Source organism: Pseudomonas sp. 8AS (assembly GCF_902506505.1).
GTDB lineage: Bacteria > Pseudomonadota > Gammaproteobacteria > Pseudomonadales > Pseudomonadaceae > Aquipseudomonas.
This window is the reverse complement of record NZ_LR733406.1, coordinates 3,839,481-3,894,901: the sequence shown is the minus strand read 5'-3', so window position 1 is coordinate 3,894,901 and position 55,421 is coordinate 3,839,481. Positions and strand designations below refer to the sequence as shown.

Sequence of the window (55,421 nt, the reverse complement as noted above, 5' to 3'; positions counted from 1 at the left end):
ATGCCGCCGTGGCCCTCCAGCTGCTTGCGCGAGCAGGTGCAGGCATAGGCCAGGCCCTGGTTGAGCAGTTGCTCGACAACCGCGGCATAGGCCGGCAGGCGTTCGCTCTGGCGTACCAGCGGGCCGTCCCATTGGAAGCCGTAGGTTTCCAGGGTGCGCAGGATGGCATCCTGGGCGCCGGGTACTTCGCGCGGCGGATCGAGGTCTTCCATGCGCAGCAGCCACTGGCCGCCGACATGACGGGCGTCGAGGAAGGAGGCGAGGGCGGCGACCAGTGAGCCGAAGTGCAGGTAGCCACTGGGCGTGGGGGCGAAGCGCCCGATATAGGAGGTGTTCATGGGCTGCATGATGTCTGTGCGGGCATCGTCAGACCAGCCCGCTGATCAGGGGGCAGAAATGCAACGGGGCGCCTGAGCGCCCCGTCCGGAATCAGGAACCGATCTGTTTTTCCTTGATTTCCGCCAGCGTCTTGCAGTCGATGCACAGGGTCGCGGTCGGGCGGGCTTCGAGGCGGCGGATGCCGATTTCGACGCCGCAGGAATCGCACCAGCCGTAGTCGTTGTCTTCGATCAGCTGCAGGGTTTCGTCGATCTTCTTGATCAGCTTGCGCTCGCGGTCACGGGCTCGCAGTTCCAGGCTGAACTCTTCTTCCTGGCTGGCGCGGTCGGCTGGGTCCGGGAAGTTGGCGGCTTCGTCCTGCATGTGATGCACGGTACGATCCACTTCCTGCATTAGCTCCAGCTTCCACTTGTTGAGGATGTTGGTGAAGTGAGCTCGCATTGGCTCGCCCATGTATTCCTCGCCCTTTTTCTCTTTATAGGGCTCGAAACCGCGGGCCAGATGGCTACTGCTTGGTTTTGCTTTGGTGGGCATGGATGGCCGCCTCTCACTCTCTCTGATCCACTAGCGCAGGATCTGTTCCTTTACCGGCAGGGCCGGGCCTGCGGCTGCAAGCGGGCGAACTTACCAGATCAATTCGGGCGATGCTACTCCCGGTTGTCCATGTTGCTGCAGCCTGCTCGAGCAGTTAGTTAGAATCCACCCTTTACCCAGATAAAGGAAGGCCAATGGCCCAGCCCTTCAGTGCGCGCAGTCGCGCCATCGAACCGTTCCACGTCATGGCCCTGCTGGCCCGCGCCAACGAGTTGCAGGCCGCCGGCCATGATGTGATCCACCTGGAAATCGGCGAGCCGGACTTCACCACCGCCGAACCGATCATCCGTGCCGGCCAGGCGGCCCTGGCCGCCGGGCATACCCGCTACACGGCGGCGCGCGGCATTCCGCAGCTGCGCGAGGCGATCGCCGGCTTCTATGCCAGTCGCTATGGCCTGAGCATCGACCCCGGGCGCATCCTGATTACGCCAGGCGGTTCCGGCGCCCTGCTACTGGCCGCCAGCCTGTTGGTCGATCCGGGCAAGCACTGGCTGCTGGCCGACCCCGGCTATCCGTGCAACCGCCACTTCCTGCGCCTGGTCGAAGGCGCCGCACAGCTGGTGCCGGTCGGCCCGGACAGCCGCTACCAGCTGACCCCGCAGCTGGTCGAGCGCTACTGGGACCACGACAGCGTCGGCGCCCTGGTCGCCTCGCCGGCCAACCCGACCGGCACCCTGCTGTACCGGGACGAGCTGGCTGCGCTGTCTACTGCGCTCAAGCAGCGCGGTGGCCACCTGGTGGTCGACGAGATCTACCACGGCCTGACCTACGGCTGCGAGGCGGCCAGCGTGCTGCAGGTGGACGACGACGCCTTCGTCCTCAACAGTTTCTCCAAGTACTTCGGCATGACCGGCTGGCGCCTGGGCTGGCTGGTGGCGCCGGCCAATGCGGTGGGCGAGCTGGAAAAACTGGCGCAGAACCTCTACATCAGCGCCCCGAGCATGGCCCAGTATGCCGCGCTGGCCTGCTTCGAACCGGCCACCCTGGCCATCCTCGAAGAGCGCCGCCACGAATTCCAGCGCCGCCGCGACTACCTGCTGCCGGCCCTGCGCGAGCTGGGTTTCAGGATCGCCGTGGAGCCGGAAGGCGCCTTCTATCTATATGCCGACATCTCCGCGTTCGGCGGCGATGCCTTTGCCTTCTGCCGGCACTTTCTCGAGACCGAGCACCTGGCCTTCACTCCAGGGCTGGACTTCGGCCGGCACCTGGCCGGGCACCATGTGCGCTTCGCCTACACGCAGAGCGTCGAGCGCCTGCAGCAGGCGGTCGAGCGCATTGCCCGCGGCCTGCAGAACTGGCGCCCCGATGCGCTTTGATCCGCCCCTGGAAGAAGGCCGTCTGCTGCGCCGCTACAAGCGCTTTCTCGCCGATATCGAGACGGCCGGCGGCGAGCAGCTGACCATTCACTGCCCCAACACCGGCTCCATGCTCAACTGCATGAGCGAGGGCTGCCGGGTCTGGTTCAGCCGTTCCAGCGACCCCAGGCGCAAGCTGCCGGGCACCTGGGAGCTGGGCGAGACGCCGCACGGAAGGCTGGCCTGCATCAATACCGTGCGGGCCAATGCCCTGGTCGAGGAGGCGCTGCGGGCCGGGGTGATCGGCGAGCTGGCCGGCTTCACCGGACTCCGGCGCGAGGTGCCCTTCGGCGCGGAGAACAGCCGGGCGGACTTTCGCCTGGATTACCCCGCCGGGCCGGCCTGGGTCGAGGTGAAGAGCGTCACCCTGGGCTTCCCCGGTACGGCCGTGGCGGCCTTTCCCGATGCCGTTACCGCCCGCGGCGCCAAGCACCTGCGCGAGCTGGCGGGCCTGGCGCGCCAGGGTGTGCGCGCGGTGCAGCTGTATTGCGTCAACCTGTCGGGGATCGAGGCGGTGCGCGCCGCCGAGGAGATCGACCCGGCCTATGCGGCGGGCTTGCGCGAGGCCAGGGCGGCGGGAGTCGAGGTGCTGGCCTATGGCGCCGAGATCACCCCGCAGGCCATGCGCCTGGTGCGCCGCCTGGAGGTGCTGCTGTAGGGGCGCCGTGCGCACCGCCAGCGACCCGCAAGTGGCGCAGCCTAGGGCTCGATCCAGATGCCGTCGGTATCTTCGCGACATTCCAGCGCCTGCAACGACTGGCCGGCGCAGGGCCCGGTCAGGCATTCGCCACTTTCTATAAGGAATAGCGCGCCGTGGTGGGCGCACTGCAGCAGGCTGCCGCTGGCATCGAGAAAGTCGTCCGCGCGCCATTCCAGGGTCAGGCCGCGGTGCGGGCAGCGATTGCGGTAGACATAGGCACGGCCGTCGCGGCGTACCGCCACCAGTTGTTGGTCCTGCACGACAAAGCCCCGGCTCTGGCCTTCGGCCAGCTCATGCGGGGCGCATAGAAGCTTCATGGGGATCTCCACGCCAAGGCGGGGGATTATCCCGCATGGGCGCGGCGCTGGGCTAGGGCGCGCGCCGCCCCTGGCGGATGCGCTGGCGGTGGCGGCGGCAGCCTTTTATCCTTGCGCGCACCCCGACTGCCGAAAGCCGCCCATGACCGCCATCGTTCGACCACGCCCGCTGCTGATTGCCCTGGGCCTGTTGCTGCTGCTGGCGCTGTGGCTGTCCCTGGCCCTGGGCCCGATCAGCCTGCCGCTGGCCGATACCCTGCAGGCCGCCCTGCGCCTGCTCGGCCTGCCGCTGGAGGGCGAGGGGTTGCAGCAGGCCGAACTGATCCTCGGCCAGATCCGCCTGCCGCGCAGCCTGCTCGGCCTGGCCGTGGGCGCCGTGCTGGCGCTGTCCGGGGTGGCCATGCAGGGCCTGTTCCGCAACCCGCTGGCTGACCCCGGCCTGGTCGGGGTGTCCGGCGGTGCGGCGCTGGGCGCGGCCATCGCCATAGTCGGCGGCAGCTACCTGGGCGGCCTGCCGCCGGCGCTGGAGCCTTATCTGCTGTCGCTCTGCGCCTTCGCCGGCGGCCTGGCGGTGACTGCGCTGGTCTACCGCTTCGGCCGCCGCGACGGGCAGACCCACGTCGCCACCATGCTCCTGGCCGGGGTGGCGCTGACCGCCATGGCCGGCGCCGGCGTGGGCCTGTTCACCTACCTGGCCGACGACGCCAGCCTGCGCAGCCTGACCTTCTGGAACCTCGGCAGCCTCAACGGTGCCAGCTACGCACGGCTGTGGCCGCTGCTGCTGGTGACCCTCGGCGTGGCCGCCTGGCTGCCGCGGCGGGCAGCGGCGCTGAATGCGCTGCTGCTGGGCGAGTCGGAGGCGCGCCACCTGGGCTTCGATGTCGAGCGGATCAAGCTGGAGCTGGTGCTGTGCACGGCCCTGGGCGTCGGCGCGGCGGTAGCGGCGGCCGGGCTGATCGGCTTCATCGGCCTGGTGGTGCCGCACCTGATGCGCCTGCTGGTCGGCCCCGATCATCGCGTGCTGCTGCCGGCCTCCCTGCTGGCCGGCGCCAGCCTGCTGCTGCTCGCCGACCTGGTCGCGCGCCTGCTGCTGGCGCCGGCGGAGCTGCCGATCGGCATCGTCACCGCGCTGCTCGGCGCGCCGTTCTTTCTCTATCTATTGCTGCGGGGGCGTACCTGATGTTGCGAGCCAGGAACCTGGCGGTGCAGCGCGGCTCCTGCACCGTGCTGGCGGATGTCGACCTGCAGCTGCACCCCGGCGAAGTGCTTGGCGTGCTCGGGCCCAACGGCGCGGGCAAGAGCAGCCTGCTCGGCGCCCTGTGCGGCGAGCTGAAGGCGGCCCGTGGCGAGGTCAGCCTGGCCGGCCGGCCCCTGGCCGAGTGGCCCGGGCCGGAGCGGGCGCGGCGCCTGGCCGTGCTGCCGCAGAGTTCGACGCTGAGCTTCTCTTTCACGGTGGAGCAGGTGGTCGGTCTGGGCCGTCTGCCCCACGCCAGCGGGCGGCAGCGCGACGACGAGATCGTCGGCGAAGCCCTGCGCGCCGCCGATGCCGCGCACCTGGCCGGGCGCAGCTACCTGGCGCTGTCCGGCGGCGAGCGCCAGCGCGTGCACCTGGCGCGGGTGCTGGCGCAGCTGTGGCCGGGTGCGGCGGGGCAGACCCTGCTGCTCGACGAGCCGACCTCGATGCTCGACCCGCTGCACCAGCACACCACCCTGCAGGCCGTGCGCGAGTTTGCCGGGCGCGGCGCGGCGGTGCTGGTGATCCTGCATGACCTCAACCTGGCGGCGCGCTATTGCGACCGCATCCTCCTGCTGCAGCACGGTCGGCCCCACGCCCTGGGGACGCCGGAAACGGTGCTCGACGCGGCGGGGCTGGAAGCGGTATTTGGCTTGCGGGTGCTGATCCAGCGCCATCCCGAGCGCGGTCATCCACTGATCGTGGCGCGCTGATGCGTGGGTTGCTGATGCGGATAGCCAAGGAAACGTCCATGCGTCTGCTGTTGCTCTGTGCGCTTGTCCTGCTGGCGGCCTGCCAGTTTCGCGGCGTGCTGCCGCCGCCGGCCCCCATTGCCCCCGAGGGGCGTGATCATCCCCGGCTGGGCCGGATCCTCGACTCGGCCAGCGGCGAGTGGCTGACAGCGGAGCAACTGGTCGAACGCCTGGCCAAGGCGCCGCGGGTGCTGGTCGGCGAGCAGCACGACAACCCCGATCACCATGCCCTGCAACTCTGGCTGCTGCGCGAGCTGGCGGCGCGGCGGGCCCAGGGCAGTGTGCTGCTGGAGATGATCAACCCGGATCAGCAGGCCAGGGTCGAGCAGGCCCAGGGGCTCGCCCGCGCCGGCGAGCGTCTTGGCGACCCCTTTGCCGCGCTGGCCTGGCAGGCGGGCTGGGCCTGGTCGCTGTACGGGCCGCTGGTCGGTCATGCGCTGCGCCAGCCCTATCCGCTGCTGGCGGCCAACCTCGATCGCGGCGAGCTCATGCAGATCTATCGCCAGCGCCCGGCGCTGAGCGGGGCGGCTTCCAGCGCGCCGGCGGTGCAGGCGGCGCTGCTGGCCGATATCCGCGAGTCGCACTGCGGCCTGCTGCCGGACAGCCAGTTGCCGGCCATGCTCGCCGTGCAGCAGCAGCGCGACCGGCGCATGGCCGAACGCCTGCTGGCTGCGCCGCAGCCGGCCCTGCTACTGGCCGGCGCCTTCCACGTGCGCAGGGACCTCGGCGTGCCGCTGCACCTGGCCGACCTGGGCGCGGCGCAGGGCAATGCCGTGCTGATCCTGGCCGAGGCGGGCGCCGCGGTCGAGCCGGGCAGCGCCGACTATGTCTGGTACACCGCGGCCATGCCGGCGCAGGATCACTGCGCCAAGCTGCGCCGTTAGGCGTGGGGCTCCGGTGCGCACGGCCCACCCCACGCAGGCGCGCAAGGTTGACGCGGCTAGTGCTTCAGGAAAAAGCCCGGCGGGTGCCGGGCTTGGTTGTTACTGGGTGCTCTGCGGCGGGCGCATGCCCACCTCGGCGCTCAGTGCGAGGGTTTCGCCGCCGCGCAGCACCTCGATGGCGATGTTCTCGCCGGGTTTGGTGCGCGCCACCTGGTTCATCGAGCGGCGGCCGTCGATGGCGGCTTCGCCGGCGATGCTGAGGATCAGGTCGCCCGGCTGCAGGCCGGCCTTCTGCGCCGGGCCGTCGCGGTAGATGCCGGCGACCAGGATGCCGGCGCGGCTCTGCAGGCCGAAGGATTCGGCCAGCTCCGGGGTCAGCGGTTGCACCTCGATGCCCAGCCAGCCGCGGATTACCTGGCCGTGCTCGACTATGGCCTTCATCACTTCGGTGGCCAGCTTGACCGGGATGGCGAAGCCGATGCCCTGGGAGCCGCCGGACTTGGAGAAAATCGCCGTGTTGATGCCGATCAGGTTGCCGTGGGCGTCGACCAGCGCGCCGCCGGAGTTGCCGGGGTTGATCGCCGCGTCGGTCTGGATGAAGTCCTCGTAGGTGTTGAGCCCCAGCTGGTTGCGCCCGGTGGCGCTGATGATGCCCATGGTCACGGTCTGGCCGACGCCGAAGGGGTTGCCGATGGCCAGGGTGACGTCGCCGATGTTGATCTGGTCGGAGCGGCCGAGGGTGATCGCCGGCAGGTCCTTGAGGTCGATCTTGAGCACCGCCAGGTCGGTTTCCGGATCACTGCCGATCACCCGGGCCAGGGTCTCGCGGCCGTCTTTCAGCGCCACCACTATCTGGTCGGCGCCGGCTACGACGTGGTTGTTGGTCAGCAGGTAGCCTTCCGCGCTCATGATCACCGCCGAACCCAGGCTCGACTCCATGCGCCGCTGCTTGGGCAGGTTGTCGCCGAAGAAGCGGCGGAATACCGGATCGTCGAACATCGGTGCCGCCGAGCGGCTGACCACCTTGGTGGTGTACAGGTTGACCACCGCCGGCGCCGCCAGGCCGACCGCCTCGGCGTAGGACACCGGGCCTTCCTGGACCATGCCGTAGCGCGGCGCCTGCTGCAGGTTGACGTCCTGGCTGGGCAGGCCGACCCACTGCGGGTAACGCTGGATGATCAGCATCGCCAGCAGCAGGCCGGCCAGCAGGGGCCAGCCATAGAAACGCAGGGCCTTGAGCATCGGGAGAGAGTCCTGAGGGTTGCGAGGGCACGGAGCGGCCCTTAAGGTGGCGGCATTATAGAGGCGCACCGTCGCAGAAGGCAGTGCCCGCAACAGCTTGTGAGGAATCCCCATGGCCATCGCGCTGCGTACCCTGGTCGAGGAAGCCGACCGCTTCCTGAATGCCGCACGGATCGGCGATTACTGCCCCAACGGCCTGCAGGTCGAGGGGCGCCCGCAGGTGCGGCGCATCGTCAGCGGCGTCACCGCCAGCCAGGCGCTGCTGGACGCCGCGGTGGAGGCCGAGGCCGACGTGGTGCTGGTGCATCACGGCTACTTCTGGAAGGGCGAGGATGCCTGCATCACCGGCATCAAGCGCCGCCGCCTGCAGACCCTGCTGAGCCACGACATCAGCCTGCTGGCCTACCACCTGCCGCTGGACCTGCACCCGGAAGTCGGCAACAACGTGCAGCTGGCGCGCCAGCTCGACATCACCGTCGAGGGCCCGCTCGATGCCGACAATCCCAAGGTGGTCGGCCTGCTCGGTTCGCTGGCCGAGCCGGTGAGCGCCCGCGACTTCGCCCGGCGGGTGCAGGAGGTGCTGGGCCGCGAGCCGCTGTTGGTGGAAGGTGCGGGGATGATCCGACGGATCGGCTGGTGCACCGGTGGTGGCCAGGGCTATATCGATGACGCCATCGCCGCCGGCGTCGACCTGTTCCTCACCGGCGAGGCCTCCGAGCAGACCTTCCACAGCGCCCGCGAGAACGGCATCAGTTTCATCGCCGCCGGCCACCACGCCACCGAGCGCTACGGTGTGCAGGCGCTGGGCGAGTACCTGGCGCGGCGCTTCGCCGTGGAGCATCTGTTCATCGATTGTCCCAACCCGATCTAGGCGGTTCTGCCGCCGAATCGACGGGTATAAAGCTAGATCTTTTCGATCTAACCAGTGCCCTGAATAGAAGATGGCGCTGTGCTAGAGTGCGCCCTCGTCCACGGCCCGCCGGCCGTTATCCTGCATTTCGAGAGTAGCCATGCTCGACAAACTGACGCACCTCAAACAGCTCGAGGCGGAAAGCATCCACATCATTCGTGAAGTGGCCGCCGAATTCGACAACCCGGTGATGCTGTATTCCATCGGCAAAGATTCCGCCGTGATGCTGCACCTGGCGCGCAAGGCCTTCTTCCCGGGCAAGCTGCCGTTCCCGGTGATGCACGTGGACACTCGCTGGAAATTCCAGGAGATGTACAGCTTCCGCGACAAGATGGTCGCCGAGATGGGCCTGGACCTGATCACCCACGTCAACCCGGACGGCGTGGCGCAGGGCATCAACCCCTTCACCCACGGTAGCGCCAAGCACACCGACATCATGAAGACCGAGGGCCTCAAGCAGGCGCTGGACAAGTACGGCTTCGACGCTGCCTTCGGTGGCGCGCGCCGCGACGAAGAGAAGTCGCGGGCCAAGGAGCGCGTGTACTCCTTCCGCGACAGCAAGCACCGCTGGGATCCGAAGAACCAGCGTCCCGAGCTGTGGAACGTGTACAACGGCAAGGTCAAGAAGGGCGAGTCGATCCGCGTTTTCCCGCTGTCCAACTGGACCGAGCTGGACATTTGGCAGTACATCTACCTGGAACAGATCCCGATCGTGCCGCTGTACTTCGCCGCCGAGCGCGAAGTGATCGAGAAGAACGGCACGCTGATCATGATCGACGACGAGCGCATCCTCGAGCACCTGTCGGACGAAGAGAAGGCCCGCATCCAGAAGAAGATGGTGCGTTTCCGCACCCTCGGCTGCTACCCGCTGACCGGCGCGGTGGAGTCCACGGCGACCACGCTGACCGACATCATCCAGGAAATGCTCCTGACCCGTACTTCCGAACGCCAGGGCCGCGTGATCGATCACGACGGCGCCGGGTCGATGGAAGAGAAAAAACGTCAGGGCTATTTCTAAGGACTGCGCACCATGAGCCATCAATCCGATCTGATCAGCCAGGACATCGTTGCGTACCTGGCCCAGCACGAACGCAAAGAATTGCTGCGTTTCCTCACCTGCGGCAACGTCGACGACGGCAAGAGCACCCTGATCGGGCGCCTGCTGCACGACACCAAGATGATCTACGAAGACCATCTGGAAGCCATCACCAAGGATTCCAAGAAGGTCGGCACCACCGGCGATGAAGTGGACCTGGCCCTGCTGGTCGACGGCCTGCAGGCCGAGCGCGAGCAGGGCATCACCATCGACGTGGCGTACCGCTACTTCAGCACCGCCAAGCGCAAGTTCATCATCGCCGACACCCCCGGCCATGAGCAGTACACCCGCAACATGGCCACCGGCGCCTCCACCTGCGACCTGGCGATCATCCTGATCGACGCGCGCTACGGGGTGCAGACCCAGACCAAGCGCCACAGCTTCATCGCCAGCCTGCTCGGCATCAAGCACATAGTCGTGGCCATCAACAAGATGGACCTCAAGGGCTTCGATCAGGGCGTGTTCGAGCAGATCAAGGCCGATTACCTGGCCTTCGCCGACAAGATCAGCCTGAAGCCGAGCTCGCTGCACTTCGTGCCGATGTCGGCGCTCAAGGGCGACAACGTGGTGAACAAGAGCGAGCAATCGCCCTGGTACACCGGCCAGTCGCTGATGGAAATCCTCGAAACCGTGGAAGTCGCCGGCGATCGCAACTTCGACGACCTGCGCTTCCCGGTGCAGTACGTCAACCGCCCCAACCTGAACTTCCGTGGCTTCGCCGGCACCCTGGCCAGCGGCATCGTGCGCAAGGGCGACGAAGTGGTCGCCCTGCCGTCGGGCAAGGGCAGCAAGGTCAAGTCCATCGTCACCTACGAGGGCGAGCTGGAGCAGGCCGGCCCGGGCCAGGCGATCACCCTGACCCTGGAAGACGAGATCGACGTGTCCCGTGGCGACATGCTGGTGCATGCCGACAACCGCCCGCAGATCAGCGACAGCTTCGACGCCATGCTGGTGTGGATGGCCGAGGAGCCGATGCTGCCGGGCAAGAAATACGACATCAAGCGTGCCACCAGCTACGTGCCGGGCTCGATCGCCAGCATCGCCCACCGCGTCGATGTGAACACCCTGGAAGAAGGCCCGGCGAGCAGCCTGCAGCTCAATGAGATCGGCAAGGTCAAGGTTGCCCTGGATGCGCCGATCGCCCTCGACGGCTACGCGCAGAACCGCACCACCGGCGCCTTCATCGTCATCGACCGGCTGACCAACGGCACCGTCGGTGCCGGCATGATCATCGCCAAGCCCACCGCTGGCAGCCATGAGCACCACGGCAAGCTGGCCCATGTATCGACCGAGGAGCGTGCCACCCGCTTCGGCCAGCAGCCGGCCACCGTGCTGTTCTCGGGCCTGTCCGGCGCCGGCAAGAGCACCCTGGCCTATGCCGTGGAGCGCAAGCTGTTCGACCTGGGCCGTGCCGTGTACGTGCTGGACGGCCAGAACCTGCGCCACGACCTGAACAAGGGCCTGCCGCAGGACCGCGCCGGGCGCACCGAGAACTGGCGGCGTGCCGCCCACGTGGCCAAGCAGTTCAACGAGGCCGGCCTGCTGACCCTGGCCGCCTTCGTCGCCCCGGATGCCGAAGGCCGCGAGCAGGCCAAGGCGACGATTGGCAGCGAACGCCTGCTCACCGTCTACGTCCAGGCTTCGCCGGCCGTGTGCCGCGAGCGTGATCCGCAGGGGTTGTACGCGGCGGGGGGCGACAATATCCCCGGCGAATCCTTCCCCTACGACGTGCCGCTGGATGCCGATCTGGTGATCGACACCCAGAGCCTGTCGGTGGAAGAGGGCGTCAAGCAGGTGCTCGACCTGCTGCGCAGCCGCGGCGCGATCTGATCAGGCCGCAAATGAAGAGCCCCGCCTAGTGCGGGGCTTTTTTGTGTGTGGCTGGTGGGGCTACTTACCTCTGTGCTGCCTGGGCGCACGGCTCGTGTGGGAGCGGCTTTAGCCGCGAAGCTGCGCCTCGTTCAATTAAAAAGCCCCGCATCGGCGGGGCTTCTTCTCGGCGGTCAGGTGCAGGTCAGCGCTTGAGACCGAAGGCCTCGTCCAGCGTGCCCGGAGCATCCGGTGCTTTCGGCGCGTAGTCCTTGGGCGCTTCGTTGCTTTTCGGCGGGGTCAGGCGTTCGCGTTTCTCGCCGCCGTCTTCGGCCTGCAGGGCGGCCAGCAGGCGTTGGCGGGTCAGTTCGTCGAGGGCCAGGCGGTTGGCGCCCTCGGCCAGGTGTTCCTGCACTTCCTGGTAGCTCTGGGTGAGCTTCTTCACCAGGCTGGCGGTGGTGTTGAAGTGGGTTACCACCTCGCTCTGGTAGGAGTCGAAACGCTGCTGCATTTCATCCAGCTGGCGCTGGGTGCGGCTGGGCGCGGCATTGGGCAGCAGGCGCGCCAGGGCAAAGCCGATGGCGGCGCCACCCAGCAGGGCAATGGCGGTGAGCAACCAGGGCGATATCGTCTGTTCCACGAGTCCTTCCTCTCTATACGGCTTTGCTTTACGGTAGCGGCTCCAAACCGCGCTGTATACCGCTTGCGAGCCGTGTTGTGCGTTGTGCCTAACCAAGACGTGTCGACCCGACCCGGGGTCACGGAGTTGCCGCAGTTGATCCGCGAAACCCCTCTCTCCCTCGATGGCCCCTGCGGCCCGCTGGAAGCCCTCTACCTCGAAGTGCCGGACGCCAAGGGCGTGGCGCTGCTCTGCCACCCCAATCCGGTGCAGGGCGGCACCATGCTCAACAAGGTGGTCTCCACCCTGCAGCGCGCGGTGCGCGACATGGGCTACAGCACCCTGCGCTTCAACTACCGCGGCGTCGGCGCCAGTGCCGGCAGCCATGACATGGGCAGCGGTGAAGTGGACGATGCCGAAGCGGCCGCCCGCTGGCTGCGCACCGCGCATCCCCAGCTGCCGCTGAGCCTGTTCGGCTTCTCCTTCGGCGGCTTTGTCGCCGCGGCTCTGGGCGGCCGCCTGGAGGCGCAAGGCGCCGCTGCGCAGCGTCTGTTCATGATCGCCCCTGCGGTGCAGCGCCTGCAGGCGCCGGAGCAGCTGCCGGTCGCCGGCGAGCTGGTGGTGATCCAGCCCGAGCAGGACGAAGTGATCGACCCCGCCCTGGTATTCGCCTGGTCGGCGGCGCTGCAACGTCCTCATGAGCTGCTGAAAGTGGCAGAATGCGGCCACTTTTTTCACGGCAAGCTGCCCGAGCTGAAAGCGCTCGTCCAGCCGCGTCTCTAAGCGAAGCGATAGCGAACATGACCACCCGAATTCTGACAGGCATCACCACCACCGGCACTCCACACCTGGGCAACTACGCGGGCGCCATCCGCCCGGCCATCGTCGCCAGCCGCGCCGCCGATGCGGACTCGTTCTACTTCCTCGCCGACTACCACGCGCTGATCAAGTGCGATGACCCGGCGCGCATCCAGCGCTCGCGCCTGGAGATCGCCGCCACCTGGCTGGCCTGCGGCCTGGACGTGAACAAGGCAACCTTCTACCGCCAGTCCGATATCCCCGAGATCCCCGAGCTGTGCTGGTTGCTCACCTGCGTCGCCGGCAAGGGTCTGCTCAACCGCGCTCACGCCTACAAGGCCTCGGTGGACAAGAACATCGAGCAGGGCGAGGACCCGGATGCCGGCATCACCATGGGCCTGTTCAGCTACCCGGTGCTGATGGCCGCGGACATCCTGATGTTCAACGCGCACAAGGTGCCGGTCGGTCGCGACCAGATCCAGCACGTGGAGATGGCCCGTGACATCGGCCAGCGCTTCAACCACCTGTTCGGCCAGGGCCGCGAGCTGTTCACCCTGCCCGAGGCGGTGATCGAGGAGGAAGTGGCGACCCTGCCCGGCCTCGACGGGCGCAAGATGAGCAAGAGTTACGACAACACCATTCCGCTGTTCGGCAGTGCCAAGCAGCTCAAGGACGCCATCGCCCGCATCGTCACCGACTCCCGGCTGCCGGGCGAGGCCAAGGACCCGGACAGCTCGCACCTGTTCACCCTGTTCCAGGCCTTTGCCAGCGGCGCCCAGCAGGCCGAATTCCGCAGCGATCTGCTCGCCGGGCTGGCCTGGGGCGAGGCCAAGCAGCGCCTGTTCCAGCTGCTCGACAACGAGCTGGGCGAGGCCCGCGAGCGCTACCACGCGCTGATCGAGCGTCCGGCGGATCTGGAGGACATCCTCCTCGCTGGCGCGGCCAAGGCGCGCAAGACCGCCACCCCGTTCCTCGGCGAGCTGCGCGAGGCGGTGGGCCTGCGCTCCTTCCGCAGCCAGGCGCAGGGCGGCGAGACTGGCAAGAAGAAGGTGGCCAAGAGCGCGCGCTTCGTCAGCTTCCGCGACGAGGACGGCAGCTTCCGCTTCCGCCTGCTGGATGCCGCCGGCGAGCAGCTGCTGTTGTCCAGGTCCTTTGCCGATGGCAAGGCGGCGGGCCAGGCCAGCAAGCGTCTGCAGTCCGGCGAGGCGCTGGATGTGCGCGAGCAGGGCGCAGGTTTCGGCCTGTGGCTGGATGGCGAGCTGGTCGGCGAGAGCCCGGCCTTCGCCGATGCAGCTGCCCGTGACGCGGGTATTGCCCGTCTGCGTGAGGCGCTGGCGCCGCAGGAGTAAGCACCTGCATCGGTTGGGTTGAGGCGCGTAGCGACGAAGCCCAACATGGGTTGCCGCGGCCGCTCGTTGGGCTTTGCTGCGCTCAACCCAACCTACGATTGCCAAGCACGGGGTGCGTCGTTAAAGTGACCGCCCCGTTTTTGTTACCGAATTTCCCATCATGACTCCTCTTGCGCGCTACCAGGCCGACCTGCAACGGCCGGACTTCTTCCACGACGCCGCCCAGGAAACTGCCGTGCGTCATCTGCAGCGCCTGTATGACGACCTGGTGGCCGACTCCAAGAGCAAGCCGGGCCTGCTCGGCGGCCTGTTCGGCAAGAAGCGCCAGGGGCCGGTCAAGGGCCTGTACTTCTGGGGTGGGGTCGGCCGCGGCAAGACCTACCTGGTCGATACCTTCTTCGATGCACTGCCGTTCCCGCAGAAGATGCGCACCCACTTCCACCGCTTCATGAAGCGCGTGCACGAGGAAATGAAGACCCTCAAGGGCGAGAAGAACCCGCTGACCATCATCGGCAAGCGCTTCGCCGACGAGGCGCGGGTGATCTGCTTCGACGAGTTCTTCGTTTCCGACATCACCGACGCGATGATCCTCGCTACCCTGCTGGAGGAACTGTTCAAGAACGGCGTGACCCTGGTGGCGACTTCCAACATCGTTCCGGACGGCCTGTACAAGGACGGCCTGCAGCGCGCGCGCTTCCTGCCGGCGATCGCCCTGGTCAAGCAGCACACCGAGGTGGTCAACGTCGACAGCGGCGTCGACTATCGCCTGCGCGCCTTGGAGCAGGCCGAGCTGTTCCACTGGCCGCTGGATGCCGAGGCCGAAATCAGCCTGGACAAGAGTTTCCGCAGCCTGCTGCCCGAGCACTGCGTGGTGGAAGAGAACAAGGCGCTGATGATCGAGAATCGCGCGATCATGGCGCGCAAGGAAGGCGACGACGTGGCCTGGTTCGAGTTCCGCGAGCTGTGCGACGGCCCGCGCAGCCAGAACGACTACATCGAGCTGGGCAAGATCTACCACGCGGTGATCCTGGCCAACGTCGAGCAGATGGGCGTGGCCAAGGACGATATGGCGCGGCGCTTCATCAACCTGGTGGACGAGTTCTACGACCGCAACGTCAAGCTGATCATCTCTGCCGAGGTGGAGCTGAAGGACCTGTACACCGGCGGGCGCCTGAGCTTCGAGTTCCAGCGCACCCTCAGTCGTTTGCTGGAAATGCAGTCGCACGAGTTCCTGTCGCGGGCGCACAAGCCCTAAGCCGGCCCGTGCCGAACAAGAAAGGGGTTGCCAGTCGGCAACCCCTTTTGCGTTTCAGGCGCCGTCCTTGTGCAGGAATTGGCGACGGTACTGATTGGGCGACAGCTCGGCATGCTGGCGGAACAGGCGGGCGAAGAAGCTGGCATCGTCGTAGCCGACTTCGTAGCTGATGGTCTTGATGCTCTTGCGCGTGGAGCTGAGCAGGCTCTTGGCCGTCTCGATGCGCAGGCGCTGCAGGTAGTGCAGCGGCTTGTCGCCAGTTGCACTTTGAAATCTACGCATGAAGTTGCGGATGCTCATGCCGTGCTCGCGGGCCACGTCCTCGATGCGGAATTTCTCGGCGAAGTGTTCCTCCAGCCACTGCTGCACCTGCAGGATGGCCACGTCCTGGTGCAGTTTCTGCCCGCCGAAGCCGATGCGTCCGGGGCTGTAGCTGCGCTGGGTCTCGTAGAGGATGTCGCGGGCCACGCCCTGGGCGATGGAGGCGCCGCAGTAGCGTTCGATCAGGTAGATGTACATGTCGCAGGCCGAGGTGACGCCGCCGGCGCAGTACAGGTTGTCGGCATCCGACAGGTGCTTGTCCTGATTCAGCAGTACCCTGGGGAAACGCTCGGCGAACTCGCGGAAGAAGCGCCAGTAGGTGGTCGCCTCCTTGCCGTCGAGCAGGCCGGCCTCGGCCATCCAGAACACTCCGGTGGCTTCGCCGCACAGCGCGGCGCCGGCGGCATGTTGCTCGCGCAGCCAGGCAATGATCTGCGGGTAGCGCTGGCGCAGTGCGTCGAAGTCGCCCCAGAAGGCCGGCAGGATGATCACGTCGGCCGCTTCCAGGGCGCCATCCACCTGGATGTTGGCCTGGCTGAAGCTGGTCACGTCCTGGCCGTCCGGGCTGACCACGCGGATCTGGAAGTTGGTGGCCTGGTCCAGGCCTTGCTGCTTGCTGTAGCGCAGGCCGGCCATGTGGAAGAAGTCGCGCGCCTGCATCAGGGTGGCGGCGAATACGCCCTCGGTGGCGAGGATGCAGATGCGGGTCTGGGCGGTTGTCGCAGGCATGGCAATTATTCTTGTTGGTGGTGAAACGGTCATTCAGTGGCTGGATCGTCTTATTTTTTGTCGTATGTGTCCAGTGTCTAGACCTTCTGGCCTGGCCTAGAGTGATGCTCACTCAATGACCACTCAGATGCAGGTGTAACAATGATTCCAAGAACCCTGTTCAGTCACGAGCACGAGCAGTTTCGCGAGTCCGTGCGCAAATTCTTCGAGCAGGAGGCCGTGCCGTTCCACGCCCAGTGGGAGAAGGACGGCCATATCGACCGCGCCCTGTGGAACAAGGCCGGCGAGGCCGGCATGCTCTGCTCGCACATCCCTGAAGAATATGGCGGCATGAGCGCCGACTTCCTCTACAGCGCCGTGGTGATCGAGGAGCAGTCGCGCCTGGGGCTGTCCGGCGTGGGCTTCTCCCTGCATTCGGACATCGTCGCGCCGTACATCCTGCATTACGGCTCCGAGGAGCAGAAGCACAAGTACCTGCCCAAGCTGGTCAGCGGTGAGCTGGTCACGGCCATCGCCATGACCGAGCCGGGCACCGGCTCCGACCTGCAGGGGGTGAAGACCACCGCCGTGCTGGACGGCGACGAGTACGTGATCAACGGCTCGAAGACCTTTATCACCAACGGCTTCCTCGCCGATCTGGTGATAGTGGTGGCCAAGACCGATGCCAAGGCCGGCGCCAAGGGCATCAGCCTGTTCCTGGTCGAGGCCAATACCCCGGGTTTCGCCAAGGGCAAGCGCCTGGAAAAGGTCGGCATGAAGGCCCAGGACACCTCCGAGCTGTTCTTTCAGGACGTACGCGTGCCCAAGGAGAGCCTGCTGGGCAAGGAGGGCATGGGCTTCGTCTACCTGATGCAGGAACTGCCGCAGGAGCGCCTGACCGTGGGCCTGCTGGCGATCAGTTCGGCCGAGGCCGCGCTCGAGTGGACCAAGGATTACACCCGCGAGCGCAAGGCGTTTGGCAAGGCGGTGGCGGACTTCCAGAACACCCGCTTCAAGCTGGCCGAGATGGCCACCGAGATCCAGATCGGTCGGGTGTTCGTCGATCGCTGCCTGGAGCTGCATTTGCAGGGCAAGCTGGATGTGCCGACCGCGGCGATGCTCAAGTACTGGAGCACCGACCTGCAGTGCAAGGTAATCGACGAGTGCGTGCAGCTGCACGGCGGCTACGGCTACATGCTGGAGTACCCGATCGCCCGCGCCTGGGCCGACTCGCGGGTGCAGCGCATCTATGCCGGCACCAACGAGATCATGAAGGAAATCATCAGCCGCGCCCTGTAAGCGCGACTGCTTGCGAAGAGCCCGGCGCATGCCGGGCTCTTTCGTTTCAGGGGGCCGGGTTGGGCTGATCGCGGTGGATCGCCTCGATGGTCTCCAGCAGTTCCTCGCTCAGTTCCAGGCTCATGCTGCCCAGGTTGCTTTCCAGCTGCTCCAGGCTGGTGGCGCCGATGATGTTGCTGGTGACGAAGGGTTGGCGGGTGACGAAGGCCAGGGCCATCTGTGCCGGATCCAGGCCGTGTTCCTCGGCCAGCTTGACGTAGCGGCTGCAGGCGGCCATCGCCTGCGGATTGGTATAGCGGCTGAAGCGGCTGAACAGGGTGATCCGTGCATTGGCCGGGCGCGCACCGTTCTCGTACTTGCCGGAGAGCATGCCGAACGCCAGTGGCGAGTAGGCCAGCAGGCCGCATTGCTCGCGCATCGCCACCTCGGCCAGGCCCACCTCGAAGCTGCGGTTGAGCAGGTTGTAGGGGTTCTGCACCGAGACCGCACGCGGCAGGCCCAGGCTGTCGGCCAGTTGCAGGTACTTCATGGTGCCCCAGGGGGTTTCGTTGGACAGGCCGATATGGCGGATCTTGCCGGCCTTGACCTGCTCGCCGAGCACTTCCAGGGTTTCCTGCAGCGGGGTGAAGTCCTGTTCCTGGTGGTGGTAGCCGAGTTGGCCGAAGAAATTGGTGCTGCGTTCCGGCCAGTGCAGCTGGTACAGGTCGATCCAGTCGGTCTGCAGGCGCTGCAGGCTGGCGTCGAGCGCGGCGACTATGTGTGCGCGGTTGTGCTTGAGCTGGCCGTCGCGGATATGGCCGATGCCATTGCCGGGGCCGGCCACCTTGCTGGCGAGAATCCACTCGTTGCGGTTGCCGCGGGCCTTGAAGTAGTTGCCGATGATCCGCTCGGTGGCGCCATAGGTCGTGGCGCGGGGCGGCACCGGGTACATCTCGGCGGTGTCGAGGAAATTGATCCCGGCAGCGCGGGCACGGTCGATCTGGGTGAAGCCCTCGCTCTCGTCGTTCTGCTCGCCCCAGGTCATGCTGCCCAGGCACAGGGCGCTGACCTTGAGGTCGCTGCGGCCCAGTTGACGGTATTCCATGCGCTGCTCCTTGGCTGTGGCGGAAACGGCAAGCATAAAGCAGGTTGCTATTTTTGCAGTAATCGGCATAATTTCGCGGCTTTCTCGGCGGGGATGCCTAGCCTGTTCGAGAAAGAAGGTGGGGATGCCTAGCCCGCCGAAACCCCCGCCGTAGCGGACGCGCTGACCCGAGCCCCCGATAGCGTCTGTTTTCCGGCCGTCTTTGACTTGTCAAAGCAAGCACTATTCAGTAAGATCCGCCGTCTTATTTTCAGGGCGGCCCCTGAGGCTATAGCGAATGAAGACTTTTACTGCAAAACCGGAAACTGTTAAGCGCGACTGGTACGTCGTCGACGCTGCTGGCCAGACCCTGGGTCGTCTGGCCACTGAAATTGCAAGCCGTCTGCGTGGCAAGCACAAGCCGGAATACACCCCGCACGTTGATACCGGCGACTACATCGTCGTGATCAATGCCGAGCAGGTGCGTGTGACCGGTGCCAAGACCACCGACAAAATGTACTACTCGCACTCCGGCTTCCCGGGTGGCATCAAGGAGATCAACTTCGAGAAGCTGATCGCCAAGGCCCCCGAGCGCGTGATCGAGACCGCGGTCAAGGGCATGCTGCCGAAAAACCCGCTGGGTCGCGACATGTACCGCAAGCTGAAGGTGTACAAGGGTGCTGTTCACCCGCACACCGCTCAGCAGCCCCAAGAACTGAAGATTTAACGGAATAGTTCATTATGTCGGCGACTCAAAATTACGGCACTGGCCGTCGCAAGACCGCTACCGCACGCGTCTTCCTGCGTCCGGGTACTGGCAAGATCTCCATCAACAACCGCACCCTGGATACCTTCTTCGGTCGCGAAACCGCTCGCATGGTCGTGCGTCAGCCGCTGGAGCTGACCGAGACCACCGAGAAGTTCGACATCTACGTCACCGTTCTCGGTGGTGGTGTCAGCGGTCAGGCCGGTGCGATCCGTCACGGTATCACCCGTGCTCTGATGGACTACGACGAAGGTCTGCGTCCGGCTCTGCGCAAGGCTGGCTACGTCACTCGCGATGCTCGTGAAGTGGAACGTAAGAAAGTGGGTCTGCGTAAAGCGCGTAAGCGTCCGCAGTACTCCAAGCGTTAATCGCTGCTGCGTTCAAAAGCGCCCAGTTTCCTTTCGGAACTGGGCGTTTTTTATGGGCGCCTATATACCCTGCGACAACGTGCCGCATTGGTGAATGCCGCGGCTGGCAAGGCTTCCGGGCAATTTGTATCCGGTAATTACCTTGTCAGAAAAGGGGCTTTTCTTTACCATTCGGCAAATTTTGTGCGGCTAGCTTTTTACCTAGTAGAGGCCTGAACAACAGGCCACAAAGCTGATGGGAGACGACTGAATGAGCAATGACGGCGTGAATGCAGGCCGGCGTCGCTTCCTGGTAGCGGCCACCTCTGTGGTGGGCGCTGCAGGAGCGGTGGGTGCTGCGACTCCGTTCGTGGGGTCATGGTTCCCCAGTGCCAAGGCGAAGGCCGCTGGTGCACCGGTGAAAGTGAATATCAGCAAGGTCGAGGCCGGCCAGCAGATGATTGCTGAATGGCGCGGCCAGCCGGTGTTCATCGTGCGCCGTACCGAGGAGATTCTCGGTAACCTGGCCAAGCTCGAGGGCAGTGTTGCCGACCCGGAATCCGCTGCCTCGGTGCAGCCGACCTATGTCGACAAGAAGACCCGCTCGATCAAGCCCGAGCTGCTGGTACTGGTCGGTCTGTGCACGCACCTGGGCTGCTCGCCGTCCTTCCGTCCGGAAGTCGCGCCGGCCGACCTCGGTGCCGAGTGGGTGGGTGGCTACTTCTGCCCCTGCCACGGCTCCCGCTACGACCTCGCTGGGCGTGTCTACAAGGCCCAGCCTGCACCCTTGAACCTGCCGGTGCCGCCGTATTCGTACGAGTCGGATGATGTGATCGTCATCGGCGTGGACCAGGAGAAGGCATGATGAACAAGTTCATGGCATGGGTCGATGCGCGCTTCCCCGCGACCAAGATGTGGGAAGACCATCTGTCCAAGTATTACGCTCCGAAGAACTTCAACTTCTTTTATTTCTTTGGCTCCCTGGCACTGCTGGTGCTGGTCAACCAGATCGTTACCGGTATCTGGCTGACCATGAGCTTCACCCCGTCCGCCGAAGAGGCCTTCGCTTCCGTCGAATACATCATGCGTGATGTGGAGTTCGGCTGGATCATCCGCTACCTGCACTCCACTGGCGCCTCGGCGTTCTTCGTGGTGGTCTACCTGCACATGTTCCGTGGCCTGCTCTACGGTTCCTACCAGAAGCCGCGCGAACTGGTATGGATCTTCGGCATGCTGATCTACCTGTGCCTGATGGCAGAAGCCTTCATGGGCTACCTGCTGCCGTGGGGCCAGATGTCCTACTGGGGCGCCCAGGTGATCATCTCGCTGTTCGGTGCCATCCCGGTGATCGGCGATGACCTGACCCAGTGGATCCGTGGTGACTACCTGATTTCCGGCATCACCCTGAACCGCTTCTTCGCCCTGCACGTGATCGCCCTGCCGATCGTCCTGCTCGGCCTGGTCGTGCTGCACATCCTGGCGCTGCACGAAGTCGGTTCGAACAACCCGGACGGCGTCGACATCAAGAAGAAGAAGGACGAGAACGGCATTCCGCTCGACGGTATCGCCTTCCATCCCTACTACACCGTGAAAGACATCGTCGGCGTGGTGGTGTTCCTGTTCGTCTTCTGCGCCATCGTGTTCTTCTTCCCGGAGATGGGTGGTTACTTCCTCGAGAAGCCGAACTTCGAGCAGGCCAACCCGTTCAAGACCCCGGCTCACATCGCTCCGGTGTGGTACTTCACACCGTTCTACGCGATCCTGCGCGCCGTTCCGGACAAGCTGCTCGGCGTTATCGCCATGGGCGCCGCCATCGCCGTGCTGTTCGTCCTGCCGTGGCTGGACCGTAGCCCGGTCAAGTCGATGCGCTACAAGGGCTGGCTGAGCAAGATCTGGCTGCTGGTGTTCTGCGTATCCTTCGTGATCCTTGGCGTGCTCGGCGTGCTGGCCCCGACTCCGGGTCGTACCCTGCTGTCGCAGATCTGCACCGCACTGTACTTCGCCTACTTCATCCTGATGCCGTTCTACACCCGGATGGAGAAGACTAAACCGGTTCCGGAAAGGGTGACTGGCTGATGAAAAAGCAATTTATCGCACTGATTTTCGCTGTACTGCCGGCCTTTGCTCTGGCTCAGGCGGCACTCGAGTATCCGAATGACCATGTCGATATCGACCTGGCTGACAAGGCTGCTCTGCAGGACGGCGCGCGTACCTTCGCCAACTACTGCATGGGTTGCCACAGTGCCAAGTTCCAGCGCTACGAGCGTGTGGCCAAGGACCTGGGTATCTCGGAAGAGCTGATGATGGACAATCTGGTCTTCACTGGCGCCAAGATCGGCGACCACATGAAGATCGGCATGCAGCCGAATGATGCCAAGGTCTGGTTCGGTGCGGCGCCGCCCGACCTGACCCTGGTCGCTCGCGTGCGTGGCACTGACTGGCTGTACACCTACCTGCGCACCTTCTATGAGGACCCGACTCGTCCTTACGGGGTGAACAACAAGGTGTTCCCGAATGTCGGCATGCCCAACGTGCTGGTTGGCCTGCAGGGTCGCCAGGTCATCGGTTGCAAGCAGGTTCAGGTGGTCGAGCACGGCAAGAAGCAGTACGACCCGCTGACTGGCGCGCCGATCACCCACGAAGCCTGTGATCAGCTGACCGTCGTGCCGAAGACCGGCACGCTGACCGAAGCGGAGTTCGACCAGAAGATCCACAATCTGGTGAGCTTCCTGGCCTACTCGGCCAACCCGGTCAAGCTGGAAAGCCAGCGCATCGGTGTCTATGTGCTGCTGTACCTGGCCTTCTTCTTCGTGTTCGCCTACCTGCTCAAGCGCGAATACTGGAAGGACGTGCACTGATCCATCGCGTTACCGCTCTAGACGCACGCGCCCACAATGGGCGCGTGCGTTTTTCTGTTTCTGCAATCTGGTTTTTTAAGGAGGGGCATCATGGCCGCACCGAATAAGTTGGCCTGCTATTCCGACCCCGCCGATCACTACTCCCATCGCGTGCGCCTGGTGCTGGCCGAGAAGGGCGTGAGCGCCGAGATCATCGACGTCGCTCCGGGCCGTTGCCCGCCGCAGCTGGCCGAAGTCAACCCGTACGGCAGCGTGCCGACCCTGGTTGACCGCGACCTGGCGCTGTACGAGTCGACCGTGGTGATGGAGTATCTGGACGAGCGTTACCCCCATCCGCCGCTACTGCCGGTCTATCCGGTGGCGCGGGCCAACAGCCGCCTGCTGATCCATCGCATCCAGCGTGACTGGTGCAAGCAGGTCGACCTGATCCTCGATTCGCGCAGCAAGGAACCGGCCCGGGTGCAGGCGCGCAAGGAATTGCGCGAGAGCCTGACCGGCGTATCCCCGCTGTTTGCCGATAAGCCGTTTTTTCTCAGTGAAGAACTGAGTCTGGTAGATTGCTGCTTATTGCCGATTCTCTGGCGCTTGCCGCTGCTGGGGATCGAGTTGCCGAAGCCGGCCAAGCCGCTGCTCGACTACATGGAACGGCAGTTCGCCCGTGAGGCGTTCAAGGCCAGTCTGTCCGATGTCGAACGCGACATGCGCTAACTCAGGAGGTCGTCCGTCATGAATTCCAGTCGTCCCTACCTGGTGCGAGCCCTCTACGAGTGGATCCTCGACAACGATTGCACGCCGCATCTGCTGGTGAGTGCGGAGTTTCCGGGGGTGCGCGTGCCGCCGGGCTTCGCCAGCGACGGGCAGATCGTGCTCAACGTATCGCCCAGCGCTGTGCGCAACCTGCACATGGACAACGAGGCGGTCAGCTTCGAGGGGCGCTTCGGCGGGGTGGCTCATTCGCTGTTCATCCCGGCCGGCGCCATGCTGGCGATCTATGCGCGGGAGAATGGCCAGGGCATGGTCTTCGAGCTGGAGCCGCCGGTCGACGAGGACGATGACGAGCAGGGCCCGGATGACGATGGTCCGTCCGGCGGCGAGCCGTCGCGTCCCAGCGGGCGGCCGAGTCTGAAGGTGGTCAAGTAAGTCTTGGCAGATGCTTCGGCCAGAAACGACAAGGGCGCCTAGGGCGCCCTTGTCGTTTCTGTGCTGCCGCGGCGAGCCCCAATAGGTGCTGCGGGCTGCCTCAGTTGGTGTACTGGAACAGCTTGACGATCTTCTGCACGCCGGACACGCCGGCGACCACGTTGCCGGCGCTGGCGCCTTCGGCGCGGGTCACCAGGCCCATCAGGTAGACGATGCCGTTCTCGGTGATCACCTTGACCTTGGCGCTGGGCACCGTGCTGTCGGCCAGCATCAGGGTCTTGATCTTCGAGGTCATCAACGCATCGTTGCTGCGGGCCAGGGCCGATGTCGGCTGCAGCACCTGCAGTTCGTTGTGGATCTTGGTCACGCCCTGGACATTGCGCGCCGCCTGGGCGGCCTTGTCCTTGAGCTCGGCGCGCGGGGTCTGGCCGGCCAGCAGGATCACCCCGTTGTAGCTGGTGACCACCACGTGCGAGGTCGGGCTGGTCAGGTCCGGGTGTGCGCGCGACACGGCCGAGCTGACGTCCGGGCCGAGGAACTGGTCATCGATCTTGTTGCCGATGCTGCGGTTGCTACAGGCGCCCAGCAGCAGGCTGAGGGCGAGGGTGGCAAGGATCAGCGGATTGCGGGTCATTCTTCACTCCCGAACAGTTGGCGGTCGATCAGGTCGCACAGGCAGTGGATAGCCAGTAGGTGCACTTCCTGAATGCGTGCGGTGACCTTGGAAGGCACGCGAATTTCCACGTCTTCCGGCAGCAGCAGCGAGGCCATGCCTCCGCCGTCGCGCCCGGTCAGGGCTACGACAACCATTTCGCGATCATGTGCGGCCTGGATGGCCTGAATCACGTTGGCCGAGTTGCCGCTGGTGGAAATCGCCAGCAGCACGTCGCCGGGCTGGCCGAGGGCGCGGATCTGCTTGGAGAACACCTCGTTGTAGCTGTAGTCGTTGGCGATCGAGGTGATGGTCGAGCTGTCGGTGGTCAGGGCGATGGCCGGCAGGCTCGGGCGTTCGCGCTCGAAGCGGTTGAGCAGCTCGGAGGAGAAGTGCTGAGCATCGCCGGCGGAGCCGCCGTTGCCGCAGCTGAGAATCTTGCCCTCGTTGAGCAGGGCGTTGACCATCACCTGGCTGCCATGCTCGATGAACGGTACCAGCACTTCCATGGCCTGTTGCTTGGTGTCGATGCTGGCCTGGAACATCTGGCGGATTCGGGATTGCATGTCCATCGGATAAGACCTTCGGTGTACGGGCTGGGTCAGCCTCTACGGTGAGGGAGTGCCATAAGGCGTGGTGAATTATAACGACTCGCATCTGGCGTGCTGTCCGGCTTTTTACCCGACTTGCCCGGTGCGGGTCGACTAGAAAGCGTTGATCGGGTCGATTCAGGCCTCAAAAGCGTTCTTTAGCCAGTCCAGTTGCGTGGGGGCGAGGGCGATTACGTCGAAGCGGCAGGGTTGCCTGGCCCAGCGACTTTCCTGCTGCAGGAAGTGCTGGGCGGCGTGGATCAGGCGTTGCTGCTTGCGCGAGTCGACGCTTTCCAGGGCGCCGCCCCAGGCGGCATGCCGGCGATAGCGGACTTCGACGAATACTACTGTATCGCCGTCGAGCATGACCAGATCGAGCTCGCCGCCGCGGCAGCGCCAGTTCTGCGCCAGCAGGCGCAGGCCGTGCCGCAGCAGGTGGTCGCGCGCCTGGGTTTCGGCGACGCGACCGCTGTCGTTCGGCTTACTGATTGTTGCTGTCCGACAGGCGCTGGACCTGGCCGTCGTGGAACTCGGCCCAGGGCAGCTGGCGTTCGATGCGCTGGGCGCTGTTCAGGCTGAGGTTGCCGGACAGGCCTTCGACCCGGCTGTCGGGCATGGCCTGCAGCTGGCTCAGGCGCGGCGCCAGGCGGTAGGCGTCGACACCCATGGCGTACAGGCGGCCGAGGCTGCCGGCGGCCTGCGGCCACTGGCCGTCGACCTGCTGGCGCAGCGGGTCATTGGCATCCAGCAGCCAGGGGGTTTCGCAGAAGCGGATGCCTTCCAGGTCCTGGTACTGGCTAGGGTTCTGCCCGCCGGCATACAGGTGCGAGGTGGCATACACCGGCACGTCGCCGGCGTACTGGAAGGCCAGGGTCGGTTTGATCTGCTGGGCCTGTTGCGGGGTGGCGGCGAGGAAGATGAAGTCGACGTCCTGGCGGCGCGCCGGTACGGCGGCGATGGCGCCGCCGAGGGTGTTCTGCAGGCGCTTGGCGCGCGCTTCGCTTTCGCGCAGCTGGAACAGGTCGGCGATCTGCTGGGCCAGCTGCACCGGCTGGTCGACGTGCTCGGCGGCGATCAGGGTGCCGCCAGCGGCCTGCCAGCTCTGCTGGAAGGCGGCCAGCACGCGGTTGCCCCATTCGCCGCTGGGCACCAGGGCCACGGCGCGGCGCATGCCGTCGGCCCAGGCGCGGCGGGCCACTTCGCGGGCTTCGTCTTCGGCGGCCAGGCCGAACTGGAACAGCTGCGCCGGCGCTTCGCGGCCGGCGTCGCTGTAGTTCAGGGCCAGGGTGGTGATCGGTAGCTGCGGGCGCTCGCTGAGCTGCTTGACCAGCGGTTTCTCCAGCGGGCCGATCACCAGTTGCGCGCCATCGGCCTGGGCCTGGCGGTAGAAGTCATCCAGCGAGGCGAGGCGGGCGCTGTCGTACAGCAGCACTTCCGGCGGGTTCTGGCCGGCCTGCTGGGCCTGGTAGTGGGCGGCCATGAAGCCGTCGCGCAAGGCGCGGGCGACCGAGGCCAGCTGGCCTTCCTGGGGCAGCAGCAGGGCGACCTTCTGCAGCGGCTGGCCGGCCAGGCTCTTCAGCTTGTCCAGGGCCTGCGGCAGCTGTTGCGCGGCCGGGTGCTGCGGATGCTGCTGGCGCCAGGCGTCGATGGCGGCCAGTTGCTGGTCCGGGGTACCGGCGCTCTTGGTGGCCAGGGCCAGGCTCAGCCAGCCATCCAGGTCGCTGTCGCCGGAGGATTGCAGCTGGCTCTGCGGCAGGCTGGCGACCAGGGTCCAGATCGCTTCGTGGTTGCTACCGGCCGCGCTGCCATCGAGCAGCGGGGCGATGTATACGCGTTCGCGGGCGGCGGCGAGGGGCTGGCCGTCGGCCTCCAGGGCACGGGCGCGGACCAGCTGGGTGCGCACCTGCTGCTCGACCGGCAGTTCGCCGAGGCGCTGCATGCTCGGGTGGCTGAGGGCCTGGAGCGCGGCCTTGGGCTTGTTGCGGGCCAGGGCCAGTTCGGCGGTGAGGGTGCTGGCGAAGACCTGCTGGGCCGGCTTCAGGCCATCCATCCCGATTTCGTCGAGGATGCGCGTGGCGCGTCCCAGATCTTGCTGCTGGTAGGCCAGGTCGGCGGCGGACAGGCGCAGCAGGGCAGCTTCTTCCGGCGTTTCGCTGGCTGCGGCCTGTTGCAGCAGTTGTTCGATGCTGGCTTGCGGGGTGCGTGGCAGCTCGCCCAGGTTGGACGACGGGGTGCTGGCGCAGGCGGCCAGCAGGCCGGCGAGGCAAAGGGCGGAAAGCGGGCGCAGGCGGGCGATCATCTAAACGTTCCTGGTACTGGATCCAATGAGTGCGCGATTGTACCCAAGCCCCGCAGCCCATGCGATGTCGCTGCAGCGAAACGGGCTACAATGCGCGCTTTCCGTGGTCATCGAGGGTCGCCCGTGAGCGTTTCCGCTGCTTCTGTCACCGCCACCGGCACGCTGTATGTGGTTGCCACGCCGATCGGCAACCTGGATGACATCACTGCCCGCGCCCTGCGCATCCTGCGCGAGGTGGCGCTGATCGCCGCCGAGGACACCCGTCACTCCATCCGTCTGCTGCAGCATTTCGGCATCGCCACGCCGCTGGCGGCCTGCCACGAGCACAACGAGCGCGACGAGGGCGGGCGCTTCCTTTCCCGCTTGCTGGCGGGCGAGGACGTGGCGCTGATTTCCGATGCGGGTACGCCGCTGATTTCCGACCCGGGTTATCACCTGGTGCGCCAGGTGCGCGCGGCGGGGATTCGCGTGGTGCCGGTGCCGGGCGCCTGTGCGCTGATCGCCGCCCTGTCGGCGGCCGGCCTGCCGTCCGATCGTTTCAGTTTCGAGGGTTTCCTGCCGGCCAAGACCGTCGGGCGCCAGGCTCGCCTGCAGCAGGTGGCGCAAGACCCGCGCACGCTGATCTTCTACGAGGCGCCGCACCGCATCCTCGAGTGCCTGGCCGACATGCGCGAGGTGTTCGGTGCCGATCGTCCGGCGGTGCTGGGGCGTGAACTGACCAAGACCTTCGAGACGCTCAAGGGCTTGCCGCTGGGCGAGTTGCACGACTGGGTGGCGGCCGACAGCAACCAGCAGCGCGGCGAGTGCGTGGTGCTGGTGGCCGGTTGGCAGGCGCCGGAAGGTGATGAGGCGATCAGCGGCGAAGCGCTGCGCGTGCTCGACCTGCTGCTCGGCGAGATGCCGCTCAAGCGCGCGGCGGCGCTGGCGGCGGAGATCACCGGGGTGCGCAAGAATTTGCTCTATCAAGCGGCGCTGGAGCGGCAAAAGGACGCTTGAGCTTGTCCTGCGGCGCTCGGCTCGTTACCCTTGGCGGCGGAGAGTCGATCGGACAGTCGCTGCCTTCGCAAGAAGGGGGAGGAAAGTCCGGGCTCCATAGGGCGGAGTGCCAGGTAATGCCTGGGAGGCGCGAGCCTACGGAAAGTGCCACAGAAAATAACCGCCTAAGCGCGCAAGCGCCGGTAAGGGTGAAAAGGTGCGGTAAGAGCGCACCGCACGGCTGGCAACAGTCCGTGGCTAGGTAAACCCCACTCGGAGCAAGACCAAATAGGGTTCCATTGGCGTGGCCCGCGCTGGAACCGGGTAGGTTGCTAAAGTCGTGCAGTGATGTACGTCGTAGAGGAATGACTGTCCTCGACAGAACCCGGCTTACAGATCGACTCTCCACCTTTTCTCTTCTATCCGCTTCACCCCGCATCCCGCATTTGTAATATCGAAAAAATCTTACTCTTAAGAAACTACTTTAAGTTCGAAGTTCAGCATCATGAACTGGCTGAAATTCGCCTCTAAAAAACCCTCGCTTTGCCTCTCCAGGCCCCCCGCTTAGTTCGCTAAATCTCCGTCCTGTAAGGATTTTTCCCTGTTTGCGCGCCTTGACGCTGGGTGTGCTGCATTCCTATAGTGTGCCGAAGTGGCACAAAGTGGCACGAAGTGGGTCGTATGGGCACGGAAAGCTAATTACAGTGGGGGAACGCAGCCTTGTTTCGCGGAGCTAACGCCATCAGTCTCGACGCCAAAGGGCGACTCGCGATGCCGAGCCGGTATCGTGACGAGCTGGTTTCGCGTTGTGCCGGCCAGCTCATCGTCACCATCGATGCCGTCGATCCCTGCCTCTGTGTGTATCCGCTGCCCGAGTGGGAGCTGATCGAAGCCAAGCTCCGTGAACTGCCCTCCCTGCGTGAAGAAACCCGTCGCCTGCAACGCCTGCTGATCGGCAATGCCGTGGATATCGAACTGGACGGCAGCGGCCGCTTCCTTGTGCCGCCGCGTCTGCGCGCCCATGCCGGCCTAGACAAGCACGCCATGCTGGTTGGCCAACTGAACAAATTCCAACTGTGGAACGAGGAAGCCTGGAACGCTCTTGCCGATGCCGACCTGGCTGCCATCAAACAACCCGGCGCTCTGCCGGACGACCTGCGTGATCTGATCCTGTGACCATGACCAATAGCTTCCGCCATATCACCGTGCTGCTCGACGAAGCCGTCGACGGTCTCGCCGTGCGCGCGGATGGCTGCTATCTGGATGGCACCTTCGGGCGGGGGGGGCACAGCCGGCTGATCCTGGAAAGGCTCGGGCCAGACGGTCGCCTGCTGGGTTTCGACAAGGACCCACTGGCGATTGCCACGGGAAATGCACTGGCGGCCGAAGACGGCCGCTTCGTCGTTGTGCAGCGCAGCTTTGCCGAGCTGGGCGAAGAAGTCGCTCAGCGCGGCCTGGCGGGCCGGGTCGATGGCATCCTGCTCGATCTCGGCGTGTCCTCGCCGCAGCTGGACGATGCCGCGCGCGGCTTCAGCTTCCTCAATGACGGCCCGCTGGACATGCGCATGAACCCGGATGCCGGGGTCAGCGCCGCCGAGTTCATCGCCAGCGCCAGCGCCGAGGAAATCGCCCGGGTGTTCAAGGAATACGGCGAAGAGCGTTTCGCCAAGCGCATGGCCCGTGCCGTGGTCGAGCGCCGCGCGCTCAAGCCGTTCGAGCGTACCGCCGACCTGGCCGCCGTGCTCACCGAGGCCAATCCGGCCTGGGAAAAGGGCAAGAACCCGGCGACCCGCGCCTTCCAGGGGCTGCGCATCTACATCAACAACGAGCTGGGCGACCTCGAGGCGGGCCTCGATGCCGCGCTGGAAAGCCTGGCCGTGGGCGGGCGCCTGGTGGTGATCAGCTTCCACTCGCTGGAAGACCGCATCGTCAAGCAGTTCATGCGCCGCCACGCCAAGGGCGAAGCGGACAACCTGCCGCGCGACCTGCCGATCATTCCCAAGGCTTTCGAGCCGCGTCTCAAGCTGCTGGGCAAACCGCAGTTCGCCTCCGAGGCCGAGCTCAAGGCCAACCCGCGCTCGCGCAGCGCCGTCATGCGTGTGGCGGAGAAGCTGCGATGAGCCGCCTGTTCGCCAAGCCCTTGCCGCCCGGCAGCCTACTGCTGTTGCTGCTGTTCATCGGCGTGCTGCTGTCGGCCCTCGCCGTGTCCTACAGCGCGCACTGGAACCGCCAGCTGCTCAATGCCCTGTACGCCGAACTCAGCGTGCGCGACAAGGCGCAGGCCGAGTGGGGCCGACTGATCCTCGAACAGAGCACCTGGACCGCCCATAACCGCATCGAGACGCTGGCCAGCGAGCAGCTGCGCATGCGCATCCCGGAAGCGGCCGAAGTGCAGATGGTGGCGCCATGATGGGTCTCGAAGGCGCCCTCTATCCCTGGCGTTTCCGCCTGGTGCTGGCGCTGCTGGCACTGATGGTGGGCGCCATCGCCTGGCGCATCATCGACCTGCATGTGATCGACCACGATTTCCTCCAGGCCCATGGCGATGCGCGCAGCGTGCGGCACATCCCGATCCCGGCGCACCGCGGCCTGATCACCGACCGCAATGGCGAGCCGCTGGCCGTCAGCACGCCGGTGATCACCCTGTGGGCCAATGGCAAGGAACTGGCCAAGGCGCAGAACCGCTGGGCCGACCTGGCCGCCGCCCTGGGGCAGGAGCCGCAAGCCTTCGCCAAGCGCCTGCAGCAGGCCAGCGAGCGCGAGTTCATGTACCTGGTGCGCGGCCTGACCCCGGAACAGGGGCAGGCCATCCTCGACCTGAAAGTGCCGGGCGTATACAGCATCGAAGAGTTCCGCCGTTTCTACCCGGCCGGCGAAGTGGCCGCCCACGTGATCGGCTTCACCGACGTCGATGACCGTGGCCGCGAGGGCATGGAGCTGGCCTTCGACGAGTGGCTGGCCGGCGTGCCGGGCAAGCGCCAGGTGCTCAAGGATCGCCGCGGCCGCCTGATCAAGGACGTGCAGGTCACCCAGAACGCCAAGGCCGGCAAGGCCCTGGCGCTGTCCATCGACCTGCGCCTGCAATACCTGGCCCACCGCGAACTGCGCAATGCCCTGGTGGAGAACGGCGCCAAGGCCGGCAGCCTGGTGATCATGGATGTGAAGACCGGCGAAGTGCTGGCCATGGCCAACCAGCCGACCTATAACCCGAACAACCGGCGCAACCTGCAACCGGCGGCCATGCGCAACCGCGCGATGATCGACGTGTTCGAGCCGGGTTCCACGGTCAAGCCGCTGTCGATGAGCGCGGCCTTGCAGAGCGGGCGCTGGAAGCCAGAAGACATAGTTGAGGTCTGGCCCGGCTCCCTGCAGATCGGCCGCTACACCATCAAGGACGTGTCCAAGACCCAGGGCCGCGAACTCGACCTGACCGGCATCCTGATCAACTCCAGCAACGTCGGCATGAGCAAGGTCGCCTTCGATATCGGCGGCGAGTCCATCTACAACATGATGCAGCAGCTGGGGCTGGGCCAGGATACCGGCCTGGGCTTCCCCGGCGAGCGCGTCGGCAACCTGCCCAACCACCGCAAGTGGCCGAAGGCGGAAACCGCGACCCTGTCCTATGGCTACGGCCTGGCGGTCACTGCCGTGCAGCTGGTACATGCCTATGCCGTGCTGGCCAACGATGGGCGCAGCGTACCGCTGACCATGACCCGTGCCGATCGCGTGCCCGAGGGCGTGCAGGTGATGTCGGAAGACGTGGCGAAAACCATGCAGGGCATGCTGCAGCAGGTGATCGAGGCGCCGCGCGGAGTGTTCCGCGCCCAGGTGCCGGGCTACCACGTGTCCGGCAAGAGCGGCACGGCGCGCAAGGCCAGTGTCGGCACCAAGGGCTACACGGCCAATGCCTACCGCTCGATGTTTGCCGGCTTCGCGCCGAGCAGCGACCCGCGCATCGCCATGGTCGTGGTCATCGACGAGCCGAGCAAGGCCGGCTACTTCGGCGGCCTGGTCTCGGCGCCGGTGTTCAGCAAGGTCATGGGCGGCACGCTGCGCCTGATGAACATCACCCCGGACAACCTGCCGCCGCCGGTCGCGCCAACTCCCGTTGCGCCGCAAACCGCCGCGACGGCCAGTAACAATGGAGGGCGGATCTGATGCCCATGCCACTCAACCAGCTACTGCCCCAGGCCCAGTCGGCCACCTTGATCCGCGAGCTGACCCTGGACAGCCGCAAGGTGCGTCCGGGCGATCTGTTTCTCGCCGTGCCCGGCACCGCCCAGGATGGTCGCCTGCATATCGCCGACGCCGTGGCCCGCGGTGCCGCCGCGGTGGCCTATGAAAGCGAAGGCGCGCCGGCGATGACGTCCGGCAGCGCCGAACTGGTGCCGATCAAGGGCCTGCTCGGCCAGCTGTCGGCCATTGCCGGGCGCTTCTATGGCGAGCCGAGCCGTGCCTTGCGCCTGGTCGGCGTCACCGGCACCAACGGCAAGACCAGCGTCAGCCAGTTGCTGGCCCAGGCCCTGGACCTGCTCGGCGAGCGCTGCGGCATAGTCGGCACCCTCGGCACCGGCTTCTACGAAGCCCTGGAAAGCGGCCGCCACACTACCCCGGACCCGGTGGCGGTGCAGGCCATCCTCGCCGACCTCAAGCAGGCCGGTGCCCGCGCCCTGGCCATGGAAGTCTCCTCCCACGGCCTGGAGCAGGGCCGCGTGGCCGCGCTGGACTTCGACGTGGCGGTGTTCACCAACCTGTCGCGCGACCACCTCGACTATCACGGCTCGATGCAAGCCTATGGCGCGGCCAAGGCCCGGTTGTTCGCCTGGCCTGATCTGCGTTGCCGGGTGATCAACCTGGACGACGCCTTCGGTCGCCAGCTGGCCGCCGAGCCCCATGAATCGCGCCTGATCGGCTACAGCCTGGACGACAGCAGCGCCTACCTCTACTGCAGCGAAGCCCGCTTCGACGACCACGGCGTGCGTGCCCGCCTGGTCACCCCGCAAGGCGAGGGCAACCTGCGCAGCCCGCTGCTGGGGCGCTTCAACCTGAGCAACTTGCTGGCCGTGGTCGGCGCGCTGCTCGGCCTGAACTACCCGCTGGACGAAGTCCTGCGCCTGCTGCCGCAGCTGCAAGGCCCGGTCGGGCGCATGCAGCGCTTCGGTGGCGGCCGGCTGCCGCTGGTGGTGGTGGATTACGCGCACACCCCGGATGCCCTGGAAAAGGTGCTGGAGGCCCTGCGCCCGCATGTCGGCGGCCGCCTGCTGTGCCTGTTCGGCTGCGGTGGCGATCGCGACAGCGGCAAGCGCCCGCTGATGGCCCAGGTGGCCGAACGCCTGGCCGACGCCGTGCTGGTCACCGATGACAATCCACGCACGGAAGACCCGGCGCAGATCATCAAGGATATCCGCGCCGGCTTCGCCCAGCCCGAGCAGGTCGAATTCATCCATGGTCGCGGCCAGGCGATTGCCCGACTGATCGCCGCCGCCCAGGCCGGCGACGTGGTGGTGCTGGCCGGCAAGGGCCACGAGGATTACCAGGAGATCAACGGCGTGCGTCAGCCGTTCTCCGACCTGGACGAGACCGCCAAGGCCCTGCAGGCCTGGGAGGCTGCCCATGCTTAAGCCGCTGCTGCTCAGTGAGGTGGCGCCTGCCCTGCGCGCTCGCCTGCACGGTGCCGACGTGGCCTTCTGCGCCGTATCTACCGACAGCCGCAAGATCGAGGCCGGCCAGCTGTTTGTCGCCCTCAGCGGGCCGAACTTCGACGGCCACGATTACCTGGCCGAGGTGGCCGGCAAAGGCGCCGTGGCCGCACTGGTCGAGCACGAAGTGGCGGGCGTCGATCTGCCGCAGCTGATCGTCAGCGACAGCCGGGTCGGTCTGGGTCGCCTCGGCGCCCTGAATCGCCAGGCCTACAGCGGCCCGCTGGCCGCCGTGACCGGCTCCAGCGGCAAGACCACGGTCAAGGAAATGCTCGCCAGCATCCTGCGTGCCGGCCTGCATGGCCCGGTACTGGCCACCCGCGGCAACCTCAACAACGACCTCGGCGCGCCGCTGACCCTGCTGGAGCTGGCGCCCGAGCATGTCGGCGCGGTGATCGAGCTGGGCGCCAACCATGTCGGCGAGATCGGCTACACCGTCAGCCTGACCCGGCCGCAGGTGGCGATCATCACCAATGCCGGCACCGCCCATGTCGGCGAGTTCGGTGGTCCGGACAAGATCGTCGAGGCCAAGGGCGAGATTATCGAAGGCCTGGCCGCCGATGGCGTGGCCGTGCTCAACCTTGACGACAAGGCCTTCGCCACCTGGCGGGCGCGTGCGCGTGGCCGGCGCGTGCTGAGCTTCGCCCTGCGCGACAGCCACGCCGATTTTCATGCCGCCGAGCTGGCCCGCGACGCCCGTGGCTGCCTGGCCTTCACCCTGCACAGCCCGGTCGGCCAGGCGCGCATCCAGCTCAACCTGCTGGGCGAGCACAATGTGGCCAACGCCCTGGCCGCCGCCGCCGCCGCGCATGCCCTGGGTGTGCCGCTGGTCGGGATCCAGGCCGGGCTGGAAAGCCTGCAACCGGTCAAAGGCCGCGCCGTTGCTCAGTTGGCGACGAACGGTGCGCGGGTGATCGACGACACCTACAACGCCAACCCGATTTCGATGTGCGCCGCCGTTGATATACTCGCCGCCTTCTCCGGTCGCACCGTTCTGGTGCTGGGGGATATGGGCGAGTTGGGCGAGTGGGCCGAGCAAGGCCATCGCGATGTCGGCGCCTATGCCGCCGGCAAGGTCAGCGCGCTGTATGCCGTGGGCCCGCTGATGGCCCATGCCGTCAAGGCATTCGGTACGGAAGGACATCACTTCGCCGATCAAGCCAGCCTGATCGCGGCACTTGGCCGCGAATCGGGCGACACCACCATTCTAATTAAAGGTTCGCGCAGCGCGGCGATGGAAAAAGTCGTCGCGGCTCTCTGTGCATCGGGGGAGGCTCACTAAATGCTGCTGCTGCTGGCGGAGTACCTGCAACAGTTCTACACCGGTTTCGGTGTGTTCCAGTACCTGACCCTGCGCGGGATCCTCGGCGTACTGACCGCCCTGGCCCTCTCGCTGTGGCTCGGTCCGTGGATGATCCGCACCCTGCAGATCCGCCAGATCGGCCAGGCGGTGCGCAACGACGGCCCGCAGTCGCACCTGTCGAAGAAAGGCACGCCGACCATGGGCGGCGCGCTGATCCTTTCCGCCATCGCCGTCAGCACCCTGCTGTGGGCCGACCTGACCAACCGCTATGTGTGGACGGTGCTGGCGGTGACCCTGGCGTTCGGTGCCATCGGCTGGGTCGACGACTACCGCAAGGTGATCGAGAAGAACTCGCGCGGTCTGCCAAGCCGCTGGAAGTACTTCTGGCAGTCGGTGTTCGGCCTGGCTGCCGCCGTCTTCCTCTATATGACCGCGCAAAGCCCGGTGGAAACCACCCTGATCGTGCCGATGCTCAAGGATGTGGCCCTGCCGCTGGGTATCGGCTTCGTGGTGCTGACCTACTTCGTCATAGTCGGCACCAGCAATGCGGTCAACCTGACCGACGGCCTCGACGGCCTGGCCATCCTGCCGACCGTGCTGGTGGCCGGTGCGCTGGCGATCTTCTGCTACCTGTCGGGCAACATCAAATTCGCCGACTACCTGCTGATCCCCTACGTGCCGGGCGCCGGCGAGCTGATCGTGTTCTGCGCCGCGCTGGTCGGCGCCGGCCTCGGCTTCCTCTGGTTCAACACCTACCCGGCCCAGGTCTTTATGGGTGACGTGGGAGCTCTCGCGCTAGGCGCCGCGCTGGGCACCATCGCCGTGATCGTCCGCCAGGAAATCGTCCTGTTCATCATGGGCGGCGTGTTCGTCATGGAGACCCTGTCGGTGATCATCCAGGTCGCCAGCTTCAAGCTGACCGGCAAGCGCGTGTTCCGCATGGCGCCGATCCACCACCACTTCGAACTCAAAGGCTGGCCCGAGCCACGGGTGATCGTGCGCTTCTGGATCATCACCGTAATTCTCGTCCTGGTTGGCCTGGCCACCCTGAAACTGAGGTAATAGACAGTGTCGCTGATCGCTTCCGACCAGTTCCGCATCGTTGTCGGCCTCGGCAAGAGCGGCATGTCCCTGGTGCGCTTCCTGGCGCACCAGGGCGTGCGCTTCGCCGTGGCCGATACCCGCGCGAACCCGCCGGAGCTGGCGACCCTGCAACGCGACTACCCGCAGGTGGAAGTGCGCTGCGGCGAGCTGGACGTGGACTTCCTCTGCCGCGCCTCGGAGCTGTATGTGAGCCCGGGCCTGGCCATCGCCACCCCGGCGCTGCAGGCCGCGGCCGCGCGCGGGGTCAAGCTGTCCGGCGACATCGAGCTGTTCGCCCGCCATGCCAAGGCGCCGATCATCGCCATCACCGGCTCCAACGCCAAGAGCACCGTGACCACCCTGGTCGGCGAGATGGCGGCGGCGGCCGGCAAGAAGGTCGCGGTCGGCGGCAATCTCGGCACCCCGGCGCTGGACCTGCTGAATGACGAGGTCGAGCTGTACGTGCTGGAACTGTCCAGCTTCCAGCTGGAAACCACCGACCAGCTGAATGCCGAAGTGGCCACCTGCCTGAACGTCAGCGAAGACCATATGGATCGCTACGCCGGCATGCCGCAGTACCACCTGGCCAAGCACCGCATCTTCCGCGGCGCCAGGCAGGTGGTGGTCAATCGTGACGACGCCCTGTCGCGGCCGCTGATCGCCGATCAGGTGCCGTGCTGGGAGTTCGGCCTGGGCAAGCCCGACTTCAAGCGCTTCGGCCTGATCGAGGAGGGCGGCGAGAAGTTCCTGGCCTTCCGCTTCGAGACCCTGCTGCCGACTTCCGCGCTGAAGATCCGCGGCGCGCACAACCAGTCCAACGCCCTGGCTGCCCTGGCCCTCGGCCATGCCGCCGGCCTGCCGATGGCGCCGATGCTGGCGACCCTGCAGACCTTCGCCGGCCTGGCCCACCGCTGCCAATGGGTGCGCGAGCTGCGCGGGGTGAGCTACTACGACGACTCCAAGGCCACCAACGTCGGCGCCGCTCTGGCCGCCATCGAAGGCCTGGGTGCCGATATCGCCGGCAAGCTGGTGCTGATCGCCGGTGGCGACGGCAAGGGTGCCGACTTCTCCGCACTGAAGGCGCCGGTGGCCAGGTTCTGCCGCGCCGTGGTGCTGCTCGGCCGCGATGCCGAACTGCTCGCCGCCGCCCTGGGCGATGCCGCGCCGCTGGTTCGCGTGGCGACCCTCGACGAGGCCGTGCAGCGTGCTGCTGCCCTGGCCGAGACCGGCGATGCCGTGCTGCTGTCGCCGGCCTGCGCCAGCCTGGACATGTTCAAGAACTTCGAAGAACGCGGGCGCCTGTTCGCCCAGGCGGCGGAGGGCTTGCAATGAAGCTGGAACGCCTGCTCGCCGCTCCGTCGCCGCTGCGCAGCCAGCGCGGCATCGACCTCGACTTCCCGCTGCTGGCCGGTTGCCTGGCCCTGCTCGGCCTGGGCCTGGTGATGATCACCTCGGCCTCTTCGGAAGTGGCGGCGGCGCTGTCCGGCAACCCGCTGTACCACATGGTCCGCCACCTGATTTACCTGGCCATTGGTCTGGGCGCCGGGTTCATGACCCTGCTGATCCCGATGGCCCTGTGGCAGCGTTTCAGCGGCACCCTGCTGCTGATCGCCTTCGTCCTGCTGATCCTGGTGCTGCTGCCGGGCATCGGTCGTGAGGTCAACGGCGCCAAGCGCTGGATTGGCTTCGGCCTGTTCAACCTGCAGCCGTCCGAGCTGGCCAAGCTGTTCACCGTGATGTTCATCGCCGCCTACCTGGTGCGCCGCCAGGAGGAAGTGCGCAAGCACCTGATGGGCTTCATCAAGCCGATGTTCATCCTCGGCCCGATCGCCGTGCTGCTGCTGGCCGAGCCGGACTTCGGCGCCACCGTGGTGCTGGTCGGCGCCTGCATCGCCATGCTGTTCCTCGGCGGCATTAACCTGCTGCGCTTCATCCCCCTGGCCAGCGGCGTGCTGGCCCTGGGCGTGGTGGTGATGACCAGCCAGAGCTATCGCCTGGCGCGCCTGACCAACTTCGTCGACCCCTGGGCCGACCAGTATGGTGCCGGCTATCAGCTGAGCCAGGCGCTGATCGCCTTCGGCCGCGGCGAGTGGCTGGGCGTCGGCCTGGGCAACAGCATCCAGAAGCAGTTCTACCTGCCGGAAGCGCACACCGACTTCGTCTTCGCCGTGCTGGCCGAGGAGCTGGGCATGGTCGGCGCGCTGCTGACCGTGGCGCTGTTCGTCTTCGTCAGCGTGCGCGCCCTGTACATCGGCCTGTGGGCGGAAAAGGCCAGGCAGTTCTTCTCCGCCTATGTGGCCTACGGCCTGGCGTTCCTGTGGATCGGCCAGGTGCTGATCAATATCGGCGTGAACGTCGGCCTGCTGCCGACCAAGGGCCTGACCCTGCCGTTCCTCAGCTACGGCGGCAGCTCCCTGGTGATCTGCTGCGTCAGCCTGGCGCTGCTGCTGCGCATCGAGTGGGAGCGGCGCACCCAGGTGCAACTGGGCAGCGCGGAGGTGGAATTCAGCGAGGCGGATTTCTTCGAGCCCGAGGAGGTCGGCCATGCGCGGTAATGTCCTGATCATGGCCGGCGGTACCGGCGGCCACGTGTTCCCGGCCCTGGCCTGCGCCCGCGAGTTCCAGGCGCGCGGCTACAGCGTGCACTGGCTGGGCACCCCGCGCGGCATCGAGAACGAACTGGTGCCGGCCGCCGGCCTGCCGTTGCACCTGATCCAGGTCAGCGGCCTGCGCGGCAAGAGCAAGCTGGCCCTGCTCAAGGCGCCGTTCCAGCTGCTACGGGCCCTGTGGCAGGCGCGGCGGATCATGCGCGAGCTGCAGCCGGTCTGCGTGCTGGGCATGGGCGGCTATGTCACTGGCCCCGGTGGCCTGGCTGCGCGGATGAGCGGTGCGCCGCTGATCATCCAGGAGCAGAACGCCGTGGCCGGCACCGCCAACCGCAGCCTGGTGCCGTTCGCCAAGCGCGTGTGCGAAGGCTTCCCGGATACCTTCGCAGGCAGCGCCAAGCGCCGCACCACCGGCAATCCGGTGCGCGAGGAGCTGTTCCTGGAAACCCCGCGCGACTCGCTGAGCAAGCGCAAGCCGCGCCTGCTGGTGCTGGGCGGCAGCCTGGGCGCCGAGCCGCTGAACAAGCTGCTGCCGGCCGCCCTGGCCAAGCTGCCGGCCGAGCTGCGCCCGCAGGTGTTCCACCAGGCGGGCAAGCAACATGCGGAGATCACCGCGGAGCGTTATCGCGAAGTTGCGGTCGAAGCCGAGGTCGCGCCGTTCATCAAGGACATGGCCCATGCCTATGCCTGGGCCGACCTGGTGATCTGCCGTGCCGGCGCGCTGACCGTCAGCGAGCTGGCCGCCGCAGGCCTGCCGTCGTTCCTGGTGCCGTTGCCGCATGCGATCGACGACCACCAGACGCGCAATGCCGAATACCTGGCGAAGGAGGGCGCGGCCTTCCTGCTCCCGCAACATGCGACTGACGCGGACAAACTGGCCGCGCAGCTGACCGAGGTTCTGATGCACCCCGAAAAACTCAAGGACATGGGCCGCATTGCGCGCCGCCTGGCCAAGCCCGATGCCACCCGCACGGTGGTGGAAACCTGCCTGGAGGTGGCCCGTGGCTAAGTCTCCCGCCGCTGCCCGTTCGGAAATCCGCCGCATGCGCCGCATCCGCCGCATCCACTTCGTCGGCATCGGCGGCGCCGGCATGTGTGGCATCGCCGAGGTGCTGCTCAACCTCGGTTACGAAGTGTCCGGCTCCGACCTCAAGGCCTCGGCCGTGACCGAGCGTCTGGAAAGCTTCGGCGCCATCATCTTCATCGGCCACCGCGCGGAGAACGCCGAGCAGGCCGACGTGCTGGTGGTGTCCAGCGCCATCAACACCAGCAACCCGGAAGTCGCCACCGCTCTGGAACGCCGCATTCCGGTGGTGCCGCGTGCCGAGATGCTGGCCGAGCTGATGCGCTACCGCCACGGCATCGCCGTCGCCGGTACCCACGGCAAGACCACCACCACCAGCCTGCTGGCCTCGGTGTTCGCCGCCGGCGGCCTGGACCCGACCTTCGTCATCGGCGGCCGTCTGAATGCCGCCGGCACCAACGCCCAGCTCGGCAGCAGCCGCTACCTGATCGCCGAGGCCGACGAGAGCGACGCCAGCTTCCTGCACCTGCAGCCGATGGTCTCGGTGGTCACCAATATCGACGCCGACCACATGAGCACCTACGGCGGCGACTTCAATGTGCTGAAGAAGACCTTCATCGAGTTCCTGCACAACCTGCCGTTCTACGGCCTGGCCGTGCTCTGCGTGGATGACCCTGTGGTGCGCGAGCTGCTGCCGCAGGTGGCGCGTCCGACCGTGACCTATGGCTTCGCCGAGGACGCCGACGTGCGTGCGATCAACGTGCGCCAGCAGGGCATGCAGACCCACTTCACCGTGCTGCGCACCGGCCGCGAGCCGCTGGACGTCTCGGTGAACATGCCGGGCAATCACAACGTGCTGAATTCCCTGGCGACCATCGCCATCGCCACCGACGAAGGCATCGACGATGCCGCCATCGTCGCCGGCCTGTCCGGCTTCCAGGGCGTCGGCCGGCGCTTCCAGGTCTACGGTGAGCTGCCGGTGGACGGCGGCAGCGTGATGCTGGTCGACGACTACGGCCACCACCCGCGCGAAGTCGCGGCGGTGATCAAGGCCGTGCGCGGTGGCTGGCCGGAGCGCCGCCTGGTGATGGTCTACCAGCCGCACCGCTACAGCCGCACCCGCGACCTGTACGACGACTTTGTGCAGGTTCTCGGCGACGCCAAGGTGCTGTTGCTGCTGGAAGTCTACCCGGCCGGCGAAGCGCCGATTCCCGGTGCCGACAGCCGCCACCTGTGCCACAGCATCCGCCAGCGCGGCCAGCTGGACCCGATCTATGTCGAGCGTGGCGCCGACCTGGCACCGATCATCAAGCCGTTGTTGCGTGCCGGCGACATCCTCCTGTGCCAGGGCGCCGGCGATATCGGCGGCGTGGCCCCGCATCTGATCAAACACCCGCTGTTCACGGCTGAAGGGGAGTCGAAATGAGTCTGCAGTCCACCCTCGATCCCAAGGCCTTCGGCCGCGTCGCCGTGCTGTTCGGCGGTAAGAGCGCCGAGCGCGAAGTTTCGTTGAAATCCGGCGCCGCCGTGCTGCAGGCCCTGCAGGCGGCCGGCGTGGATGCCTTCGGCATCGATGTCGGCGATGACCTGTTGCAGCGCCTGACCAGCGAGAAGATCGACCGCGCCTTCATCGTGCTGCATGGCCGTGGCGGCGAAGACGGCTCCATGCAGGGCCTGCTGGAGTGCGCCGGCATCCCCTACACCGGCAGCGGCATCCTCGCTTCCGCCCTGGCCATGGACAAGCTGCGCACCAAGCGCGTGTGGCTGAGCCTCGGCCTGCCGACGCCGAACCACGCGGTACTGGCTTCGGAAGCCGATTGCCGTGCGGCGGCCGCCGAGCTGGGCTTCCCGCTGATCGTCAAGCCGGCCCACGAAGGCTCCAGCATCGGCATGGCCAAGGTCGCCGATGTCGAGGCGCTGATCGCTGCCTGGCGCGATGCCAGCCAGTACGACTCGCAGGTGCTGGTGGAGCAGTGGATCGCCGGCCCGGAATTCACCATCGCCATGCTGCGCGGCCAGGTGCTGCCGCCGATCGGCCTGGGTACCCCGCATACCTTCTACGACTACGACGCCAAGTACCTGGCCAATGACACCCAGTACCGCATTCCCTGTGGCCTCTCGGCCGAGAAAGAGGCGGAACTGAAGGATCTCACCGCGCGTGCCTGCGAGGCGGTGGGCACCCAGGGCTGGGCGCGTGCCGACGTGATGCAGGACGCCGCCGGCAAGTTCTGGCTGCTGGAGGTCAACACCGTGCCGGGCATGACCGACCACAGCCTGGTGCCGATGGCCGCCCGCGCCGCCGGTCTGGATTTCCAACAGCTGGTGCTGGCGATTCTCGCCGACAGCGTCGAGGCCAGGGGTTAACTCATGGGCGTCACTCTCCGCCACCCGCAACCCATCGGCCGCGCTCCCCTGCGCGCGCCGACGGCTGCGCGCGGCGCGAGCCGGATGGTGGCCAAGGAGCCGCTGTCCGCGCGCCTGCCGAAGCCGGACTTCAGCGGCCTGAAACGCCTGCTGTGGCCGCTGCTGCTGGTCGGCCTGGGTTTCGCCACCTACGAGCTGGCCCAGCGCCTGATCCCCTATGCCGATCGACCGATCGCGCGGGTCAGCGTGCAGGGCGAACTCAGCTACATCAGCCAGCAGGCGGTGCAGGAGCGTATCGCGCCGTTCATCGCGGCGAGCTTCTTCACCGTCGACATGGCCGGCATGCGTACCGAGCTGGAGCGCATGCCGTGGATCGCCCACGCCGAAGTGCGCCGGGTATGGCCGGACCAGGTGTCGATCCGTCTGGAGGAGCAACTGCCGGTGGCCCGTTGGGGCAGCGAGGCGCTGCTGAACAACCAGGGCCAGGCCTTCGCCCCGCGCGAGCTGACCCACTACGAGAACCTGCCGTTGCTGTCCGGGCCGCAACGCGCCCAGCAGCAGGTGATGCAGCAGTACCAGGTGCTCAGCCAGATGCTGCGCCCGCTGGGTTTCTCCATCGTCAGCCTGGAGCTGCGCGAGCATGGCAGCTGGTTCATCAGCACCGGCCAGGGTGTGGAGATCCTTCTGGGGCGCGACCACCTGGTAGAGAAAATACGTCGCTTCAGCACCATCTACGACAAGGTGCTGAAAGAGCAGATCGCGAATATCGCGCGCATCGACCTGCGTTACGCCAACGGCCTGGCCGTGGCCTGGCGCACGCCGGTGGCGCCAACGGCGGCTGAACCCGCCGCCGTGCAGTGAATCGAGGAGAAAGTAGAACCATGGCAAGCGTGCAGAGCGGCAAGATGATCGTCGGCCTGGATATCGGCACCTCCAAGGTGGTGGCGCTGGTGGGCGAGGTGACCGCGGATGGCCAGCTGGAAATCGTCGGCATCGGCACCCACCCGTCGCGCGGCCTGAAGAAGGGCGTGGTGGTCAACATCGAGTCCACCGTGCAGTCGATCCAGCGCGCGGTGGAGGAGGCCCAGCTGATGGCCGGCTGCCGCATCCACTCGGCCTTCGTCGGCGTGGCCGGCAACCATATCCGCAGCCTCAACAGCCACGGCATCGTCGCCATCCGCGACCGCGAAGTCAGCCCGGCCGACCTCGAGCGCGTACTCGACGCCGCCCAGGCCGTGGCCATTCCGGCCGACCAGCGGGTGCTGCACACCCTGCCGCAGGATTACGTGATCGATAACCAGGAAGGCGTGCGCGAGCCGCTGGGCATGTCCGGCGTGCGCCTGGAAGCCAAGGTGCATGTGGTCACCTGCGCGGTGAACGCGGCACAGAACGTCGAGAAGTGCGTGCGCCGCTGCGGCCTGGAAGTCGACGACATCATTCTCGAACAGCTGGCCTCCGCCTATGCGGTGCTGACCGACGACGAGAAGGAACTGGGCGTGTGCCTGGTCGACATCGGCGGTGGCACCACCGACATCGCCATCTTCACCGAAGGTGCGATACGTCACACGGCGGTGATTCCGATCGCCGGCGACCAGGTTACCAATGATATTGCAATGGCATTACGCACCCCCACCCAGTATGCCGAGGAGATCAAGATTCGGTATGCTTGCGCCCTAGCCAAACTGGCCGGTGCCGGGGAAACCATCAAGGTTCCCAGCGTGGGTGACCGGCCACCGCGGGAACTGTCCCGCCAGGCTCTGGCCGAGGTTGTCGAGCCCCGTTACGACGAGCTTTTCACCCTGATTCAGGCCGAGCTGCGGCGCAGTGGCTATGAGGACATGATCCCTGCCGGGATCGTCCTCACCGGTGGCACCGCCAAGATGGAAGGTGCCGTCGAACTGGCCGAAGAGATCTTTCACATGCCGGTGCGTCTGGGCGTACCACACAGCGTCAAGGGACTGGCCGACGTCGTGCGTAATCCTATCTATTCGACAGGCGTGGGCCTGCTCATGTACGGCCTGCAGAAGCAGGCCGACGGCATCTCCATGTCTGGCAGCAGCTTGTATAGCGACGAACCCAAGGCACCTGTACTGGAACGGCTGAAACGCTGGGTCCAGGGCAATTTCTGAAAGCAACACCGCGGTTAGCTGTAGGCGATACAACTAGAAAATAAGGAGAGGGGAAATGTTCGAACTCGTAGATAACGTTCCGCAAAGCGCAGTTATCAAGGTGATCGGCGTCGGTGGCGGCGGTGGCAATGCCGTCAACCACATGGTCAAGAACAACATCGAAGGCGTCGAGTTCATCTGCGCCAACACCGATGCGCAGGCGCTGAAGAATGTCGGCGCGCGCACCGTACTGCAGCTCGGCCCTGGTGTGACCAAGGGCCTGGGCGCCGGCACCAACCCGGAAATCGGCCGTCAGGCCGCCCTGGAAGACCGCGAGCGCATCGCCGAAGTGCTGAATGGCGCCGACATGGTCTTCATCACCACCGGCATGGGTGGCGGTACCGGTACCGGTGCGGCGCCGATCATCGCCGAAGTGGCGAAGGAGATGGGCATCCTCACCGTGGCGGTGGTGACCCGTCCGTTCCCGTTCGAGGGGCGCAAGCGCATGCAGGTCGCCGACGAGGGCATCCGTGCCCTGTCCGAGTGCGTCGACTCGCTGATCACCATCCCCAACGAGAAACTGCTGACCATCCTCGGCAAGGATGCCAGCCTGCTGTCCGCCTTCGCCAAGGCCGACGACGTGCTGGCCGGTGCCGTGCGCGGTATCTCCGACATCATGCAGCGTCCGGGCCTGATGAACGTCGACTTCGCCGACGTGAAGACCGTGATGGGTGAAATGGGCATGGCGATGATGGGCACCGGCTGCGCCAGCGGTCCGAACCGTGCTCGTGAAGCCACCGAGGCGGCGATCCGCAACCCGCTGCTGGAAGACGTCAACCTGCAGGGCGCCCGCGGCATCCTGGTCAACATCACCGCCGGTCTGGATCTGTCCCTCGGCGAGTACGCCGCGGTCGGCGAGATCATCGAGGCTTTCGCCTCCGAGCACGCCACCGTCAAGGTCGGCGCGGTGATCGATGCCGATATGCGCGACGAACTGCACGTCACCGTGGTCGCCACCGGCCTGGGTGCGCGCATCGAGAAGCCGGTCAAGGTGGTCGACAACACCATCGTCGCCGCTTCCGTTGCACCGGCGGCCGTGATCGGTGCCGCGCCGCGTGCTGCCGAGCCGCAGGCCGTCAACTACAAGGACTACGAGCGCCCCACCGTGCAGCGTCAAAGCCATGCCGGTGCTGCCGCCGCAGCCAAGCTGAACACGCAGGACGACCTGGATTATCTGGATATCCCGGCCTTCCTGCGCCGCCAAGCTGATTGATGGAATTTATCAGGAGTATGAAGGTGATTGGTGTTCAGCAAAGGCCGGTTCTGCTATCATCGCCGGCCATTGTTGACAACAGTTCGCAACTAGCGCACAAGCAGCCAAAGCCATGATCAGACAACGCACCCTGAAAAACATCATCCGTGCCACCGGCGTTGGCCTGCATTCGGGGGAAAAGGTATACCTGACCCTCAAGCCGGCTCCGGTGGATAGCGGAATCGTGTTTCGTCGCACCGACCTCGACCCCGTCGTGGAAATCCCCGCCCGCGCGGAAAATGTCGGTGAGACCACCATGTCGACCACTCTGGTCAATGGTGACGTCAAGGTGGATACCGTGGAGCACTTGCTTTCGGCCATGGCAGGCCTGGGCATCGATAACGCCTACGTCGAGCTCTCGGCATCCGAAGTGCCGATCATGGACGGCAGCGCCGGTCCCTTTGTATTCCTGATTCAGTCCGCCGGCCTGGAAGAACAGGACGCCCCGAAGAAGTTCATCCGCGTGCTGCGTGAAGTGACAGTGGAGGAGGGCGACAAGCGCGCCACCTTCCTGCCTTTCGACGGCTTCAAGGTGAGCTTCGAGATCGACTTCGATCACCCGGTGTTCCGTGGTCGCACCCAGACCGCCAGCGTCGACTTCTCCAGCACCTCCTTCGTCAAGGAAGTCAGCCGCGCGCGTACCTTCGGCTTCATGCGCGACATCGAGTTCCTGCGTGCGCAAAACCTGGCACTCGGCGGCAGCGTGGACAACGCCATCGTGGTCGATGAATTCCGCGTGCTCAACGAAGACGGCCTCCGTTACGAGGACGAGTTCGTCAAGCACAAGATCCTCGACGCCATCGGCGACCTCTACCTGCTGGGCAACAGCCTGATCGGCGAGTTCAAGGGCTTCAAGTCCGGGCACGCGCTGAACAACCGTCTGTTGCGTACCCTGATCGAGCAGAAAGACGCTTGGGAAGTGGTGATCTTCGACGACGCCAGCAACGCCCCGATCTCCTACATGCGACCGGTTGCAGCCGGTTAAGCAGCAACACCCTCTTTCTAGTTTGATTTAGGCCACCTCTAGGTGGCCTATTTTTTGTCCGCTATTCGCGTGGCTTGGCGTGGCTGGCCAGGCGCTCGAGGGCGGCGCGCAACCTGGGGTCGCTGATGCCTTCGGCGGCGCTGTTGAGGCTGTCGGCGGCGGCGCTGGAAAGCTCCGCCTTGCGCCCGACATGGTCGACCTGGCCGGTCGGCGGGCGCACCTTGATCTGGATCTTCAGCAGCCCGGCGAACTCCGGCAGCGTCTGCAGCTGGCGCTGCAGGCGACGCTGCTGATAGTGCAGGCGGGTGGCCCAGTGGCCGTTGCTGGTGAGCAGCAGCAGGCAACCCTCGCGCCAGCTGGCAACCCGGCAGTGTTCGCGGGCTGCAGGCTCCAGCTGGCTGTCGACCAGCTCCTGCAGGCGTGCCAGGCGCTGGGCCTGGGCGAACAGGGTCTGCAAGGGCTTGCTCTCGCGCAGCAGAACGGCGGGTGCCTTGCCGGGCAGCGGGCGGAAGGTCATGGGCGGGGCATCGGTGCGGTCATGGCCGCATGTTAGCAAACCAGGCCTTGCAGTGGACGGCGGGCGCCCCCATATGGAAAGGATTCGCGGTTGCGGACTGTGCTCCGGTCGAGGGCATGATGCGCTTTCCTCGTCGACGTTTCCGAGTAGAATGCCCCCTTTCGCACGCAGCCGAAACGGCTGCAGGGCTGGCGTTCTGCGTCGCCCATCATCCCTATTAGTGGAAGAATCTGCCGATATGTTTGCGCCGCTGTTGAAGAAACTCTTTGGAAGCAAGAACGAGCGTGAAGTCAAACGCATGCTCAAGGCGGTGACGGCAATCAATGCCCTCGAAGAGCAGATGCTGGCGCTCTCCGACGAGCAGCTGAGGGCCAAGACCGAGGAGTTCAAGGCGCGCCTGGCCAAGGGCGATACCCTCGACCAGATTCTTCCCGAAGCCTTCGCCGTGGCCCGCGAGGCCGGCAAGCGCGTGATGGGCATGCGTCACTTCGACGTGCAGCTGATCGGCGGCATGACCCTGCACGAGGGCAAGATTGCCGAGATGCGCACCGGCGAGGGCAAGACCCTGGTCGGTACCCTGGCGGTGTACCTGAACGCCCTGGAAGGCCGCGGCGTGCACGTGATCACGGTCAACGATTACCTGGCTCGCCGCGACGCCAACTGGATGCGCCCGCTGTACGAATTCCTCGGCCTCAGCGTCGGCATCGTCACCCCGTTCATGCCGCCGGAGGAGAAGCGCGCCGCCTATGCTGCCGATATCACCTACGGCACCAACAACGAATTCGGCTTCGACTACCTGCGCGACAACATGGCCTTCAGCCTGGACGAGAAGTTCCAGCGCGAGCTGAACTTCGCCGTGATCGACGAAGTGGACTCGATCCTCATCGACGAAGCGCGCACCCCGCTGATCATCTCCGGCCAGGCCGAAGACAGCTCCAAGCTGTACATGGAAATCAACAAGCTGATCCCGCGCCTCACCCAGCACATCGAGGAAGAAGAGGGCGTGGTCACCCAGGAAGGCCATTACAAGATCGATGAGAAGAGCCGTCAGGTCGAACTCAACGAAGCCGGCCACCAGTTCATCGAGGAACTGCTCACCGCGGCCGGCCTGCTGGCCGAGGGCGAGAGCCTGTACTCGGCGCACAACCTGGGCCTGCTGACCCATGTCTATGCCGGCCTGCGCGCGCACAAGCTGTTCCACCGCAACGTCGAGTACATCGTGCAAGACGGCCAGGTGCTGCTGATCGACGAGCATACCGGGCGTACCATGCCGGGCCGCCGCCTGTCCGAGGGCCTGCACCAGGCCATCGAAGCCAAGGAAGGCCTGAATATCCAGGCCGAGAGCCAGACCCTGGCCTCGACCACCTTCCAGAACTACTTCCGCCTGTACAAGAAGCTGGCCGGCATGACCGGTACTGCCGACACCGAGGCCTTCGAGTTCCGCCAGATCTACGGCCTGGACGTGGTGGTGATCCCGACCAACAAGCCGCTGGCGCGCAAGGACTACAACGACCTGGTCTACCTGACCCAGGAAGAGAAGTACGCGGCGATCATCGCCGATATCAAGGAAATCCAGGCCCAGGGCCGGCCGATCCTGGTCGGTACCGCCTCGATCGAAACCTCCGAATACCTGTCGAGCCTGCTGAACAAGGCCGGCATGGAACACAAGGTGCTCAACGCCAAGTACCACGAGAAGGAAGCCGAGATCATCGCTCAGGCCGGTCGCCCGGGCGCGGTGACCATCGCCACCAACATGGCCGGTCGCGGTACCGACATCCTCCTCGGCGGCAACTGGGAAGTGGAAGTCGCCAGCCTGGAAAACCCGACGGCCGAGCAGATCGCACAGATCAAGGCCGAGTGGCAGAAGCGCCACCAGCAGGTGATCGAGGCCGGCGGTCTGTGCGTGATCGCTTCCGAGCGCCACGAATCGCGACGCATCGACAACCAGCTGCGCGGTCGCGCCGGTCGCCAGGGCGACCCGGGCTCCAGCCGCTTCTACCTGTCGCTGGAAGACAGCCTGATGCGCATCTTCGCCTCCGACCGGGTGAAGAACTTCATGAAGGCCCTGGGCATGCAGGCCGGCGAGGCCATCGAGCACAGCATGGTGACCAACGCCATCGAGAAGGCCCAGCGCAAGGTCGAGGGTCGCAACTTCGACATGCGCAAGCAGCTGCTCGAGTACGACGACGTGGCCAACGAGCAGCGCAAGGTGATCTACCACATGCGCAACAGCCTGCTGGCCGCCGACAACATCGGCGAGACCATCGCCGAGTTCCGCGAGGAAGTGCTGACCGCCGCCATCAACAACCATATCCCGCCGCAGTCGCTGCCCGAACAGTGGGATATCGCCGGCCTGGAAGCGACGCTGTTCAGCGATTTCGGCCTGCGCCTGCCGATCCAGCAGTGGCTCGACGAAGACGACCACCTGTACGAGGAAACCCTGCGCGCGCGCATCCTCCAGGAGCTGCTGGCCGCCTACAACGAGAAGGAAGAGCTGGCCGGCGCGGTGGCCCTGCGCACCTTCGAGAAGCAGATGCTGCTGCGCGTGCTCGACGACCTGTGGAAAGACCACCTGGCGACCATGGATCACCTGCGTCACGGCATCCACCTGCGCGGCTATGCGCAGAAGAACCCCAAGCAGGAATACAAGCGCGAGTCCTTCACCCTGTTCCAGGAACTGCTCGACTCGATCAAGCGCGACACCATCCGCGTGCTGTCGCACGTGCAGATCCGCCGCGAAGACCCGGCCGAGGAAGAGGCGCGCCTGCGCCGCGAAGCTGAAGCCATGGCCCAGCGCATGCAGTTCCAGCATGCCGATGCCTCGGCAATGGCCCTCGCGGAGCCCGAGGCGGCAGACGCCGGCGAGGTGGCCCAGGCCGCCGCACCGGTGCGCAGCGAGGTGAAAACCGGGCGCAACGAACCGTGCCCGTGCGGTTCCGGGAAGAAGTACAAGCATTGCCACGGTCAGATCGCCTGATCCGGCAGATGTCAGCTATATAAACAACGCCGCGACCGGCTCTGCCGCTCGCGGCGTTTTGCCACTGCCTGCCGGGCCTCGCCCGGCCTATGAACAGACTGCTTATTGAGGAGCGCATCCATGGCTGTTGGTCTTGGTCCCCTGCCGGTCCTGCACCCGGTTCCCGGTTTTGAACTCGGCATCGCCTCTGCCGGCATCAAGCGCCCAGGGCGCAAGGATGTGGTGGTGATGCGCTGCGCCGAAGGCTCGCGCGTGGCGGCCGTGACCACTACCAACGCCTTCTGCGCCGCGCCGGTGATCGTCACCCGCGAGCGTGTGCAGGGCGAGGTACGTTACCTGCTGACCAACACCGGCAATGCCAATGCCGGCACCGGCCCGGAAGGCCTGGCCAATGCCAAGCGCACCTGCGCCGCGCTGGCCGCGCTGACCGGCGTGGCCGCCGAGGCGGTGCTGCCGTTCTCCACCGGGGTGATCGGCGAGCCGTTGCCGGTGGAGAAGATCGAGGGCGCCCTGCAGGCGGCCCTCGACGACCTGTCGGAAAACCACTGGGCCGAAGCCGCCACCGGCATCATGACCACCGACACCATGCCCAAGGGCGCCAGCCGCCAGTTCCAGCATGACGGCGTGACCGTCACCGTGACCGGCATCAGCAAGGGCGCCGGGATGATCCGGCCGAACATGGCGACCATGCTCGGCTACATCGCCACCGACGCCAAGGTCGCGCGCAGCGTGCTGCAGGATCTGGTGCGCGACGCGGCGAACAAGTCGTTCAACCGCATCACCATCGACGGCGATACCTCGACCAACGACTGCTGCCTGCTGATCGCCACCGGTCAGGCGGCGCTGGCGGAAATCACCGAGGCCGCCGGCGAACTGTTCGCCAAGCTCAAGCAGGCGGTGTTCGAGGTGTTCATGGAAGTCGCCCAGGCCATCGTCCGCGACGGCGAAGGCGCGACCAAGTTCGTCACCGTGCAGGTCAACGGCGGCGGTACCCACCAGGAGTGCCTGGACGTCGCTTACGCGGTGGCCCACTCGCCGCTGATCAAGACCGCGCTGTTCGCCTCCGACCCGAACTGGGGGCGCATCCTCGCCGCCGTCGGCTATGCCGGCGTGCCGCAGCTGGACGTGAGCAAGATCGACGTGTTCCTCGGTGAAGTGTGCATCGCCAGCAAGGGCGGCCGTGCCGCCAGCTACACCGAGGAGCAGGGCGCCGCGGTGATGGCCCGGGAGGAAATCACCATCCGCATCGAGCTGGGCCGCGGCACCTGCAGCGAGACCATCTGGACCACCGACCTGTCCCACGAGTACGTCAAGATCAACGCCGAATACCGCAGCTGAGCCGGCGGCGTTGCATTCGAGTTGACACAGGGGGCGCCGCGGCGTCCCCTGTGCATTCCGCCCACCCTTGTCAGGAGAACCGACATGGCCCTGCAACTGGTCATTGGTGACAAGAACTTCTCGTCCTGGTCGCTGCGCGCGGCGCTGGCCCTGGAACTGACCGGCGAGCCCTACGACGAGCTGACCGTGCGCCTCTATCAGGCCGACAGCCGCCAGCAGATCCTCGCCCACTCGCCGACCGGCAAGGTGCCGCTGCTGAAGACCGAGGAAGGGCCGATCTGGGATTCCCTGGCGATCGCCGAATACCTCGCCGAGCGCTTTGCCGAGTCCCACCTGTGGCCGCGCGGGCAATATGCGCGGGCGGTGGCGCGCGCGGTGTGCGCCGAGATGCACAGCGGTTTCCTCGGCCTGCGCAGCCACCTGTCGATGGACATGCGCCGCGACCAGGCCCTGGAGTCGATCCCGGCCGAGGCGCAGGGCGACATCGCGCGGATCTGCCAGCTGTGGGCCGACTGCCGCGCCCAGTTCGGCCAGGACGGGCCGTTCCTGTTCGGCCATGCAAGCATCGCCGATGCCTTCTTCGCGCCGGTGGCCAGCCGCCTGCGCAGCTATCGCGTGGCCCTGCCGGACGTGGCGGCGGCCTATGTCGAGACCATCTACCACTGGCCGGCCTTCCAGCGCTGGTACCAGGCGGCGTTGCAGGAGAGCCCGGCGTGAAGCGTGTGCATGTGGCCGCGGCGGTGATCCGCGGCGCCGATCGGCAGATCCTCCTCGCCAGGCGCGCGGCGCAGCAGCACCAGGGCGGCCTGTGGGAGTTTCCCGGGGGCAAGGTCGAGGCCGGCGAGGCGGTGCGCGATGCGCTGGCGCGCGAACTGGCCGAGGAGCTGGGAATCGAGGTGCGCCAGGCGCGGCCGCTGATCCAGGTGCGTCACGACTACCCGGACAAGCAGGTGCTGCTGGATGTCTGGGAAGTTTCCGCGTTCGGCGGCGAGCCGCACGGCGCCGAGGGCCAGCCGCTGGCCTGGGTCAGCCCGCGGCAGCTGGGCGACTACCAGTTCCCGGCGGCCAACCAGCCGATCGTGACGGCGGCGCAGCTGCCCGATCGTTACCTGATCACCCCGCAAGGGCTGGAACCCGGCGAGCTGCTGAGCGGCGTGCGCCAGGCCCTGGTCGATGGCGTGCGCCTGGTGCAGTTGCGCGCGCCGAATATGTTCGATGCGCAGTACCGCGATCTGGCGGTGGATATCCAGGGTCTGTGTGCCGGCAAGGCCCAGCTGATGCTCAAGGGGCCGCTGGAGTGGCTGGGTGACTTTCCGGCGGCCGGCTGGCACCTGACCGCCGCGCAGCTGCGCCAGTATGCGGCCAAGGGCCGGCCGTTCCCGGCCTCGCGCTGGCTGGCCGCGTCCTGCCACGGGGCCGAGGAGCTGGCGCTGGCGGCGCAGATGGGCGTGGACTTCGTCACCCTGTCGCCGCTGCAGCCGACCCAGACCCATCCAGACGCCGCACCGCTGGGTTGGGACAAAGCCGCCGAGCTGCTGCGCGGCAGCAATATCCCGGCCTACCTGCTCGGCGGCGTCGGCCCCGAGCACCTGGAGCAGGCCTGGCAGGCCGGTGCCCAGGGCGTCGCCGGCATCCGTGCGTTCTGGCCGGCGTAGGTTGGGTTGAGGCGCGCAGCGCCGAAGCCCAACGGGCGGCACTGAGGATTTCTTCGAGGTGTCAGTTGGGCTTCGCTGCGCTCAACCCAACCTAGGGTTTCTCCGCCGCTTGCCACAGCACCTCGTTGATGTGCTGGCGGCGGGCGATCAGGCGGGCGGCGACGAACAGCAGGTCGGACAGGCGGTTGACGTAGGCCATGCCGACGGCCCGCAGCGGCTCCACCGCATTCAGGTGCTGGCAGCGCCGTTCGGCATTGCGCGCCAGGCTGCGGCAGACGTGGGCCTGGGCGACCAGGCGGGAGCCGCCGGGCAGGATGAAGTTCTGCAATGGGCCGACTTCTTCGTTCCAGCGGTCGATGGCCGCTTCCAGGCGTTCCACTTCGCCTTCCTGCAGGGCCTGGTAGTCGGGCATCGCCAGTTCGCCGCCGAGGTCGAACAGGCGGTGCTGGCAGGGCGCCAGGACTGCGATGACCTCACTCAGGCCCGGCCACATGCCTTGCTGTTCGGCCAGCTCGGCCAGCAGCAGGCCGAGCTGGCTGTTCAGCGTATCCAGCTCGCCCATGGCTTCCACGCGGGGGTGGTCCTTGGCCACGCGGCGGCCGTCGGCCAGGCCGGTTTCGCCCCGGTCGCCGGTTTTCGTATAGATCTTGCTCAGGCGATAGCCCATCTCAGGTGCTCGTGCTGTCGGTGGTGGAGGTCAGGGGCAGGCGCAGGGTGAAACAGGTGCCCTGGCCCGGCAGGGAGTTAACCTCCATCTGCCCCTTGTGGTTGTTGGTGATGATGAAATAGGACACGGACAGGCCGAGGCCGGTGCCCTGGCCGACTTCCTTGGTGGTGAAGAAGGGCTCGAAGATGCGCTTGCGCACGTGTTCGGGCATGCCGATGCCGTTGTCTTCCACCTGGATCTCCGCCCACGGCGGGTTGAGGCGGGTGCGCAGGATGATGCGCCCCGGCTCGTCCTCGTCGTCGCGCTGATGGATGGCCTGGGCGGCGTTCTTCAGCAGGTTGAGCAGCACCTGTTCCAGCTCGTTGGCGGTGGCCGGCACCGGGCCCAGCTGGTCGTCGAATTCGCGCTGGATGAGCAGGGTCTTGAAGTCGAAGCTGTCGGCCAGGTCGAAGTCGTTGCCGGCGATTTCCAGGGCCTGGTCGATCAGCGCTGGGAGCTGGCAGGGCGCCATCTGCCGGTTGCTGCGTCGGCTGAAGCTGAGCATGTGGCTGACGATCTTCGCCGCCCGCGAGCCGGCCTGCTGGATGCCGTCGAGCAGCTGCGGGATCTCGCGGGCCTCCAGGTAGGCGCTGACATCCTCGAGGGCGATGCCGACCTCGACCGCCTGCTCCTGGTTCTTCGCCAGCTCCGGCGACAGCCGCCGGCGGATGTTCTGCACGTTGTGCAGGATGGCGCCCAGCGGGTTGTTGATCTCGTGGGCCATGCCGGCGGCCAGGCCGCCGACCGAGAGCATCTTCTCCGACTGCACCATCATGTCTTCCAGGGACAGGCGCTGGGTGATGTCGTCGATGCGAATCACCACGCCACGGCCACTGCCGCCCATCAGCGGGTAGAAGGTCAGCTCGTAGTGGTGCGGTTCCTCGTTGCGGCTCCAGGTGACCCGTTCGATCTTCTCCACCCGGTGCTGTTCGGCGGTGCGCCTGAGTTGCGGCAGGAAGGGCTTGAGCGGCGGGAAGGCGAGGAACACCGGCTGGTTCAGCGCCTCGTCCAGGCGCGTGCCGGAAAGCGCGCTGGCCTCCTGGTTCCACTGGGTGACGTAGAGCTGCTCGTCGAGGGCGATCAGGGCCGAGGGCATGGAGTCGATGATGCTGTTGAGGTACTTCTGGAAGCCGGTGAGCTTCTTCTCGATCTTGCTGCGCACCTGCACTTCCAGCTCCAGCTTGCGGTTGGAGTGGCGGGTTTCCTCGGCCAGGGTCTGCGCCTGGTCGAAGGCGGCCTGGGCGTCGTCGCGGGCGCGCTTGAGCTGCTGTTCGCGCGCCTCCATGCGGCTGAGCATGGTGTTGAAGGCGTCGGCCAGGCTGCCGATCTCGTCCTGGTTGCCGCGGGCGACGCGCAGGGCGTAGTTCTCTTCGCGGGTGACCTGGCGGGTGAGCTCTTCCAGATGGCGGATCGGCCGGGTGATCAGGCGCCTGATCTGCCGGGCGATCAGGGTCCAGAGCAGGATGCTGAACG

54 protein-coding genes and 1 other RNA gene (2 of these 55 cut by a window edge) are annotated in these 55,421 nt (G+C 66.2%); 41 read left to right on the top strand and 14 right to left on the bottom strand.

What is annotated here, in order from left to right:
• Positions 1–338, bottom strand: partial view of a tRNA glutamyl-Q(34) synthetase GluQRS gene (gene gluQRS / locus GV001_RS18275; protein ID WP_160082457.1) — the 5' portion only. The gene continues 547 nt to the left of window position 1, outside the view; only the first 338 of its 885 coding nucleotides appear in the window; its start codon is at positions 336–338; its stop codon lies off the left edge, out of view.
• A 91-nt stretch (positions 339–429) separates the two neighbouring features.
• Positions 430–873, bottom strand: coding sequence for an RNA polymerase-binding protein DksA (dksA, locus tag GV001_RS18270; protein ID WP_160082455.1), 444 nt, complete (start codon positions 871–873; stop codon positions 430–432).
• Positions 874–1,067: 194 nt separating this feature from the next.
• On the opposite strand from dksA, the gene GV001_RS18265 reads away from it, so the two are divergent.
• Together GV001_RS18265 and sfsA are read left to right on the top strand one after the other, a co-directional pair.
• A complete protein-coding gene (locus GV001_RS18265; protein ID WP_160082453.1) occupies positions 1,068–2,249 on the top strand; it encodes a pyridoxal phosphate-dependent aminotransferase in 1,182 nt (393 codons plus the stop codon).
• Positions 2,239–2,946 carry a DNA/RNA nuclease SfsA gene (sfsA, locus tag GV001_RS18260; protein ID WP_160082451.1) on the top strand — a complete coding sequence of 236 codons (708 nt, stop codon included), beginning with the start codon at positions 2,239–2,241 and terminating at the stop codon, positions 2,944–2,946. Before GV001_RS18265 ends, sfsA begins: the two co-directional genes overlap by 11 nt.
• Before the next feature lie 41 nt (positions 2,947–2,987).
• Here the strand turns inward: sfsA and GV001_RS18255 are convergent, their stop codons facing one another.
• Positions 2,988–3,305: a Rieske (2Fe-2S) protein gene (locus tag GV001_RS18255; RefSeq protein ID WP_160082449.1), complete on the bottom strand. Its 318-nt coding sequence runs from the start codon at positions 3,303–3,305 to the stop codon at positions 2,988–2,990.
• 196 nt (positions 3,306–3,501) lie between these two features.
• Between GV001_RS18255 and GV001_RS18250 the strand changes: the two genes are divergently transcribed.
• Genes GV001_RS18250 through GV001_RS18240 form a run of 3 tightly spaced genes read left to right on the top strand, consistent with a single transcriptional unit; the run spans position 3,502 to position 6,175 of the window.
• Positions 3,502–4,485, top strand: a complete 984-nt coding sequence (locus GV001_RS18250) for an iron ABC transporter permease (RefSeq protein ID WP_178091872.1) — start codon at positions 3,502–3,504, stop codon at positions 4,483–4,485.
• Complete coding sequence (locus tag GV001_RS18245; protein ID WP_160082445.1) at positions 4,485–5,252, top strand: heme ABC transporter ATP-binding protein; 768 nt, start codon at positions 4,485–4,487, stop codon at positions 5,250–5,252. The genes GV001_RS18250 and GV001_RS18245 overlap by 1 nt, the downstream gene beginning before the upstream one ends.
• A gap of 38 nt (positions 5,253–5,290) precedes the next feature.
• A complete protein-coding gene (locus GV001_RS18240) occupies positions 5,291–6,175 on the top strand; it encodes a ChaN family lipoprotein (protein WP_160082443.1) in 885 nt (294 codons plus the stop codon).
• Between the two features lie 99 nt (positions 6,176–6,274).
• On the opposite strand, the gene algW is transcribed toward GV001_RS18240, so the two are convergent.
• The gene (algW, locus tag GV001_RS18235; protein WP_160082441.1) at positions 6,275–7,417 is read right to left on the bottom strand and encodes a Do family serine endopeptidase AlgW; all 1,143 of its coding nucleotides are present in this window, start codon (positions 7,415–7,417) and stop codon (positions 6,275–6,277) included.
• A gap of 112 nt (positions 7,418–7,529) precedes the next feature.
• On the opposite strand from algW, the gene GV001_RS18230 reads away from it, so the two are divergent.
• The 3 genes from GV001_RS18230 (at position 7,530) to cysN (ending at position 11,253) form a co-directional block, all read left to right on the top strand.
• Positions 7,530–8,288, top strand: a complete 759-nt coding sequence (locus GV001_RS18230) for a Nif3-like dinuclear metal center hexameric protein (RefSeq protein ID WP_160082439.1) — start codon at positions 7,530–7,532, stop codon at positions 8,286–8,288.
• A 139-nt stretch (positions 8,289–8,427) separates the two neighbouring features.
• A complete protein-coding gene (gene cysD / locus GV001_RS18225) occupies positions 8,428–9,345 on the top strand; it encodes a sulfate adenylyltransferase subunit CysD (RefSeq protein WP_160082429.1) in 918 nt (305 codons plus the stop codon).
• Between the two features lie 12 nt (positions 9,346–9,357).
• Positions 9,358–11,253 (top strand): sulfate adenylyltransferase subunit CysN, encoded by a 1,896-nt coding sequence (gene cysN, locus GV001_RS18220; protein ID WP_160082427.1) that lies wholly within the window; start codon positions 9,358–9,360, stop codon positions 11,251–11,253.
• A 184-nt stretch (positions 11,254–11,437) separates the two neighbouring features.
• On the opposite strand, the gene GV001_RS18215 is transcribed toward cysN, so the two are convergent.
• The gene (locus GV001_RS18215; protein ID WP_160082425.1) at positions 11,438–11,872 is read right to left on the bottom strand and encodes a YhcB family protein; all 435 of its coding nucleotides are present in this window, start codon (positions 11,870–11,872) and stop codon (positions 11,438–11,440) included.
• Positions 11,873–12,010: 138 nt separating this feature from the next.
• Here GV001_RS18215 and GV001_RS18210 point away from each other — a divergent pair, with 138 nt between their 5' ends.
• The 3 genes from GV001_RS18210 (at position 12,011) to zapE (ending at position 15,253) form a co-directional block, all read left to right on the top strand.
• Positions 12,011–12,634 (top strand): alpha/beta hydrolase, encoded by a 624-nt coding sequence (locus GV001_RS18210; RefSeq protein WP_160083458.1) that lies wholly within the window; start codon positions 12,011–12,013, stop codon positions 12,632–12,634.
• 17 nt (positions 12,635–12,651) lie between these two features.
• Complete coding sequence (locus tag GV001_RS18205) at positions 12,652–13,998, top strand: tryptophan--tRNA ligase (RefSeq protein ID WP_160082423.1); 1,347 nt, start codon at positions 12,652–12,654, stop codon at positions 13,996–13,998.
• 160 nt (positions 13,999–14,158) lie between these two features.
• Positions 14,159–15,253, top strand: coding sequence for a cell division protein ZapE (gene zapE / locus GV001_RS18200; RefSeq protein WP_160082421.1), 1,095 nt, complete (start codon positions 14,159–14,161; stop codon positions 15,251–15,253).
• A gap of 54 nt (positions 15,254–15,307) precedes the next feature.
• On the opposite strand, the gene GV001_RS18195 is transcribed toward zapE, so the two are convergent.
• Positions 15,308–16,210 (bottom strand): GlxA family transcriptional regulator, encoded by a 903-nt coding sequence (locus GV001_RS18195; RefSeq protein ID WP_178091871.1) that lies wholly within the window; start codon positions 16,208–16,210, stop codon positions 15,308–15,310.
• A 234-nt stretch (positions 16,211–16,444) separates the two neighbouring features.
• Here GV001_RS18195 and GV001_RS18190 point away from each other — a divergent pair, with 234 nt between their 5' ends.
• The gene (locus GV001_RS18190) at positions 16,445–17,581 is read left to right on the top strand and encodes an acyl-CoA dehydrogenase family protein (protein ID WP_160082417.1); all 1,137 of its coding nucleotides are present in this window, start codon (positions 16,445–16,447) and stop codon (positions 17,579–17,581) included.
• A gap of 46 nt (positions 17,582–17,627) precedes the next feature.
• Here GV001_RS18190 and GV001_RS18185 read toward each other — a convergent pair whose 3' ends face one another.
• Positions 17,628–18,665, bottom strand: a complete 1,038-nt coding sequence (locus GV001_RS18185) for an NADP(H)-dependent aldo-keto reductase (RefSeq protein ID WP_160082415.1) — start codon at positions 18,663–18,665, stop codon at positions 17,628–17,630.
• Positions 18,666–18,942: 277 nt separating this feature from the next.
• On the opposite strand from GV001_RS18185, the gene rplM reads away from it, so the two are divergent.
• The 7 genes from rplM (at position 18,943) to GV001_RS18150 (ending at position 23,755) form a co-directional block, all read left to right on the top strand.
• Entirely contained in the window at positions 18,943–19,371 is a 429-nt protein-coding gene (gene rplM, locus GV001_RS18180; protein ID WP_016490991.1) for a 50S ribosomal protein L13, read from the top strand.
• Positions 19,372–19,385: 14 nt separating this feature from the next.
• The gene (rpsI, locus tag GV001_RS18175; RefSeq protein ID WP_160082413.1) at positions 19,386–19,778 is read left to right on the top strand and encodes a 30S ribosomal protein S9; all 393 of its coding nucleotides are present in this window, start codon (positions 19,386–19,388) and stop codon (positions 19,776–19,778) included.
• Between the two features lie 250 nt (positions 19,779–20,028).
• Positions 20,029–20,622, top strand: coding sequence for a ubiquinol-cytochrome c reductase iron-sulfur subunit (gene petA, locus GV001_RS18170; RefSeq protein ID WP_160082412.1), 594 nt, complete (start codon positions 20,029–20,031; stop codon positions 20,620–20,622).
• Positions 20,622–21,833 (top strand): cytochrome bc complex cytochrome b subunit, encoded by a 1,212-nt coding sequence (locus GV001_RS18165; protein ID WP_160083456.1) that lies wholly within the window; start codon positions 20,622–20,624, stop codon positions 21,831–21,833. The genes petA and GV001_RS18165 overlap by 1 nt, the downstream gene beginning before the upstream one ends.
• On the top strand, positions 21,833–22,615 hold the full coding sequence (locus GV001_RS18160) for a cytochrome c1 (RefSeq protein ID WP_160082411.1): 783 nt from the start codon (positions 21,833–21,835) through the stop codon (positions 22,613–22,615). The genes GV001_RS18165 and GV001_RS18160 overlap by 1 nt, the downstream gene beginning before the upstream one ends.
• Positions 22,616–22,705: 90 nt before the next feature.
• A complete protein-coding gene (locus GV001_RS18155) occupies positions 22,706–23,323 on the top strand; it encodes a glutathione S-transferase N-terminal domain-containing protein (RefSeq protein ID WP_160082409.1) in 618 nt (205 codons plus the stop codon).
• A gap of 18 nt (positions 23,324–23,341) precedes the next feature.
• Positions 23,342–23,755, top strand: coding sequence for a ClpXP protease specificity-enhancing factor (locus GV001_RS18150; RefSeq protein WP_160082407.1), 414 nt, complete (start codon positions 23,342–23,344; stop codon positions 23,753–23,755).
• Between the two features lie 100 nt (positions 23,756–23,855).
• Here GV001_RS18150 and GV001_RS18145 read toward each other — a convergent pair whose 3' ends face one another.
• The 4 genes from GV001_RS18145 to GV001_RS18130 all read right to left on the bottom strand — a co-directional run bounded on the left by GV001_RS18145 (position 23,856) and on the right by GV001_RS18130 (position 27,296).
• Complete coding sequence (locus tag GV001_RS18145) at positions 23,856–24,389, bottom strand: BON domain-containing protein (protein ID WP_160082405.1); 534 nt, start codon at positions 24,387–24,389, stop codon at positions 23,856–23,858.
• Positions 24,386–24,979: a phosphoheptose isomerase gene (locus GV001_RS18140; RefSeq protein ID WP_160082403.1), complete on the bottom strand. Its 594-nt coding sequence runs from the start codon at positions 24,977–24,979 to the stop codon at positions 24,386–24,388. The genes GV001_RS18145 and GV001_RS18140 overlap by 4 nt, the downstream gene beginning before the upstream one ends.
• Positions 24,980–25,135: 156 nt before the next feature.
• Positions 25,136–25,486, bottom strand: coding sequence for a YraN family protein (locus GV001_RS18135; RefSeq protein WP_160083454.1), 351 nt, complete (start codon positions 25,484–25,486; stop codon positions 25,136–25,138).
• Positions 25,479–27,296: a penicillin-binding protein activator gene (locus tag GV001_RS18130; protein WP_160082401.1), complete on the bottom strand. Its 1,818-nt coding sequence runs from the start codon at positions 27,294–27,296 to the stop codon at positions 25,479–25,481. Before GV001_RS18130 ends, GV001_RS18135 begins: the two co-directional genes overlap by 8 nt.
• Before the next feature lie 90 nt (positions 27,297–27,386).
• Here GV001_RS18130 and rsmI point away from each other — a divergent pair, with 90 nt between their 5' ends.
• The 18 genes from rsmI (at position 27,387) to lpxC (ending at position 46,755) form a co-directional block, all read left to right on the top strand.
• Positions 27,387–28,292 (top strand): 16S rRNA (cytidine(1402)-2'-O)-methyltransferase, encoded by a 906-nt coding sequence (rsmI, locus tag GV001_RS18125; RefSeq protein ID WP_178091836.1) that lies wholly within the window; start codon positions 27,387–27,389, stop codon positions 28,290–28,292.
• Between the two features lie 40 nt (positions 28,293–28,332).
• An RNA gene (gene rnpB / locus GV001_RS18120) (RNase P RNA component class A) lies at positions 28,333–28,680 on the top strand.
• A 311-nt stretch (positions 28,681–28,991) separates the two neighbouring features.
• Positions 28,992–29,447, top strand: coding sequence for a division/cell wall cluster transcriptional repressor MraZ (gene mraZ / locus GV001_RS18115; protein ID WP_160082397.1), 456 nt, complete (start codon positions 28,992–28,994; stop codon positions 29,445–29,447).
• Positions 29,448–29,449: 2 nt separating this feature from the next.
• On the top strand, positions 29,450–30,391 hold the full coding sequence (rsmH, locus tag GV001_RS18110; RefSeq protein WP_178091835.1) for a 16S rRNA (cytosine(1402)-N(4))-methyltransferase RsmH: 942 nt from the start codon (positions 29,450–29,452) through the stop codon (positions 30,389–30,391).
• A complete protein-coding gene (ftsL, locus tag GV001_RS18105) occupies positions 30,388–30,681 on the top strand; it encodes a cell division protein FtsL (protein WP_160082393.1) in 294 nt (97 codons plus the stop codon). The genes rsmH and ftsL overlap by 4 nt, the downstream gene beginning before the upstream one ends.
• Positions 30,678–32,429, top strand: a complete 1,752-nt coding sequence (locus GV001_RS18100; RefSeq protein WP_372238558.1) for a peptidoglycan D,D-transpeptidase FtsI family protein — start codon at positions 30,678–30,680, stop codon at positions 32,427–32,429. Before ftsL ends, GV001_RS18100 begins: the two co-directional genes overlap by 4 nt.
• A complete protein-coding gene (locus GV001_RS18095; RefSeq protein WP_160082391.1) occupies positions 32,429–33,892 on the top strand; it encodes a UDP-N-acetylmuramoyl-L-alanyl-D-glutamate--2,6-diaminopimelate ligase in 1,464 nt (487 codons plus the stop codon). The genes GV001_RS18100 and GV001_RS18095 overlap by 1 nt, the downstream gene beginning before the upstream one ends.
• Complete coding sequence (gene murF / locus GV001_RS18090) at positions 33,885–35,252, top strand: UDP-N-acetylmuramoyl-tripeptide--D-alanyl-D-alanine ligase (RefSeq protein WP_160082389.1); 1,368 nt, start codon at positions 33,885–33,887, stop codon at positions 35,250–35,252. The genes GV001_RS18095 and murF overlap by 8 nt, the downstream gene beginning before the upstream one ends.
• On the top strand, positions 35,253–36,335 hold the full coding sequence (gene mraY, locus GV001_RS18085) for a phospho-N-acetylmuramoyl-pentapeptide-transferase (RefSeq protein WP_160082387.1): 1,083 nt from the start codon (positions 35,253–35,255) through the stop codon (positions 36,333–36,335). It abuts the gene before it with no gap.
• Between the two features lie 6 nt (positions 36,336–36,341).
• Positions 36,342–37,688, top strand: coding sequence for a UDP-N-acetylmuramoyl-L-alanine--D-glutamate ligase (gene murD / locus GV001_RS18080; RefSeq protein WP_160082385.1), 1,347 nt, complete (start codon positions 36,342–36,344; stop codon positions 37,686–37,688).
• Entirely contained in the window at positions 37,685–38,911 is a 1,227-nt protein-coding gene (gene ftsW, locus GV001_RS18075; RefSeq protein ID WP_160082383.1) for a putative lipid II flippase FtsW, read from the top strand. The genes murD and ftsW overlap by 4 nt, the downstream gene beginning before the upstream one ends.
• Complete coding sequence (gene murG, locus GV001_RS18070) at positions 38,901–39,971, top strand: undecaprenyldiphospho-muramoylpentapeptide beta-N-acetylglucosaminyltransferase (protein WP_160082381.1); 1,071 nt, start codon at positions 38,901–38,903, stop codon at positions 39,969–39,971. The genes ftsW and murG overlap by 11 nt, the downstream gene beginning before the upstream one ends.
• Positions 39,972–40,005: 34 nt before the next feature.
• Positions 40,006–41,412: a UDP-N-acetylmuramate--L-alanine ligase gene (gene murC, locus GV001_RS18065; protein ID WP_218573223.1), complete on the top strand. Its 1,407-nt coding sequence runs from the start codon at positions 40,006–40,008 to the stop codon at positions 41,410–41,412.
• On the top strand, positions 41,409–42,350 hold the full coding sequence (locus GV001_RS18060) for a D-alanine--D-alanine ligase (RefSeq protein ID WP_160082377.1): 942 nt from the start codon (positions 41,409–41,411) through the stop codon (positions 42,348–42,350). The genes murC and GV001_RS18060 overlap by 4 nt, the downstream gene beginning before the upstream one ends.
• Positions 42,351–42,353: 3 nt before the next feature.
• Positions 42,354–43,211 (top strand): cell division protein FtsQ/DivIB, encoded by an 858-nt coding sequence (locus GV001_RS18055; RefSeq protein WP_160082375.1) that lies wholly within the window; start codon positions 42,354–42,356, stop codon positions 43,209–43,211.
• 20 nt (positions 43,212–43,231) lie between these two features.
• Entirely contained in the window at positions 43,232–44,479 is a 1,248-nt protein-coding gene (ftsA, locus tag GV001_RS18050) for a cell division protein FtsA (RefSeq protein WP_160082373.1), read from the top strand.
• A 55-nt stretch (positions 44,480–44,534) separates the two neighbouring features.
• Positions 44,535–45,731 (top strand): cell division protein FtsZ, encoded by a 1,197-nt coding sequence (ftsZ, locus tag GV001_RS18045; RefSeq protein ID WP_160082371.1) that lies wholly within the window; start codon positions 44,535–44,537, stop codon positions 45,729–45,731.
• 112 nt (positions 45,732–45,843) lie between these two features.
• The gene (gene lpxC, locus GV001_RS18040; protein WP_160082369.1) at positions 45,844–46,755 is read left to right on the top strand and encodes a UDP-3-O-acyl-N-acetylglucosamine deacetylase; all 912 of its coding nucleotides are present in this window, start codon (positions 45,844–45,846) and stop codon (positions 46,753–46,755) included.
• A 61-nt stretch (positions 46,756–46,816) separates the two neighbouring features.
• On the opposite strand, the gene GV001_RS18035 is transcribed toward lpxC, so the two are convergent.
• The gene (locus tag GV001_RS18035) at positions 46,817–47,272 is read right to left on the bottom strand and encodes a DUF721 domain-containing protein (RefSeq protein WP_160082367.1); all 456 of its coding nucleotides are present in this window, start codon (positions 47,270–47,272) and stop codon (positions 46,817–46,819) included.
• Positions 47,273–47,510: 238 nt separating this feature from the next.
• On the opposite strand from GV001_RS18035, the gene secA reads away from it, so the two are divergent.
• The 4 genes from secA to GV001_RS18015 all read left to right on the top strand — a co-directional run bounded on the left by secA (position 47,511) and on the right by GV001_RS18015 (position 53,242).
• Positions 47,511–50,249, top strand: coding sequence for a preprotein translocase subunit SecA (gene secA, locus GV001_RS18030; RefSeq protein WP_160082365.1), 2,739 nt, complete (start codon positions 47,511–47,513; stop codon positions 50,247–50,249).
• A gap of 120 nt (positions 50,250–50,369) precedes the next feature.
• On the top strand, positions 50,370–51,587 hold the full coding sequence (gene argJ, locus GV001_RS18025) for a bifunctional glutamate N-acetyltransferase/amino-acid acetyltransferase ArgJ (protein ID WP_160082363.1): 1,218 nt from the start codon (positions 50,370–50,372) through the stop codon (positions 51,585–51,587).
• 84 nt (positions 51,588–51,671) lie between these two features.
• Entirely contained in the window at positions 51,672–52,304 is a 633-nt protein-coding gene (locus tag GV001_RS18020) for a glutathione S-transferase family protein (protein WP_160082361.1), read from the top strand.
• On the top strand, positions 52,301–53,242 hold the full coding sequence (locus GV001_RS18015) for a Nudix family hydrolase (protein WP_160082359.1): 942 nt from the start codon (positions 52,301–52,303) through the stop codon (positions 53,240–53,242). Before GV001_RS18020 ends, GV001_RS18015 begins: the two co-directional genes overlap by 4 nt.
• A gap of 91 nt (positions 53,243–53,333) precedes the next feature.
• Here GV001_RS18015 and GV001_RS18010 read toward each other — a convergent pair whose 3' ends face one another.
• On the bottom strand, positions 53,334–53,909 hold the full coding sequence (locus GV001_RS18010) for a cob(I)yrinic acid a,c-diamide adenosyltransferase (RefSeq protein WP_160082357.1): 576 nt from the start codon (positions 53,907–53,909) through the stop codon (positions 53,334–53,336).
• 1 nt (position 53,910) lies between these two features.
• Positions 53,911–55,421: the 3' portion of an ATP-binding protein gene (locus GV001_RS18005; RefSeq protein ID WP_160082355.1), read on the bottom strand. Its footprint extends 511 nt past the window's final position; the window shows 1,511 of its 2,022 coding nt (coding positions 512–2,022); its start codon lies off the right edge, out of view; its stop codon occupies positions 53,911–53,913.

What these genes read in the sequence shown, in the direction of transcription:
- rpsI (WP_160082413.1), top strand. Translation starts at nt 19,386, where the DNA reads ATGTCGGCGACTCAAAATTACGGCACTGGCCGTCGCAAGACCGCTACC.
- cysD (WP_160082429.1), top strand. Translation starts at nt 8,428, where the DNA reads ATGCTCGACAAACTGACGCACCTCAAACAGCTCGAGGCGGAAAGCATC.
- GV001_RS18140 (WP_160082403.1), bottom strand. Translation starts at nt 24,979, where the DNA reads ATGGACATGCAATCCCGAATCCGCCAGATGTTCCAGGCCAGCATCGAC.
- ftsL (WP_160082393.1), top strand. Translation starts at nt 30,388, where the DNA reads ATGAGCCGCCTGTTCGCCAAGCCCTTGCCGCCCGGCAGCCTACTGCTG.
- GV001_RS18240 (WP_160082443.1), top strand. Translation starts at nt 5,291, where the DNA reads ATGCGTCTGCTGTTGCTCTGTGCGCTTGTCCTGCTGGCGGCCTGCCAG.
- murF (WP_160082389.1), top strand. Translation starts at nt 33,885, where the DNA reads ATGCTTAAGCCGCTGCTGCTCAGTGAGGTGGCGCCTGCCCTGCGCGCT.
- GV001_RS18255 (WP_160082449.1), bottom strand. Translation starts at nt 3,305, where the DNA reads ATGAAGCTTCTATGCGCCCCGCATGAGCTGGCCGAAGGCCAGAGCCGG.
- sfsA (WP_160082451.1), top strand. Translation starts at nt 2,239, where the DNA reads ATGCGCTTTGATCCGCCCCTGGAAGAAGGCCGTCTGCTGCGCCGCTAC.
- algW (WP_160082441.1), bottom strand. Translation starts at nt 7,417, where the DNA reads ATGCTCAAGGCCCTGCGTTTCTATGGCTGGCCCCTGCTGGCCGGCCTG.
- GV001_RS18230 (WP_160082439.1), top strand. Translation starts at nt 7,530, where the DNA reads ATGGCCATCGCGCTGCGTACCCTGGTCGAGGAAGCCGACCGCTTCCTG.
- argJ (WP_160082363.1), top strand. Translation starts at nt 50,370, where the DNA reads ATGGCTGTTGGTCTTGGTCCCCTGCCGGTCCTGCACCCGGTTCCCGGT.
- GV001_RS18160 (WP_160082411.1), top strand. Translation starts at nt 21,833, where the DNA reads ATGAAAAAGCAATTTATCGCACTGATTTTCGCTGTACTGCCGGCCTTT.
- GV001_RS18035 (WP_160082367.1), bottom strand. Translation starts at nt 47,272, where the DNA reads ATGACCTTCCGCCCGCTGCCCGGCAAGGCACCCGCCGTTCTGCTGCGC.
- zapE (WP_160082421.1), top strand. Translation starts at nt 14,159, where the DNA reads ATGACTCCTCTTGCGCGCTACCAGGCCGACCTGCAACGGCCGGACTTC.
- GV001_RS18010 (WP_160082357.1), bottom strand. Translation starts at nt 53,909, where the DNA reads ATGGGCTATCGCCTGAGCAAGATCTATACGAAAACCGGCGACCGGGGC.
- lpxC (WP_160082369.1), top strand. Translation starts at nt 45,844, where the DNA reads ATGATCAGACAACGCACCCTGAAAAACATCATCCGTGCCACCGGCGTT.
- GV001_RS18190 (WP_160082417.1), top strand. Translation starts at nt 16,445, where the DNA reads ATGATTCCAAGAACCCTGTTCAGTCACGAGCACGAGCAGTTTCGCGAG.
- mraY (WP_160082387.1), top strand. Translation starts at nt 35,253, where the DNA reads ATGCTGCTGCTGCTGGCGGAGTACCTGCAACAGTTCTACACCGGTTTC.
- GV001_RS18165 (WP_160083456.1), top strand. Translation starts at nt 20,622, where the DNA reads ATGAACAAGTTCATGGCATGGGTCGATGCGCGCTTCCCCGCGACCAAG.
- GV001_RS18155 (WP_160082409.1), top strand. Translation starts at nt 22,706, where the DNA reads ATGGCCGCACCGAATAAGTTGGCCTGCTATTCCGACCCCGCCGATCAC.
- GV001_RS18205 (WP_160082423.1), top strand. Translation starts at nt 12,652, where the DNA reads ATGACCACCCGAATTCTGACAGGCATCACCACCACCGGCACTCCACAC.
- GV001_RS18130 (WP_160082401.1), bottom strand. Translation starts at nt 27,296, where the DNA reads ATGATCGCCCGCCTGCGCCCGCTTTCCGCCCTTTGCCTCGCCGGCCTG.
- secA (WP_160082365.1), top strand. Translation starts at nt 47,511, where the DNA reads ATGTTTGCGCCGCTGTTGAAGAAACTCTTTGGAAGCAAGAACGAGCGT.
- GV001_RS18195 (WP_178091871.1), bottom strand. Translation starts at nt 16,210, where the DNA reads ATGGCCGGCCTGCGCTACAGCAAGCAGCAAGGCCTGGACCAGGCCACC.
- GV001_RS18245 (WP_160082445.1), top strand. Translation starts at nt 4,485, where the DNA reads ATGTTGCGAGCCAGGAACCTGGCGGTGCAGCGCGGCTCCTGCACCGTG.
- GV001_RS18150 (WP_160082407.1), top strand. Translation starts at nt 23,342, where the DNA reads ATGAATTCCAGTCGTCCCTACCTGGTGCGAGCCCTCTACGAGTGGATC.
- GV001_RS18265 (WP_160082453.1), top strand. Translation starts at nt 1,068, where the DNA reads ATGGCCCAGCCCTTCAGTGCGCGCAGTCGCGCCATCGAACCGTTCCAC.
- rplM (WP_016490991.1), top strand. Translation starts at nt 18,943, where the DNA reads ATGAAGACTTTTACTGCAAAACCGGAAACTGTTAAGCGCGACTGGTAC.
- murG (WP_160082381.1), top strand. Translation starts at nt 38,901, where the DNA reads ATGCGCGGTAATGTCCTGATCATGGCCGGCGGTACCGGCGGCCACGTG.
- ftsZ (WP_160082371.1), top strand. Translation starts at nt 44,535, where the DNA reads ATGTTCGAACTCGTAGATAACGTTCCGCAAAGCGCAGTTATCAAGGTG.
- rsmI (WP_178091836.1), top strand. Translation starts at nt 27,387, where the DNA reads ATGCGCGCTTTCCGTGGTCATCGAGGGTCGCCCGTGAGCGTTTCCGCT.
- GV001_RS18145 (WP_160082405.1), bottom strand. Translation starts at nt 24,389, where the DNA reads ATGACCCGCAATCCGCTGATCCTTGCCACCCTCGCCCTCAGCCTGCTG.
- ftsW (WP_160082383.1), top strand. Translation starts at nt 37,685, where the DNA reads ATGAAGCTGGAACGCCTGCTCGCCGCTCCGTCGCCGCTGCGCAGCCAG.
- petA (WP_160082412.1), top strand. Translation starts at nt 20,029, where the DNA reads ATGAGCAATGACGGCGTGAATGCAGGCCGGCGTCGCTTCCTGGTAGCG.
- GV001_RS18095 (WP_160082391.1), top strand. Translation starts at nt 32,429, where the DNA reads ATGCCCATGCCACTCAACCAGCTACTGCCCCAGGCCCAGTCGGCCACC.
- GV001_RS18100 (WP_372238558.1), top strand. Translation starts at nt 30,678, where the DNA reads ATGATGGGTCTCGAAGGCGCCCTCTATCCCTGGCGTTTCCGCCTGGTG.
- GV001_RS18185 (WP_160082415.1), bottom strand. Translation starts at nt 18,665, where the DNA reads ATGGAATACCGTCAACTGGGCCGCAGCGACCTCAAGGTCAGCGCCCTG.
- GV001_RS18060 (WP_160082377.1), top strand. Translation starts at nt 41,409, where the DNA reads ATGAGTCTGCAGTCCACCCTCGATCCCAAGGCCTTCGGCCGCGTCGCC.
- dksA (WP_160082455.1), bottom strand. Translation starts at nt 873, where the DNA reads ATGCCCACCAAAGCAAAACCAAGCAGTAGCCATCTGGCCCGCGGTTTC.
- cysN (WP_160082427.1), top strand. Translation starts at nt 9,358, where the DNA reads ATGAGCCATCAATCCGATCTGATCAGCCAGGACATCGTTGCGTACCTG.
- GV001_RS18055 (WP_160082375.1), top strand. Translation starts at nt 42,354, where the DNA reads ATGGGCGTCACTCTCCGCCACCCGCAACCCATCGGCCGCGCTCCCCTG.
- GV001_RS18020 (WP_160082361.1), top strand. Translation starts at nt 51,672, where the DNA reads ATGGCCCTGCAACTGGTCATTGGTGACAAGAACTTCTCGTCCTGGTCG.
- rsmH (WP_178091835.1), top strand. Translation starts at nt 29,450, where the DNA reads ATGACCAATAGCTTCCGCCATATCACCGTGCTGCTCGACGAAGCCGTC.
- murC (WP_218573223.1), top strand. Translation starts at nt 40,006, where the DNA reads ATGCGCCGCATCCGCCGCATCCACTTCGTCGGCATCGGCGGCGCCGGC.
- ftsA (WP_160082373.1), top strand. Translation starts at nt 43,232, where the DNA reads ATGGCAAGCGTGCAGAGCGGCAAGATGATCGTCGGCCTGGATATCGGC.